This window comes from Dactylosporangium sp. NPDC051485, assembly GCF_040682015.1.
GTDB lineage: Bacteria > Actinomycetota > Actinomycetes > Mycobacteriales > Micromonosporaceae > Dactylosporangium.
Genome location: NZ_JBFAZW010000033.1, coordinates 1 through 55,717, shown reverse-complemented (window position 1 = coordinate 55,717; position 55,717 = coordinate 1). Strand labels below are relative to the sequence as shown.

General features: G+C 73.2%; 53 protein-coding genes (1 of these 53 cut by a window edge). 24 read left to right on the top strand and 29 right to left on the bottom strand.

The features are described 5' to 3' along the window. The 5 genes from AB0M46_RS20445 to AB0M46_RS20425 all read right to left on the bottom strand — a co-directional run. Positions 1-367, bottom strand: the 5' portion of a protein-coding gene (locus AB0M46_RS20445) for a response regulator transcription factor (RefSeq protein WP_344620299.1). 320 nt of this gene lie to the left of the window's left edge; 367 of the gene's 687 nt are visible here — the first part of the coding sequence; it begins with the start codon at positions 365-367; its stop codon lies off the left edge, out of view. Positions 368-611: 244 nt separating this feature from the next. Then, on the bottom strand, positions 612-1,790 hold the full coding sequence (locus AB0M46_RS20440) for an FAD-dependent oxidoreductase (RefSeq protein WP_363338182.1): 1,179 nt from the start codon (positions 1,788-1,790) through the stop codon (positions 612-614). 9 nt (positions 1,791-1,799) lie between these two features. Next, entirely contained in the window at positions 1,800-2,345 is a 546-nt protein-coding gene (locus AB0M46_RS20435) for a QsdR family transcriptional regulator (RefSeq protein WP_363338118.1), read from the bottom strand. Continuing rightward, complete coding sequence (locus AB0M46_RS20430; RefSeq protein WP_363338117.1) at positions 2,332-3,258, bottom strand: threonine/serine dehydratase; 927 nt, start codon at positions 3,256-3,258, stop codon at positions 2,332-2,334. Before AB0M46_RS20430 ends, AB0M46_RS20435 begins: the two co-directional genes overlap by 14 nt. A 5-nt stretch (positions 3,259-3,263) precedes the next feature. After that, positions 3,264-4,028 carry a crotonase/enoyl-CoA hydratase family protein gene (locus AB0M46_RS20425; protein ID WP_363338116.1) on the bottom strand — a complete coding sequence of 255 codons (765 nt, stop codon included), beginning with the start codon at positions 4,026-4,028 and terminating at the stop codon, positions 3,264-3,266. Between the two features lie 19 nt (positions 4,029-4,047). On the opposite strand from AB0M46_RS20425, the gene AB0M46_RS20420 reads away from it, so the two are divergent. After that, positions 4,048-4,995 carry a glutathione S-transferase C-terminal domain-containing protein gene (locus AB0M46_RS20420; RefSeq protein ID WP_363338115.1) on the top strand — a complete coding sequence of 316 codons (948 nt, stop codon included), beginning with the start codon at positions 4,048-4,050 and terminating at the stop codon, positions 4,993-4,995. Positions 4,996-5,775: 780 nt separating this feature from the next. Here the strand turns inward: AB0M46_RS20420 and AB0M46_RS20415 are convergent. The 4 genes from AB0M46_RS20415 to AB0M46_RS20400 all read right to left on the bottom strand — a co-directional run bounded on the left by AB0M46_RS20415 (position 5,776) and on the right by AB0M46_RS20400 (position 7,431). Further along, on the bottom strand, positions 5,776-5,970 hold the full coding sequence (locus AB0M46_RS20415) for a hypothetical protein (protein ID WP_363338114.1): 195 nt from the start codon (positions 5,968-5,970) through the stop codon (positions 5,776-5,778). Positions 5,971-6,047: 77 nt separating this feature from the next. Beyond that, the gene (locus AB0M46_RS20410) at positions 6,048-6,269 is read right to left on the bottom strand and encodes a hypothetical protein (protein WP_363338112.1); all 222 of its coding nucleotides are present in this window, start codon (positions 6,267-6,269) and stop codon (positions 6,048-6,050) included. A 205-nt stretch (positions 6,270-6,474) separates the two neighbouring features. Continuing rightward, positions 6,475-6,675 (bottom strand): hypothetical protein, encoded by a 201-nt coding sequence (locus AB0M46_RS20405; RefSeq protein WP_363338110.1) that lies wholly within the window; start codon positions 6,673-6,675, stop codon positions 6,475-6,477. Positions 6,676-6,738: 63 nt separating this feature from the next. Next, positions 6,739-7,431 carry a metalloregulator ArsR/SmtB family transcription factor gene (locus AB0M46_RS20400; RefSeq protein WP_363338108.1) on the bottom strand — a complete coding sequence of 231 codons (693 nt, stop codon included), beginning with the start codon at positions 7,429-7,431 and terminating at the stop codon, positions 6,739-6,741. Between the two features lie 65 nt (positions 7,432-7,496). Between AB0M46_RS20400 and AB0M46_RS20395 the strand changes: the two genes are divergently transcribed. Continuing rightward, the gene (locus AB0M46_RS20395; RefSeq protein ID WP_363338106.1) at positions 7,497-8,081 is read left to right on the top strand and encodes a hypothetical protein; all 585 of its coding nucleotides are present in this window, start codon (positions 7,497-7,499) and stop codon (positions 8,079-8,081) included. Next, a complete protein-coding gene (locus tag AB0M46_RS20390) occupies positions 8,078-8,794 on the top strand; it encodes an isocitrate lyase/phosphoenolpyruvate mutase family protein (protein ID WP_363338104.1) in 717 nt (238 codons plus the stop codon). Before AB0M46_RS20395 ends, AB0M46_RS20390 begins: the two co-directional genes overlap by 4 nt. Here the strand turns inward: AB0M46_RS20390 and AB0M46_RS20385 are convergent. Beyond that, positions 8,773-9,792 (bottom strand): LacI family DNA-binding transcriptional regulator, encoded by a 1,020-nt coding sequence (locus tag AB0M46_RS20385; RefSeq protein ID WP_363338102.1) that lies wholly within the window; start codon positions 9,790-9,792, stop codon positions 8,773-8,775. The genes AB0M46_RS20390 and AB0M46_RS20385 overlap by 22 nt on opposite strands. A 79-nt stretch (positions 9,793-9,871) precedes the next feature. Here AB0M46_RS20385 and AB0M46_RS20380 point away from each other — a divergent pair, with 79 nt between their 5' ends. From AB0M46_RS20380 to AB0M46_RS20370, 3 genes are all read left to right on the top strand, one after another. Continuing rightward, on the top strand, positions 9,872-10,561 hold the full coding sequence (locus AB0M46_RS20380; RefSeq protein ID WP_363338100.1) for a cupin domain-containing protein: 690 nt from the start codon (positions 9,872-9,874) through the stop codon (positions 10,559-10,561). A gap of 11 nt (positions 10,562-10,572) precedes the next feature. Further along, positions 10,573-11,724: a Gfo/Idh/MocA family oxidoreductase gene (locus AB0M46_RS20375; RefSeq protein ID WP_363338098.1), complete on the top strand. Its 1,152-nt coding sequence runs from the start codon at positions 10,573-10,575 to the stop codon at positions 11,722-11,724. Between the two features lie 439 nt (positions 11,725-12,163). Then, complete coding sequence (locus AB0M46_RS20370; RefSeq protein ID WP_363338180.1) at positions 12,164-12,967, top strand: sugar phosphate isomerase/epimerase family protein; 804 nt, start codon at positions 12,164-12,166, stop codon at positions 12,965-12,967. A 3-nt stretch (positions 12,968-12,970) separates the two neighbouring features. Here the strand turns inward: AB0M46_RS20370 and AB0M46_RS20365 are convergent, their stop codons facing one another. From AB0M46_RS20365 to AB0M46_RS20355, 3 genes are all read right to left on the bottom strand, one after another. Further along, positions 12,971-14,377, bottom strand: coding sequence for a protein kinase (locus AB0M46_RS20365; RefSeq protein ID WP_363338096.1), 1,407 nt, complete (start codon positions 14,375-14,377; stop codon positions 12,971-12,973). A gap of 231 nt (positions 14,378-14,608) precedes the next feature. Next, on the bottom strand, positions 14,609-15,073 hold the full coding sequence (locus tag AB0M46_RS20360) for a MarR family transcriptional regulator (protein ID WP_363338094.1): 465 nt from the start codon (positions 15,071-15,073) through the stop codon (positions 14,609-14,611). Positions 15,074-15,906: 833 nt separating this feature from the next. After that, positions 15,907-16,674 (bottom strand): DUF72 domain-containing protein, encoded by a 768-nt coding sequence (locus AB0M46_RS20355; protein ID WP_363338092.1) that lies wholly within the window; start codon positions 16,672-16,674, stop codon positions 15,907-15,909. 169 nt (positions 16,675-16,843) lie between these two features. On the opposite strand from AB0M46_RS20355, the gene AB0M46_RS20350 reads away from it, so the two are divergent. From AB0M46_RS20350 to AB0M46_RS20280, 15 genes are all read left to right on the top strand, one after another. Further along, positions 16,844-16,975: a hypothetical protein gene (locus AB0M46_RS20350; RefSeq protein ID WP_363338090.1), complete on the top strand. Its 132-nt coding sequence runs from the start codon at positions 16,844-16,846 to the stop codon at positions 16,973-16,975. Positions 16,976-17,431: 456 nt separating this feature from the next. Next, complete coding sequence (locus AB0M46_RS20345; RefSeq protein WP_363338088.1) at positions 17,432-20,182, top strand: LuxR C-terminal-related transcriptional regulator; 2,751 nt, start codon at positions 17,432-17,434, stop codon at positions 20,180-20,182. A gap of 682 nt (positions 20,183-20,864) precedes the next feature. After that, complete coding sequence (locus tag AB0M46_RS20340) at positions 20,865-21,119, top strand: DUF6412 domain-containing protein (RefSeq protein WP_363338086.1); 255 nt, start codon at positions 20,865-20,867, stop codon at positions 21,117-21,119. Between the two features lie 524 nt (positions 21,120-21,643). Then, positions 21,644-22,255 (top strand): membrane protein insertase YidC, encoded by a 612-nt coding sequence (gene yidC / locus AB0M46_RS20335; protein ID WP_363338083.1) that lies wholly within the window; start codon positions 21,644-21,646, stop codon positions 22,253-22,255. A gap of 158 nt (positions 22,256-22,413) precedes the next feature. Beyond that, positions 22,414-23,547 (top strand): inositol-3-phosphate synthase, encoded by a 1,134-nt coding sequence (locus tag AB0M46_RS20330; protein ID WP_363338081.1) that lies wholly within the window; start codon positions 22,414-22,416, stop codon positions 23,545-23,547. Next, positions 23,544-24,392 (top strand): SCO3242 family prenyltransferase, encoded by an 849-nt coding sequence (locus tag AB0M46_RS20325; RefSeq protein WP_363338079.1) that lies wholly within the window; start codon positions 23,544-23,546, stop codon positions 24,390-24,392. The genes AB0M46_RS20330 and AB0M46_RS20325 overlap by 4 nt, the downstream gene beginning before the upstream one ends. Positions 24,393-24,722: 330 nt before the next feature. Next, positions 24,723-25,586: a sugar phosphate isomerase/epimerase family protein gene (locus AB0M46_RS20320; protein WP_363338077.1), complete on the top strand. Its 864-nt coding sequence runs from the start codon at positions 24,723-24,725 to the stop codon at positions 25,584-25,586. Next, positions 25,583-26,179, top strand: a complete 597-nt coding sequence (locus AB0M46_RS20315) for an EboA domain-containing protein (RefSeq protein ID WP_363338075.1) — start codon at positions 25,583-25,585, stop codon at positions 26,177-26,179. The genes AB0M46_RS20320 and AB0M46_RS20315 overlap by 4 nt, the downstream gene beginning before the upstream one ends. Then, positions 26,179-27,027: a TatD family hydrolase gene (locus tag AB0M46_RS20310; protein ID WP_363338073.1), complete on the top strand. Its 849-nt coding sequence runs from the start codon at positions 26,179-26,181 to the stop codon at positions 27,025-27,027. The genes AB0M46_RS20315 and AB0M46_RS20310 overlap by 1 nt, the downstream gene beginning before the upstream one ends. Next, positions 27,027-28,184 (top strand): metabolite traffic protein EboE, encoded by a 1,158-nt coding sequence (gene eboE / locus AB0M46_RS20305; protein WP_363338071.1) that lies wholly within the window; start codon positions 27,027-27,029, stop codon positions 28,182-28,184. Before AB0M46_RS20310 ends, eboE begins: the two co-directional genes overlap by 1 nt. Further along, a complete protein-coding gene (locus AB0M46_RS20300) occupies positions 28,181-29,557 on the top strand; it encodes a nucleotide pyrophosphatase/phosphodiesterase family protein (protein WP_363338069.1) in 1,377 nt (458 codons plus the stop codon). The genes eboE and AB0M46_RS20300 overlap by 4 nt, the downstream gene beginning before the upstream one ends. 201 nt (positions 29,558-29,758) lie before the next feature. Beyond that, positions 29,759-30,712 carry an ABC transporter ATP-binding protein gene (locus tag AB0M46_RS20295; RefSeq protein WP_363338067.1) on the top strand — a complete coding sequence of 318 codons (954 nt, stop codon included), beginning with the start codon at positions 29,759-29,761 and terminating at the stop codon, positions 30,710-30,712. After that, the gene (locus AB0M46_RS20290) at positions 30,696-31,565 is read left to right on the top strand and encodes an ABC transporter permease (protein ID WP_363338065.1); all 870 of its coding nucleotides are present in this window, start codon (positions 30,696-30,698) and stop codon (positions 31,563-31,565) included. Before AB0M46_RS20295 ends, AB0M46_RS20290 begins: the two co-directional genes overlap by 17 nt. 1 nt (position 31,566) lies before the next feature. After that, entirely contained in the window at positions 31,567-32,481 is a 915-nt protein-coding gene (locus AB0M46_RS20285; protein ID WP_363338063.1) for an ABC transporter ATP-binding protein, read from the top strand. Then, entirely contained in the window at positions 32,478-33,191 is a 714-nt protein-coding gene (locus AB0M46_RS20280; protein ID WP_363338062.1) for an ABC transporter permease subunit, read from the top strand. The genes AB0M46_RS20285 and AB0M46_RS20280 overlap by 4 nt, the downstream gene beginning before the upstream one ends. A gap of 50 nt (positions 33,192-33,241) precedes the next feature. Here the strand turns inward: AB0M46_RS20280 and AB0M46_RS20275 are convergent, their stop codons facing one another. Together AB0M46_RS20275 and AB0M46_RS20270 are read right to left on the bottom strand one after the other, a co-directional pair. Next, entirely contained in the window at positions 33,242-33,751 is a 510-nt protein-coding gene (locus AB0M46_RS20275; protein ID WP_363338060.1) for a hypothetical protein, read from the bottom strand. Next, positions 33,751-34,296, bottom strand: coding sequence for an RNA polymerase sigma factor (locus tag AB0M46_RS20270; protein WP_363338058.1), 546 nt, complete (start codon positions 34,294-34,296; stop codon positions 33,751-33,753). The genes AB0M46_RS20275 and AB0M46_RS20270 overlap by 1 nt, the downstream gene beginning before the upstream one ends. A 6-nt stretch (positions 34,297-34,302) precedes the next feature. Between AB0M46_RS20270 and AB0M46_RS20265 the strand changes: the two genes are divergently transcribed. Continuing rightward, a complete protein-coding gene (locus AB0M46_RS20265; protein WP_363338056.1) occupies positions 34,303-35,790 on the top strand; it encodes an MFS transporter in 1,488 nt (495 codons plus the stop codon). On the opposite strand, the gene AB0M46_RS20260 is transcribed toward AB0M46_RS20265, so the two are convergent. Together AB0M46_RS20260 and AB0M46_RS20255 are read right to left on the bottom strand one after the other, a co-directional pair. Further along, complete coding sequence (locus AB0M46_RS20260; protein ID WP_363338054.1) at positions 35,753-37,891, bottom strand: transglycosylase domain-containing protein; 2,139 nt, start codon at positions 37,889-37,891, stop codon at positions 35,753-35,755. The genes AB0M46_RS20265 and AB0M46_RS20260 overlap by 38 nt on opposite strands. Before the next feature lie 83 nt (positions 37,892-37,974). Continuing rightward, a complete protein-coding gene (locus AB0M46_RS20255; protein ID WP_363338052.1) occupies positions 37,975-38,412 on the bottom strand; it encodes a GtrA family protein in 438 nt (145 codons plus the stop codon). Between the two features lie 125 nt (positions 38,413-38,537). On the opposite strand from AB0M46_RS20255, the gene AB0M46_RS20250 reads away from it, so the two are divergent. Continuing rightward, positions 38,538-40,100, top strand: coding sequence for a DUF2142 domain-containing protein (locus AB0M46_RS20250; RefSeq protein ID WP_363338050.1), 1,563 nt, complete (start codon positions 38,538-38,540; stop codon positions 40,098-40,100). An 83-nt stretch (positions 40,101-40,183) separates the two neighbouring features. Here AB0M46_RS20250 and AB0M46_RS20245 read toward each other — a convergent pair whose 3' ends face one another. The 3 genes from AB0M46_RS20245 to AB0M46_RS20235 form a co-directional block, all read right to left on the bottom strand. Beyond that, complete coding sequence (locus AB0M46_RS20245; RefSeq protein WP_363338048.1) at positions 40,184-42,196, bottom strand: cell wall-binding repeat-containing protein; 2,013 nt, start codon at positions 42,194-42,196, stop codon at positions 40,184-40,186. A 441-nt stretch (positions 42,197-42,637) separates the two neighbouring features. Further along, positions 42,638-43,393: a 3-ketoacyl-ACP reductase gene (locus AB0M46_RS20240; RefSeq protein ID WP_363338046.1), complete on the bottom strand. Its 756-nt coding sequence runs from the start codon at positions 43,391-43,393 to the stop codon at positions 42,638-42,640. Beyond that, positions 43,390-44,682, bottom strand: coding sequence for a hypothetical protein (locus AB0M46_RS20235; protein ID WP_363338044.1), 1,293 nt, complete (start codon positions 44,680-44,682; stop codon positions 43,390-43,392). Before AB0M46_RS20235 ends, AB0M46_RS20240 begins: the two co-directional genes overlap by 4 nt. 84 nt (positions 44,683-44,766) lie before the next feature. On the opposite strand from AB0M46_RS20235, the gene AB0M46_RS20230 reads away from it, so the two are divergent. Continuing rightward, a complete protein-coding gene (locus AB0M46_RS20230; RefSeq protein ID WP_363338042.1) occupies positions 44,767-45,132 on the top strand; it encodes a hypothetical protein in 366 nt (121 codons plus the stop codon). Positions 45,133-45,173: 41 nt separating this feature from the next. On the opposite strand, the gene AB0M46_RS20225 is transcribed toward AB0M46_RS20230, so the two are convergent. The 9 genes from AB0M46_RS20225 to AB0M46_RS20185 form a co-directional block, all read right to left on the bottom strand. Further along, on the bottom strand, positions 45,174-46,757 hold the full coding sequence (locus AB0M46_RS20225; protein ID WP_363338040.1) for a polysaccharide deacetylase family protein: 1,584 nt from the start codon (positions 46,755-46,757) through the stop codon (positions 45,174-45,176). Between the two features lie 24 nt (positions 46,758-46,781). Further along, on the bottom strand, positions 46,782-47,954 hold the full coding sequence (gene wecB, locus AB0M46_RS20220) for a UDP-N-acetylglucosamine 2-epimerase (non-hydrolyzing) (RefSeq protein WP_363338038.1): 1,173 nt from the start codon (positions 47,952-47,954) through the stop codon (positions 46,782-46,784). A 99-nt stretch (positions 47,955-48,053) separates the two neighbouring features. Next, on the bottom strand, positions 48,054-49,364 hold the full coding sequence (locus tag AB0M46_RS20215; RefSeq protein WP_363338036.1) for a glycosyltransferase: 1,311 nt from the start codon (positions 49,362-49,364) through the stop codon (positions 48,054-48,056). A gap of 5 nt (positions 49,365-49,369) precedes the next feature. Further along, positions 49,370-49,537 (bottom strand): LPXTG cell wall anchor domain-containing protein, encoded by a 168-nt coding sequence (locus AB0M46_RS20210; protein ID WP_363338034.1) that lies wholly within the window; start codon positions 49,535-49,537, stop codon positions 49,370-49,372. Between the two features lie 213 nt (positions 49,538-49,750). Further along, positions 49,751-50,509 carry a serine/threonine-protein kinase gene (locus tag AB0M46_RS20205; RefSeq protein WP_363338032.1) on the bottom strand — a complete coding sequence of 253 codons (759 nt, stop codon included), beginning with the start codon at positions 50,507-50,509 and terminating at the stop codon, positions 49,751-49,753. Between the two features lie 254 nt (positions 50,510-50,763). Further along, entirely contained in the window at positions 50,764-51,435 is a 672-nt protein-coding gene (locus AB0M46_RS20200; protein ID WP_363338030.1) for a hypothetical protein, read from the bottom strand. Positions 51,436-51,451: 16 nt separating this feature from the next. Next, positions 51,452-52,720 carry a hypothetical protein gene (locus AB0M46_RS20195; RefSeq protein ID WP_363338028.1) on the bottom strand — a complete coding sequence of 423 codons (1,269 nt, stop codon included), beginning with the start codon at positions 52,718-52,720 and terminating at the stop codon, positions 51,452-51,454. Next, complete coding sequence (locus AB0M46_RS20190; RefSeq protein WP_363338026.1) at positions 52,717-53,412, bottom strand: ATP-binding cassette domain-containing protein; 696 nt, start codon at positions 53,410-53,412, stop codon at positions 52,717-52,719. The genes AB0M46_RS20195 and AB0M46_RS20190 overlap by 4 nt, the downstream gene beginning before the upstream one ends. A gap of 238 nt (positions 53,413-53,650) precedes the next feature. After that, the coding region (locus tag AB0M46_RS20185) for a helix-turn-helix domain-containing protein (RefSeq protein ID WP_363338024.1) at positions 53,651-55,717 on the bottom strand (2,067 nt) is incomplete at its 5' end.

Here is a 55,717-nt window from a genome sequence, read left to right as displayed (position 1 = left end):
TCGCCCGTCCGGTGCGGCGCAGCACGGAGGTCATCCGGGCGTCGAGGTGGGCCGAGGTGAACGGCTTGATCATGTAGTCGTCGGCGCCCGCCTTGAGCAGCCGGACGATCTCCGCCTCGTCGTCGCGGGCGGTGGCGATGATGATGGGCGTGTCCGCGATGCCGCGCAGCATGCGCAGCGCGTCCGCGCCGTCCAGGTCGGGCAGGCCGAGGTCCAGCACGACCAGGTCGGGGGTCTCGGCGGCGAAGCGGCGCAGCGCCTCCAGGGCGGTGCCGACCGCGTGCACCGTGTGACCCCGGTCGGTCAGGGAGCGCAGCAGGGCGCCCCGCACGACGTGGTCGTCCTCAACCAGCAGCACCGTGGCCATGCGAAGAAGGTACTGCCTGTGGCAAGCGGGGGCCTCGTCGGTCGATGGACGAATCCGACATGTCCGTTCTTTCGCCAGGCTTCCGTGCTCGTTCACCGCAACTTCTTCACCGCAACTTCGCCGCGTTCGGGTACCCGCGGGCAGTCGGTCGGCGTACACCGAACGCTCGTGGTGGCCGTCCGCCCGGCTGACGACGGCCACCCCCGCACGTGCCGTGAGCCGAGCCGGAACGCGGCTCGTGGTCCTAGACGTGCTCGGGGCGCAGCCCGATGCCGATCACCCGGGCCGGGATCGCGCCCAGGGTCGGCGAGCGGTCCAGCAGGCGCAGCGCCAGCGGCGGCCGGACCGGCCGGTCGTGCACGGCGGGCGAGAGCACGGCCCGCTGCATGGCCCGCTGGATGAGCTGGGTGCCCGCGGTCGGCAGGCTGCGGCGGCGCTGAACGCCCGCCAGCTCCCGCTGGGTAGGCGGGCGCCCCTGCTCGAACGCGGCGACGATGACCCGGGCGGCGGCCACGGCGTCCTGGATGGCCAGGTTGATGCCGACCCCGCCGACCGGGCTCATCGCGTGCGCGGCGTCGCCGATGAGCAGCGCGCCGGGCACGTGCCAGCGGTAGAGCCGGTCCATGCGCACGGTCAGCGTGTGCACGTCGTCCCAGTCGCGCAGCTCGTCCACCCGGCCGGCCAGGTGCGGCACGCTCTGCGCGATCGCCGCCCGCAGCGCCGCCAGCCCGGCCGCGCGCACCCGCTCGTCGCCGCCCTTGGGCACCACCAGGCCGATCTGCCAGTAGTCGCCACGGTCGATGCCGATGAACATCCGGCCCTCGTCGACCCGGCCGGTCAGGCCGTCGGGGTCGCCGGGCTCGCGGCGCAGGCGGAACCACAGCACGTCGATCGGCACGCCGTAGACCTTGGAGCGCAGGCCGAGCTCCCGCCGTACCACCGAATGACGCCCGTCGCAGGCCACCGTCAGCGGGGCGTGCACCTCCAGCGGGCCCTGCGGCGTCGTCGCGCTCACCCCGACGACCCGGCGGTCGCGCCGGTTGACCGCCACCACCTCGCACTCGCGGTGCAGCGCGAAGTCGCCGTGGGCCGCGAGCAGCTCGAGGAAGTCCCACTGGGGGAGCATCATGACGTACGGGTGCGGCGCGCGCAGCCGGGAGAAGTCCACCGGCCGGTAGGTGCCCCCGGCGTAGGTGACCTGGATCTGGCGCATGATCCGGTGCGGCAGCCGCTCGAGCTCCTCGCCCAGCCCGAGCTCGTCCATGAGCTGCAGCGTGGAGGGGTGGACGGTGTCGCCGCGGAAGTCGCGCAGGAAGGTCCGGTGCTTCTCCAGCACCACGGCGTCCACCCCGCGGCGGCCCAGCAGCAGGCCCAGGACCAGCCCGGCCGGCCCGCCGCCGACGATGCACACGTCGGCCTTCAGGATCATGGCTCAGCCCTCCAGCAGTCGCCCGATCACCTCCAGGGCCTGCTCCACGTCGGGCTCGCCGTCGGCGATCGCGTCCGCGTAGAGGAAGCTCTCCGCGATGCGCACCACGACGAACGCGAGCGTGCGCACGTCCAGCCGCGGCGCGAACGCGCCGGCCTGCACCTCTTGCGTGAGCAGCCCCTCCAGATGATTTACCACCCGTCGCTGCACCACACCCCGTTTGGAGGTGAGAATCCGCAGCGCGGCCTCCGGCTCGGTGGCCAGGAAGTGGCGCAGGCTCGGCTGGTCCCGCACGGCGTTGAGGAAGTGCCCGATGACCGCGACGATGCGCTGCGGCCCGCGCAGGCCCTCGGCGGCGCGGACCGCACGGTCGAGGTTGCGGTCGGTGAGGTACCACAGCACGTCGCCGAGCACCTGGTCCCGCGCGCCCGCGCGGCGGTAGAGGGTGGCCCGGCCGATGCCCAGCTCCACGGCGAGCGAGCGCATGTCGACGCGCTGCTGGGCCAGGAACCGCCGCAGCGCCGCGTCGAACACCTCATCCGGCGGCATGCGCCGGCTGATCGGCCAGCGGCGCCGCGCTCAGCGTCGCCGGGTCGGTGTTGGCCCCGCACAGCACCACGACCGTCGTGCCCTCGGCGTGCTCCAGCGCGGCGAAGGCGGCCGCGGTGCCGTGCTCGACGGCCAGGCGGTGCTCCTGCCACAGCCGCAGGCGGGCCGCCACGATCGCCTCCTCGCTCACGAGGACGCTTTCGATGCCATGGTGTACGGCGAGATCGAAGGCGATCCGGCCGACCCGCCGGGCGCCGAGAGAGTCCGCCGCCACGCCGCTCACCGGCACGTCCACCGGCGCCCCGGCGGCCAGGGCGGCGTGCAGCGTCGGCGCCTCCTGCGGCTCCACGGCGACGATCCGGGCCCGGTCCCCGACGGCGGCCGCGATCCCGCCGACCAGCCCGCCCCCGCCGACCGCGACGAGCACCGTGTCGGCCTCCGGCAGCTCCAGGCCCAGGGTGCCCTGCCCGGCGACGATCTCGGGCTGGTCGTAGGCGTGCACGAACAGCGCCCCGGTCTCGGCGACCCGCACCGACGAGGCCGCATACGCCTCCGCGTACTCCAGGCCGTGCTGGTGCACCTCGGCGCCGTACTCGCGCAGCCTCGCCACCTTGGTCGCCGGGGCATTGCGCGGCACGAACACCTCGGCCCGCACGCCGAGCCGGGCCGCCGCACAGGCGACCCCGAGCCCCGCGTTGCCCCCGGACGCGACCACCACCCCGGCCTCGGGCAGGGCGCCCGCCTCGGCCGCGGCCAGGATCCGGTTGAACGCCCCACGGGCCTTGAACGACCCGCTGTGCTGCAGCAGCTCGAGCTTGAACCACAGCCCGGGGCGCACCTCGTGCGACGGGGTGTGCCGGATGTGGCCCCCGATGCGCCGGGCGGCGGCCTCGATGTCTTTCCTGTTCACCACGCGGATCACCCTAGCCCGGCGCCGTGGCGCCCATCGCCCCCCGCGAACCGGGCCGCGCCCTCGCGGGCCCCGCGGGCCAGGGACTCCACGCCGTAGCGCCACTCGGCCGCCAGCCCGTCGGCCACGTCCCCGTCCAGCGCCTCGTACAGCGAGAGCCGGTCGTTGCGCAGGCAGGCCTGGGGCAGCGCGGCGAGCTGGGCGGCCAGCTCCCCGGCGGCGGCCCGCGCGGTGCCGGCCGGTACCACCCGGTCGGCCAGCCCGATGCGGTGCGCCTCGGCGGCGCCGACCGGCCGCCCGGTGAGGATGAGGTCGAGCGCCCGCCCGGCGCCGATCAGCCGGGGCAGGCGCACGGTGCCGCCGTCGACGAGCGGCACGCCCCACCGCCGGCAGAACACCCCGAACACGGCGTCCTCCTCGACGACCCGCAGGTCGCACCAGATCGCCAGCTCCAGCCCACCGGCGACGGCGTGCCCGGCCACCGCCGCGATCACCGGCTTGCCCAGCCGCATGCGGGTCGGCCCCATCGGCCCGTCCCCGTCCGGCTCGACCCGGTTGCCCTCACCCGCCGCCACCGCCTTGAGGTCGGCCCCGGAGCAGAAGGTCCCGCCCGCGCCCCACAACACGGCCACGGCCGCGGCCGGGTCGGCGTCGAACTCGCGAAAGGCCGCGGCCAGTTCCCCGGCCGTCGCCCGGTCGACGGCGTTGCGGGTCTCCGGCCGGTCGAGTACCACGGTCCATACCGCTTCCTGGCGTTCTACGCGCACCGTCATGCGGGTTAGTGTCGGTGACATGGCGCAGGCGCAGTTCCAGGCGGAGACCTCGACCCGCGGCGAGTTCGTCCGCCAGGCCAACCGGTTCACCGGCCGGGTGACGGCCGAGTCCGGCTCCGCCCCCGGCGAGGGCCCCGACGACCGGGACCGCTGGCCCTTGGAGGCCGGGCGGTACCGCCTGATCTGGTCCCGTTCCTGCCCGTGGGCGCACCGCGCGGTGATCGTCCGGCGCCTGCTCGGCCTCGAGGAGGCGATCTCCCTCGGCACCGTGGACCCGATCCGCGACGAGCGCGGCTGGCGCTTCACCCTCGACCCCGGCGGCCGCGACCCGGTGCTGGGCATCGAGTTCCTGGCCGAGGCGTACCTTCACACCGACCCCGCCTTCCAGGGCCGGGTGACCGTGCCCGCCCTCGTGGACACCGTCACCGGCCGGGTGGTCAGCAACGACTACCCCCAGCTGACCCTGGACTTCTCCACCGACTGGGCCCCGCTGCACACCAAGCACCCCCACCTGCTCCCTGCCGACCTGCGCCCGGAGATGGACGCGCTCATGCGCGAGATCTACGAGGACGTCAACAACGGCGTGTACCGCTGCGGCTTCGCCACCAGCCAGGAGGCCTACGACGAGGCCTACGGCCGGCTCTTCGCCCGCCTCGACGCGCTGGAGGAGCGACTGCGCCACCAGCGGTACCTCTTCGGCGACCACGTCACCGAGGCCGACGTGCGACTGTTCACCACGCTGGTACGCTTCGACGCCGTCTACCACAACCACTTCAAGTGCAACCGCAACAAGCTCGCGGAGATGCCGGAGCTGTGGCGCTACGCCCGCGACCTGTTCCAGCAGCCGGGCTTCGGCGACACGGTCGACTTCGACCAGATCAAGCAGCACTATTACGGCACGCACCCGCACCTCAACCCGAGCGGCATCATCCCCGCCGGCCCGGACCTCTCGGCCTGGACCTCCTGACCGTCCGCACCGGCCTCGGCTCGCGCTGGGCCTTGATAAGCCGGGCACTGGCGCGCCACGGTGCGGGAACGCTGAGATGGACCTGCTCGGCCACGCGCATCAGCCCGCCACGGAGCCCCCGCAGCGCGTACGAATGCCGTTACTGCCCGGCGGTGAATCCATCACCCGACGCGCGGGCGTGGCACAGAGCCCGCTTTCGGACCCGCCGCCTGGGGGCGATCGTGACAGCGAGTGACTGTCGACGTGCGTGGGTCGCCGGCGGTCCATTGGGATAGCAGCTTTCGAATGCCATCCTTCGGGGAGCTTGGAAAAAATAGCGTCCGGGTATGCGTGGCATTGTCGAACGACAACTGCAATGCGTCGGCATATTGCTGGTTGCCGTTGTGGGTGTTAATGCATCGGCGGGCCTTCGCAGTAGTGGTGCGCGTGTGCCACGACGCTTCGGGGCAGGGCCGGGCTGGGCGGCGCCGTTCGTCTCGTGCGGCGCGGGATCGCCGTCGTGCGCCATGCCCTCGCTCGCGGGATGCCCGTCCAGCTCAGGCGGCGTTGCCGGCGCTGGTTCGTGCGGGCCGTCCTGCTCGGGCGGCGTTGTCGGCGCTGGTTCCCGGGGGCTTCCCTGCTCAGACGGCGTTGCCGGCGCCGATTCGTGTGGGCCGTCCTGCTGGTCGTCGTTCGGTGGTGGGGCGTCGCCGCGGACGCGGCGCAGCCGCTCGGCGTGCCGTCTGGCCAATCCCCACGCTTCCCCACGCTCTATGCCGCGCATGTTCCTGGCGGAACTGCTCATTTGCCGGAGAATAGCGCCGCGATCTGGTCCGGTCGCGCATGGCAGCCAATTCTGTCCTGGTGAACAATTGCAGCTGGCTCATGCATCCGATTATCCCAGCGCCCAGCCGAAATCGCCGCCCCGAACAGCAGGCATATTGTCAAATGGCGCACGCCCATGCCGCAGGGCGCGCTCGCCGGCACGAGGTCCATCGCAACAGCGAGTGACATGGGAGTTCCGGCTCGGGTGCTGCAGTTCGCGCGGGGCGCTGCGGCCGTGCGGGCCGCGTCTACAGTTCCGGCGGGTCTTGGCCGTTCGGCGTGGACGATCTGACCTCGGCCTGGATCACGGTACGGGACCGCTGGGCCGAGGGCATGTAGATCTCCTCGGCCACGCTCATCAGCCCGCCGCCGAGCCCGCGCCGGCGGATGCGGCGGGCCAGCAGTACGCACCCGCCCATCACTACCGCCAGCGCTGCGGCCACGATCAGCATCGCCCGGGCTCCGTCCATGGCCTCATGGTAGGGGGCGCCGGGCGGCAGCAATCGATCTTGATGAGTTGGGCGCCGGCGCAGCACTACTTATCCGACTTATGCGCCGTCGGGGTATAAGTCCGAAATATCGCGGCGCGCCAGCGCCCGATATTTCGGGTATCAGCAGGTTCGGCGACGGGCGGGGCGGCGCTGCTGGTACGAGTCGCAGCATCCCGCCGTCGGTTCAGCGACGGGCGGGGCGGCGTCGCCGGTACGAGCCCCACCGGCCCGCCGTCCAGGTGCCCGCGCCGGCGAGGTGCAGGGCGATGCACAGGAAGCCGGCCAGGCTCAGCGTGCCGACGTCGAGAATCGGGCCGGTGTTGGCGCCGAGCAGGTCGACCAGCAGGGCGACCGCGAACAGGATCGCGGCGATCACAGCGAACACGTCAGCCTCCGGGGGAGTGGCGCCATATAACGGTGATCGCTGTCTACCCAAGGGCGCCGAAGCCTAATCGATGCCCAGCAGTGCCCGCAGGCCCTCCCGTCCGGCCGGGGTCACCTTGACCGCGCGGCCGGTGCCGATGCGTACCACCCAGCGCTGGGCCATGAACCGCTCGCACAGTCGCGCCCCGGCCACGCCGGCCAGGTGCGGGCGGCGCTCGGTCCAGTCCAGGCAGCCGCGGGCCAGCGGGCGCCTCGAGCGCCGCAGGTCGGCCGGGTCGAGGCCGGCGTCGGTGGTGAGCCAGGCCAGGCCGTCGTCGGTGAGCGCGAAGCCGGCCCGCTGGTCGAGGAGGCCCTTCGCGGTCATCGCGTCGGCCACCGCCACGCCGAGCTCGCCGGCCAGGTGGTCGTAGCAGGTGCGGGCCCGCTTCATGGCCGCGGAGGAGGCGGCCTGGCGCAGTCCCCGGGCCGGTGCCACGGCGGGGGTGAGGTGTGCGGAGAGATCCTCGATGAGCTGGGCGGCGGCGGGGTCGGCGAGCCTGACGTACCGGTGCCGGCCCTGCCGCTCCTCGGCGAGCAGCCCGCCGCCGATCAAGCGGTGCAGGTGCTCGGTGGCGGTGGACCGGGCGACCCCGGCGTGCGCGGCCAGCTCGCCCGCGGTCCAGGCCCGCCCGTCGAGCAGCGCCAGGCACATCGCCGCCCGGGTCTCGTCGGCGAGCAGGCTCGCGAGCCGGGCCAGGTCCGCGGCGTCGGTGCTCATGTGCCAATTCTCCCGCGTGCACGCTTCGGCCGGCGCCGAACGGTTGCGGGTCTAGCGTCGGCGGCATGCGTACCGTGAGTGCCGGCGTGCTGTCCGACCCCGCGTACCTGGTGCCCGAGGCGCCGGCCGCCGAGGAGGGGATCGGGTGGCTGCGCTCGGCGGTGAGCCGGTTCAGCAACGGCGACGTGCACGCCCGGCGGCGGGCCGTCGTGGAGGGGCTGATCGCGGGCGTCGACCCGGACCCGCTGCGGGCGCCCTACGCCGGGCATCCCGTCGGCCGGCTCGCGCTGGCCATGGGCGTCACCGCGGACGTGGTGCAGGACGTGCGGGCGGTGGCGGCGGCGTACCAGACGGGGGACGCCGCCGCCGACGGGGCCGTCGAGCGGCTCGTCGCGGTGTTCGGCGGGGCGCACGACGAGCGGACCGCCGCGCGCATCCAGGTGCTGGTCCAGGCCTGCGACGCCACGGCCGCCCTCGTCGAGCTGGCCCGGGCGGGCCGCCACGACCCGCCCGTGGCCGCCACCAGGAGGGTCGGGCCGGACGGGGAGACGGTGCTGGTGCCGCTGGACGCGCACCCGTTCGGGGCCGGGCCGCGGGCCTGCCCGGGGCGGGCGCACGCGCTGGCGCTCGTGGAAGGGGCGCTGGCATGACCGCGTTCGCCGAGCTGCACCGGCCCGGGGATCCGCTGCTGCTGGCCAACGTCTGGGACGTGGCCGGCGCCAAGGTCCTTGCCGCGGCCGGGTTCGCGGCGGTCGGGACGACCAGCCTCGGGGTGGCCGCCGCGCACGGGCTGCCCGACGGGGAGAACGCCAGCGGGCCGCAGACCGTTCGCCTCGTGGCCCGGCTGGCCGCGGTACCCGTGCTCGTGTCGGCCGATCTGGAGCGCGGGTCGGTGGACAGCGCGGTGGCGGCGGCCGAAGCGGGGGCCGTCGGCGTCAACCTGGAGGACGGCCTCGGCGACGCCGGAGCGCACACGCGGCTGATCCGGGACGTCAAGCGGGAGGTCCCGGGGCTGTTCGTCAACGCGCGGACCGACACGCACTGGCTGCGCCGCGGCGACCTGCGGGAGGCCCTGCGCCGCGCGCGGCTGTACCAGGACGCGGGTGCCGACGGTGTCTTCGTCCCCGGTGTATCCGAGCTGTCGGACGTCGCGGCGCTCGTGGGAGCACTGGACGTACCGTTGAATGTCCTCTATGGACAGCAGTCGGTGCGCGACCTCGCGGAGGTGGGCGTGGCGCGGGTCAGCATGGGGTCGTTGCTCTTCCGGGCCGCCCTCGCCGCGATCGCCGAAACTGCCGCAGCGGTACGGCGAGCAGAACCCGTCCGCCCCGGCCTGCCCAGCTATCGGGACGTCAACGGCTGACTGCTGGCCCGGCGGATCAGGACCGCCTCGACCGGCTCCACCCGTGCGGGGCCGTCGGTGTTGTCGAGGGCGAGGGACATCGCGCGGGCGCCCATCTCCGTCAGCGGCAGGCGGACGGTGCTCAGCGCCGGGGTCACGTCCCGCGCGATGGACATGTCGTCGAACCCGATGAGCGAGACCTGCCCCGGTACGTCGATCCCGCGCTCCCGCAGCGTCGCGAGCGCGCCCACGGCCATGGAGTCGTTGAGCGCGACGATCGCGGTCAGGTCGGGCGAGGCGTCGAGCAGGGCGGCGGTGGCCTCGGCGCCGCCGTCGCGGTCGAAGCCGGCGTACGCGATCCGCTTGGCCGGCAGGGTCCGGCCGGACTCGCGGGCGGCCCGGCGCAGGCCGGCCAGGCGGTCCGTGGTGGTGGTCAGCACCCGCGGGCCGGCGACCACCCCGACCTTGCGGTGCCCGGTGGTGAACAGCTCGGCGCCGGCGAGGTACCCGCCCTCCTCGTTGGCCGGCATGACCGCGTCGCCGGGCAGCTCGTGCCGGCCGATGACGCTGACCCGGCCGCCGGTGCGGGTGTAGGCGGCGAGCTTGCTCTTGAGGGCCTTGGTGAAGGCGGCGTCGTGGTAGCCGGAGCCGGCCAGCACGATCGCGGCGACCTGCTGGGCCCGCAGCAGCTCCACGTACTCGAGCTCGCGGGCCGGGTCGCGGTAGCTGTTGCAGATGATGACGAGCCGGCCGTGCGCGGTCGCCACCTGCTGCAGGCCGCGGGTGATCTCGGCGAAGTACGGGTCGGAGACGTCGTGCACGATCACGCCGACCGCGGTGCGCTGGGCCCGGGCGAGGAGCTGGGCGTGGGCGTTGGGCACGTACTGCAGCTCGTCGACGGCCCGCAGCACCCGCGCCCGAAGCTCGTCGGTGACCAGCTTCGTGCTCCCGCTGATGATCCGGGATGCGGTGGCCGGTGACACGCCCGCGCGGCGGGCGACATCGGCGAGCGTCGCCATCGTTGACCCCTCTCCATTGACCCGCGCTCAGCGTACCGGCTAGCCTCAGGAAAGCGTTTTCCTGCGTTGGGAGTTGGCGATGAGATCCCATTTGCCGGGCGCGATCGGCGTGTCGCGGCTGTCGGTGTACGACACGAGTGCACCCGACGGGCTGCACGGGGGCACGCCGCACATGCACCTGACGTGCTCCGAGGGGTACGTCGTCACCGCCGGCGCGGGCCGCGTGCAGACGCTGTCCGGGTCCGGGTTCCGCGAGGTCGAGCTGCGCCCGGGCGCCGTCGCCTGGTTCCGGCCGGGCACCATCCACCGGCTCGTCAACGAGGGCGGGCTGCAGATCGTGGTGCTCATGCAGAACAGCGGCCTGCCCGAGGCCGGCGACGCGGTGTTCACGTTTCCCGGCGCCGTGCTCGGCGACCCCTCCGCGTACCGCGCGGCGGCCACCTTGCCGGGCGGCCCCGACCTGGCCCCGGCGTTGCGGCGCCGCGACCTCGCCGTCACCGGCTTCCTGGCCATGCGCGAGGCCGGGCCGGCCGCGTTCGAGGACTTCTGCCGCGCCGCCGCCGCCCTCGTCGCCCCGAAGCTGGGGGACTGGCGCAAGCGCTGGGAGGCGGGCGCGCTCGACGCCGCGCAGGAGACCGGCCGGCAGCTCGACGCGCTGGAGCGGTCCGACCTGTCCCACCTGGCCCAGGGCGGCATCTCGGTGCTGCCCGGCCCGACCGAGTCCGCGAAGCACGGCATGTGCGGGCTCCTGCAGACGTACCTCCCGTAGGAAGGATTTCCGTGAACCGCATTCCGATCGGCATCGTCCTCAACGGCGTGACCGGCCGCATGGGGTACCGCCAGCACCTCGTCCGCTCGCTGCTGGCCATCCGGGAGGAGGGCGGCCTGCCGGCGGGCGACGGCCGGCGCATCTGGCCCGAGCCGGTCCTCGTCGGCCGCAACCCGGCCAAGCTGCGGGAGATCGCCGAGCGGCACGGCCTGACCGACTGGACCACCGACCTCGACGCCGCCCTGGCCCGCGACGACGTGCAGATCTACTTCGACGCCCAGGTGACCCAGCAGCGGGAGAAGGCGATCCGGGCCGCGATCGAGGCGGGCAAGCACGTCTACACGGAGAAGCCCCTCGCCGACGACACCGCCGCCGCGGCCGACCTGTGCCGGGCCGCCCGCGCCGCCGGCGTCAAGCACGGCGTGGTCCAGGACAAGCTGTTCCTGCCCGGCCTGCGCAAGCTGGCCAGGCTGGTGGAGGGCGGCTTCTTCGGCCGCATCCTGTCGGTGCGCGGCGAGTTCGGCTACTGGGTCTTCGAGGGCGACTGGCAGGCCGCCCAGCGCCCGTCGTGGAACTACCGGGCGGCCGACGGCGGCGGGATCGTGGTGGACATGTTCCCGCACTGGCAGTACGTGCTGGAGCGCATCTTCGCCCCGGTCCGCTCGGTCCAGGCCACGGTGGCCACCCACATCCCGTCGCGGGTCGACGAGTCCGGCGCCGCCTACGAGGCCACCGCCGACGACGCCGCCTACGGCATCTTCGAGCTCGAGGGCGGCATCGTCGCCCAGATCAACTCCAGCTGGGCCGTGCGCGTCTACCGCGACGAGCTGGTCGAGTTCCAGGTCGACGGCACCCACGGCAGCGCGGTCGCGGGCCTGCGCGAGTGCCACATCCAGCACCGCGGCGCCACCCCGAAGCCGGTGTGGAACCCGGACCTGCCGGCGACGGAGCGCTTCCGCGAGCAGTGGCAGCGGGTGCCGGACAACGAGGTGTACGACAACGGCTTCAAGGTGCAGTGGGAGGCGTTCCTGCGGCACGTGGTCGGCGACGCGGCGTTCCCCTGGGACTTTGCGGCGGGGGTGCGGGGGGTGCAGCTGGCGGAGCTCGGCCTGGAGTCGGCCCGCACGGGGCGCCGCCTGGAGATCCCGGCCCTCGACCTCTGATCGCGTTGGGTATCCGATATGTCCGCCACGCTGTGACGGACATATCGGATTTTTCGGTTATGTCCGCTTCGACTCGGCGGTGATCATGTTGCTGCGCTGCCGATGGGCTCGAAGCCGTGCTGAGTCCGAACGAACGCGCCGCACCGGCCCGCGGCCCCCGCTGTGCGCCGTGGGCTGGGCGGGAACGTGGGCTTGGGCGGTGGGCCCGGGCCGGTCGCGGCCGTGCTGGGTCCGAACGAACGCGCCGCGTCGGCCCGCGGCCCGCGCTGTGCGCCGTGGGCCGGGCGGGAACGTGGGCTCGGGCGGTGGGCCCGGGCCGGTCGCGCTTCGTCGCGCGGGCGCCCCGGGCGGGAGTGCGGGTGCTGGTCGCGCTTCGCGGCGCGGGCGGGCTTGACGCGGTACGAAATCGGGAATCAATATTGGAGGCGAAGTGGGCGATTTGTCGAGGTTCTCGCTCAACCAGGCGACCACCAAACGATGGCCGACCGCGGACACGATCGCGGGCTGCGCGGCCGTCGGCGTGACCGGCATCGGGCTGTGGCGCGATCAGGTCGCCGAGTGCGGCCTCCAGCGTACCGCCGCCCTCGTGCGCGAAGCGGGCCTCACCGTCACGAGCCTGTGCCGGGGCGGGTTCTTCACCGCCGGCGGCTGGCGCGAGGACAACCTCCGGGCCATCGACGAGGCCGCGGCCCTCGGCGCCCCCGTGCTCGTGCTGGTCAGCGGCGGCCTCCCGGAGGGCAGCCGCGACGTCGACGGCGCGCGCCGCCGGGTCGCCGACGCGATCGCGGAGCTGGTGCCGCACGCTCGGGCGGCCGGCGTACGGCTGGCCATCGAGCCCCTGCACCCCATGTTCGCGTCGGACCGTTGCGTCATCGCCACGCTCGGCAACGCCCTCGACATCGCCGAGCAGCACCCGGCGGACGTCGTCGGGGTCGCGGTCGACACGTACCACCTCTGGTGGGACGACCGGGTCTGGGCGCAGCTGGCCCGGGCCGGCGCGGGCGGTCGGATCGCGTGCTTCCAGGTCGCCGACTGGGTCACGCCGCTGCCGGAGGGCGTGCTGCTCGGCCGCGGCCTGCCCGGCGCCGGCTGCGTCGAGCTACGCCGCTTCCGCGAGGCGGTCGACGCCGCCGGCTACACGGGCCCGGTCGAGGTCGAGGTCTTCCACGAGGACGTGTGGTCCCGTCCCGGGATCGAAGTGCTGCAGGAGACCATGCAACGGTACGTCGAACACGTCGCCTGACGGCTACGGCGCCTGGGCCCCGCTGTCCGCGGTCGTCGTCGCGGTGGTCGGCGGCGGGTCGGCCGGCGTGGTGGGGGTCGGCGGCCCGGTCGTCACCGGCGCCGTGACGTCGGTCGGCGACGGCGTGGTGTGGGTCGCCGTCGGGGTGCCCTGCGTCGGCGTCGGCTGACCGTCCACGGTCTGCGTCGCCACCGGCGTCTGGCCCACGTTGGTCGGGTTGCCGATGAGCGTGGCCGTCGCGCCGCCGTTGGGCTTGCCGGCCCCGCCGTTGTCGGCCGTGGCGTGCGGGCCGGGCTGCGGGGAGGCGTTGGCCGGCCCGCTGTTGCCGCCGTTGGTGGTGCCGTGGTGCGAGTCGGTGCCGGGGCTGCCGCCCATGAGGTCCGAGGTCGTCTCGGCGGCCGCGAAGACGAGGGCCAGGGCCATCGGCAGGGCGATCGCCATCGAGGTGACCCGCCGGCGCGACATCTGGCCGGCGCCGCGCAGCCAGCGGCGCTGGACCGGGACGGTGGCCGCCTCGAGGTCGTCGATGGCCAGGCCGAGCAGCAGCTGCCGGGCGTCGGGGCGGTCGGCCGGGTCGCGGCTCAGGGCGGCGGCGACGAGATCGTGGACCGGGTCGGGGACGCCGCTGAGGTCGGGCTGGCCCTCGAGGATCTTCCAGGCCCGGGCGGCCGCCTCCTCCCCGCCGTAGGGGTGGCGGCCGGTGGCGGCGAACGCGACCAGGCAGCCCCAGCCGAAGATGTCCATCGCCGCGGTCGGCTCCTCGGCGCGCAGCTGCTCGGGGGAGGCCCAGCCGAGGCTGCCGACGATGTTGCCGGTGCCGGTGATGTCGCTGGCCGCGTCGAGCGCCCGGGCGATGCCGAAGTCGATGATGCGCACGCCACCGAGCGTGACCATGAGGTTGCTCGGCTTGAGGTCCCGGTGCACCAGCCCGACGTTGTGGATCGCGGCGAGCGAGGCCGCGACGCCGAGCGCGACGCTGTGCAGCATCGCTGGGTCGAGCGGGCCGTCGTCGGCGACCAGCCGGGACAGCGGGATGCCTTCGAGATACTCGGTGACGAGGTAGGGGCGCTCCTCGTGCACGCCCGAGTCGAGCACCCGGGCGGTGCAGAACCCCGGCACCCGCTGGGCGGCGCGGACCTCGCCGGCGAAGCGCACCCGGAAGCGGGGGTCGCGGGCCAGGTGGGCGTGGACCAGCTTGACCGCGACGCGGTTGCCGTCCGGCGACTGGGCCAGGTAGACCGTCCCCATGCCGCCGACGCCGAGCTGGCCGAGCAGCCGGTAGTCGTCGATGTGCAGCGGATCGTTCTGGGTCAGGTCGCCGACGGTGGCCCGCCGGGCCGGCGCGGCCGAGCGCAGGGGCAGGTCCGGCGCGCCACCGTCGGCGTCGTCGTGCTTGCCTGCCTCGGTCATCGGGGTCCTTCCACGGGTGCTCGGGGTGGTCGTGCGGTGGTGTTCACGTGCAGTCTGACCTCTTCACCTGGAGATGGAAAGACCGCGGGGGCGCACCTAGTCGAACAGTAGTCCAGGCAGGCCCGACCGTCCGCGCCGGAGGTCACAGTGACGTGTCACAGTTCCGGTTCTTTGTGCAACGATCGCGGCGCCCTGTGATGACGCGATTGCCTCTGTTCCCGGGTCAATCGGTCAGCGCGGTCGCTCCAGGTGATCGACCAGTCCACGCAGCGCCGCCGTGACCCGGGCGAGCTCGCCGGGCTCCAGATAGGACAGTGCGTAGGCCTCGGCGGTCTGCGACTGCGGCAGCAGCTCGCGGATCAGCCGGTGGCCCTTCCGCGTGAGCTGCAGCAGGACGAGGCGCCCGTCGTCGGGGTGGTTGTTGCGGCGCACCAGCCCCCGGCCGGACAGGGTGTCGACCACGCCGGTGAGCGTGGCCTTGGAGATGCCGGCCTGCTCGGCGACGTGCCGGGTCTCGATGCGGCGCGCGGCCCAGACGGAGCGCAGGACCACGAACCCGGTCCAGGTCAGCTGGCGCGGCCGGAGCACTTCCTGCTCGACGTGCTGCCGGACGGCGTTGGCGGCGCGGTGCAGGTGCAGGACGGTCTCGCTCGGCCCGGAGAAGCCGCCGCCGTCCCTGCCGACCGTTGCGGTCACCGTGTCCTGCGCCGAGCTGCTCGAGCCGGCGCAACCCCGTGCTTGCCCATATGGGCGGCCCCCCTCTGGTCCCCGCATCGAACACACAGAATATCGGGAACGTGCCGGTTCCGTTGTCCCCTCATTACGCTGAGCGATCTTCTGCCCACCCTGCGGCGCCGCCAATTGCGGGCATTGACCGCCTTTGTCCGTCTGTTCTGTCGGTTATCCGGTGAATTGGAAGTTCTCGTGATCCTTGGGAGGCTCGTGGGCATGCGTCCCCGCCCGTGCTGTCTGCGCCGGTGATTGCACTGGACGAGAGAAGGGCTCCGTCCCGCCTGATACACCCGTTGTGCCCCGGACTGCTCGCACGGCACTGACGGACGCGTCCACCCGGGCGTCCAGCGCCTGTGGGCTGCGGACGCGCCCACCCGCCGCGCGACATGGCGGCCGTCACGTGGGCCGGCGGTGGCGCCGTGGACCAAAGCCGGGGCCTGCGACGCCGGGCCGGCCCTGGTCGCCGGTTCCCGGCCGCGCCCTCCCGCGAGCCGGCGGCGCCGTGCAGGTCCGCGGCGGGCGCCGCGCCGTCCCGGGCACTGCGACCGGCGGGTCGGCGGGGTCGGGCCCGCGGCCGCCGGTTCTGCCGGTTCTTCTGCCGCCGTTCCTGCCGGTCGGCGGTGGCGCTGCGTAGCCGGGCCGACGGCGGTACGACCTCCGTGGCGGACCCCGGCCCGGGTCAGTGGCGGCGGTCGTCGCGGCCGCGGTTGATCAGATGGCGGCGTTGCCACACCAGGAACGCGAGGAAGGCGGCGACCACGAAGATCGCGCAGCAGAACTTGGCCACGGGTCGAAGACTACGACCAGTTCGGGCTGCGCTCCGGGGCGCGGCCGGTGCTGAAGTTCCGGCGCTCGGCCAGGCGGGCGAAGGCCACGGCGTCGGCGACGGCCGCGCAGCCCGGGTCGTTGTTGAAGTACACGTACACGTCCTGGGTCTTGAACGCCTCCCGCAGGCGGCCCGTCCACGTGTCGAGGGCCGAGCGGCCGTATCGGGGGCGGGGCGTCGCGCGGCCCTCGTGCAGGCGGAGGTAGCCCCAGTCGGCGGTGCGCCACAGCGGGGCCTGCGGGCGGCCCTCGCGATCCGACCAGCACAGAGCGGCGTTTCGCGATTGCAGTACGTCACGAATCTCCGGCGTCCACCAGGAGTCGTGCCGCGGCTCGACCGCCACCCGCACGCCCTTCGGGAACGCGGCGAGGGTCGCGTCCAGCGCGCCCGGGTCTGCCGGCAGCGTCGGCGGCAGCTGCAGCAGCACCGGGCCGAGCTTCGAGCCGAGGCCCTCGGCCCGCTGCATCAGGCGGTGGACCGGCTCGCGGGGCTCCCGGAGGCGCTTGATGTGGGTGAGGTACCGGCTGGCCTTCACCGCGACCACGAAGTCGTCCGGGGTGCGGGCCCGCCAGTCCTCGAACGTGGCGCGCTCGGGCAGCCGATAGAAGGCGTTGTTGACCTCGACCGTGCCGAACGCCTGCGCGTAGTGCTCCAGCCAGCGGCGTTGTGGCAGGTCGGACGGGTACAGGCGGCCCTTCCAGTCCTTGTACTGCCAGCCGGACGTCCCGATGCGCATCATGCCGGCACTGATGCCCCGCGCCCGGATGACTAGTCACGCCCGGGGGGATACGTAGACGCCGCGGGCGCCCGTCTACGTATGTCGGCGGCGCTCGAGTACGTAAGCGATACCGATGGCACGCGGACCTTACGGGGCGAGGATGGGGTCACAGGGTTGAGAGGGGAATGCGATGAACGTCCACGATGGCCTGCTGACCGAGCTCGTCCGCCAGCGCCGGCTGCACATGCTCGACGAGGCCAAGCACTGGTCAAGCCGCGTACGGCTACGGCGGCGAGCACGGCGCGTGCGCACCGCGGCGTAACCGGCGTGACCGGCCTGCCGCGACCGAACCGCGGGGGAGTACAGCCCCGGCGCTCCGTGCGGACCACACCCCTCCAGGTGGTCCGCCCAGGGCGCCGGGGCTGTTCTGGTTGTACCGGGCCGTGCGTGCGGCCGCCATGACTAGGCCTCCGGGGCCATGACTAGGCACCGGCGGCGCGCGAAGATACGTAACAGGTACGGATGGCAGGTGCTCCTTACGCCGACAGGATGGAGGCACACCACCGAAACCGTCCGGCCGAGGAGTCCAGATGATGCACCCCGCGTTCCTGTACAGCCAGCTCCGGCACCGCCAGCAGGGCCTGCTCGGGCTCGTTCCGCACGAGGGTCCCGCCGCGCGCCACACGCGCCGGCCGTGGTGGCGCAGGTCGCGCCCATCACAGCCGGTGCACCGGCCACCCGCCGGTAGGCTGGTGGCGTGCGGGCCAGCCGTAGCGGAATGAGTCAGGTGATGGTCGGCCGCGACGATCAGCTGCGCCGGTTGCGCCGGCTGGTCGACGGGTCCGAGTCTTCCATCGCCATGCTCGGCGGGGAGGCCGGGATCGGCAAGAGCCGCATGGTTCAGGAACTCATCTCGGGGCTGCCCGGCACGGTTCCGGTCCTCGACGGCCAGGCCGACCCCGGCACCCTCAGCCGCCCCTTCGAAGTGCTGCTCGACGCGATCGACAGCTGCCTTCGCTCCGAGAGCCTCGACCCAGAGCTGCTGCAGGTGGTCACCGACGCGTCCCGGTCGATGATCGACCGCATCCAGGCCGGGCTGGAGATCGTCCGGCGGCTGACGACCCCGGGATCCTCGATCGTCGTCTTCGAGGACCTGCACTGGGCCGACTCCGAGAGCGTGGCGCTGTTCGAGCGCATCGCCGAGCTGCCCGGCAGCCGGCTGCTGATCGGCACCTACCGCCCGGACGAGGTCACCCGCCGGCACCCGCTCGCCGACCTGCTGACCCGGCTGGAGCGGCGCTACACGGTGACCAACGTGCGGCTGGAGCGGCTCAGCCTGGCCGACACCTCGATCTTCATCAAGTCCGCCACCGGCCGCGCGCCCGCCTACCGCACGGCGATGTCGCTGCACAACCGCACCGGCGGCAACCCGTTCTTCCTCGAGGAGCTGCTCAAGTCCAACGGCGACGGCGACCTCGACACGCTGTGCGACCGGCCGCTGCCGTGGAACATCGCCGAGGCCATGCGCCGCCAGCTCGACGAGCTCGACGACGACGAGAAGCGCATCGTCGAGGCCGCCGCCGTGCTCGGCCGCAAGGTGCCCTTCGACCTGCTCGCCGCGGTCACCGGCTTCGACGAGCCCGCGCTCATCGACGGGCTGCGCGACCTGGTCCGCCGCGGGCTGATGGTGGAGACCGGCGACGACGAGTTCAGCTTCCGCCACGCCCTGACCCGCGAGGCGCTCGTCGACGAGATGCTCGCCCGGCAGCGGCGGCGGCTGCACGAGCTGGCCCTGGAGACGCTGCTGTCCACCGGCAGCAAGGACTACGCGCTCGTCGCCCACCACGCCAGGGGCGCCGGGCGCTACCTCGACATGGTGGAGGCGGCGCGGCGGGGGCTGCACGTCTACATGGGGATGGGGTCGCCGTACCAGGCGCTGCAGCTGGCCGAGATGGGCCTCGACGAGCTGCCCGACGACGTCGAGCTGCTCTCCTGCGGGGCCAGGGCGGCCTGGCTGGCCGGCCTGCTCGACGACGCCCAGGAGCTCGGCAAGCGCTGGCTCGGCGCGGCCGCCACCCGCGAGGAGCGGGCCGACGCGCTGCGGCTGCTGATCCGGCTCGGCTGGGAGATCGGCAGCAGCGGCACCATGCAGGAGCGGGCCGCGCAGCTGCGGGCCGAGATCGCGCACCTCGACGACGGGCCGGCCAAGGCCCACGCGTTCGCCGCGATCGCGCAGGCCTACATGCTGCACGACGACACCGAGCGGGCCGTGGCCTGGGCCGACATGGCGATCACCCTCGGCGAGGAGCTCGGGATGCCGGCCGTCTGGCTGGCCGGCAAGGTCGAGAAGGGCTGCGCCCTGGTCGGCGTCGCGGCCGGCGTCGAGGAGGGCATCAAGCTGCTCAACGAGGCCGCGCAGGAGGCCGAGGAGGCCCGCGAGTGGCTCCTCGCCGCGCGGTCGATGAACGGCCTCTACAACCTGCTGCCGGGCGGGCCGGCCGACTGGGCCGCGGCGCTGGAGAAGATGCGCACGTTCGCCGAGCAGGCCGGGTTCGAGTCGCTGGCCGTGGCCGCGTATTTCCAGGGCCGCGCCCGCCTCGCCGTGCAGGAGGGCAACCTCGCCGCGGCGATCGCCGAGCTGGAGGCGGCCCGGCGCCGCGACCGGGGGCTGCTGCGCACCCGCAACGGCAGCGACTATCACGGGGTGCTGTTCGCCGGCCTGCTGCTCGAGGCGGGCGAGCTGGACAAGGCCGACACGGTGATCCGCGGCCTCATCGAGAGCTCCACCGACGCCTACACGATGCTCACCCAGACCTCGGTGCCCGGCCTGCAGTTCCACCTGGCCTGCCGCCTCGGCCGCGCCGAGCAGGCCCGCGAGCTGCTGCGCGTCGTCCTCGACGCGGTCCGGGTCACCGGCGTCTCCGGCCGCGACTTCGCCCACGACCTGGTCTCCGCGGGCCTCGCCGCCGGCCTGAGCGCCGACGAGCTGCGCCCGGTCGCCGCGGCCATCGACGACCCGCTGTTCGACGACGCGTACCGCTGGCTCGCCGACGCCCAGATCGCCGAGGCGTCCGGCGACCTCGCCGGCGCGCTGCGCCGCTACCGGGCCGCGGTCGCCGAGCCGACGATGCTGCTGCCGGCCCAGCGCGGCACCGGCCACCTCGGCGCGGCCCGGTGCCTGCTCGCGCTCGGCGACGCCGACGCGGCCCGGGAGCACGTCCGGACCGCGGAGCCGCACCTGGCGCGGTGGGCTGGGTGGCGGGTGGCCGAGCTGACCGGCCTGCGCGGCCGCCTGGGCCTGGCGACGCCGGTGGCCGCCGGCGCGGCGGGCGCGGGGGACGAGGCCCTGACGCCGCGGGAGCGCGAGGTGGCGGTCCTGCTCGCGGAGGGCCTGACCAACGCGGAGCTGGCCCGCCGCCTGTACATCTCGCCCCGGACGGCGGCGGTGCACGTCTCGAACATCCTCAACAAGCTGAACCTGGAGTCCCGCACGCAGGTCGCCGCCTGGGTACGGTCCCGTCCGGCCTGAGCCAGCGGCCGGCAGCGTCAGCGTCGAGGTGTAGGAGCCCGCCAGGTTCACGACGCCGCGGACGGTGCAGCTGGCCTTGATGCGGTCGTTCCTGAGAATGGTGCGCGTGCCTGCGGGCGGCGGACCACGTACGGGGCGAGGACGTGCGACCACGACGAGGCGCCGCCCGGGTCACCGGTCCGCAGCCGACGCTCGACGACCTTGGCCGGCTGGGCGGGACGGTGCTGGCGGCGGGGCAGGAGATCGGGCTCGCCCGGGAAGGCGCCGGCGCAGACCCGGGGCAGGTCACGGCACGACGACGGTGCCGGTGGCGGACACGGCCAGCAGCGGCGGGTCGAGGACCGCGGCGGCGGACGGTGCCGCTCGGGGTGCAGCTCAGCGCGTACCGGATCGTGCAAGGCGCTTACCAACGCGCTGCGGCACGCGCGGGCCCGGCGCGCCCGCGTCGTGGTCCGGGTCTCCGCGGCGGTCGTGGACGTGCTGGTGCGCGACGGCGGGCGCGGGGGCGTCGTCTCCGGCGGCGGGCACGGGATCACAAACTCGCCCCCATCGCCGACGGCCGTCTCGACGGCGAACAAGTCCGCTGCCGCCTCGTCCGGGGGCTGCTGGCGGCGGGCCGGACGGGTCGGCTGGCCTGAGCCGGGGTGGCCGGCGCTTGCGTCCGGTGCGTAGCATCGGACGCATGTCGTGGTCGATGACCACCCTGTTCGCCGCGTGGATGAGCGTGGCGACGCCGGCCGATCTCGTCGCGGTGGCGACGGCGGTGCTGACGGCGCTCGCCGTGGTGCTCGCCGCGCGGCTCGTCGCCGGGGCGCCGGCGACCCCCGCGTTGGTGCGCGCCGTTCCGGCCCGGGCCCGGGCGGCCCGGGGGCAGACGATCCGCTCGGCGGATCCTGACGCGGCCGGCCGGCCGCGGCCCCGCGCGCCGGGGATCTGAACCCGCGCGGCGCTCGAGCCGCCGCGCGACGCGACACAGCCACGATGACGGCCCGGCGTACGCCTGCGGCCTTCGTCGGGTGATGCCTGCGCCGAAACAAGCGGGCCGCCGAAGCAAGCGATCCCGTCGTCGAGCGAGCGCGCCGCCGAAGCAGGTGAGCCTGCCGTCGAGCGTGCGGGCCGCTGGAACGAGCGATCCCGCCGTCGAGTGAACGGGCCGCTGGCGCAGGCGAGCCCGCCGTCGAACGTGCGCGTCGCTGGAACGAGTGATCCCGCCGTCGAACGAGAGCGGGCCGCTGGCGCAGGTGATCCCGCCGTCGAACGTGTGGGTCGCTGGAACGAGTGATCCCGCCGTCGAGCGTGCGGGGCGCTGGAACGAGCGATCCCGTCGTCGAGCGAGCTGGCCGCCGAAGCAAGCGACCCGCCGTCGAGCGAGCGCGCCGCCGGAACGGGCGAGCGCGCCGCCGAACACGCGCGCCCAGCAACGGGCGCCCCCGGTACCTGAAGGAACGAAAGGACCGTTCCGTGCTGCATCACGTCCTCATCGCGCTGGCCGGAGCGCTCGGCTCCGTGCCCGCCGCCATCGTCGTCGCCACCCTCCTGCTGCGCGCTGCCCTCCTCCCGCTCAGCATCCGCGCCTACCGCGCCGAGCGGGTCCGTGCCCGGCTCGCCCCCCGCCTCGCCGCCCTGCGCGAGCGGCACGCCCGCGAGCCCGTCGTCCTGGCCGAGAAGACCGCCGAGCTCATGCGCGCCGAGGGCTCCGGGCCGTTCGCCGGGCTGCTGCCGACGCTCGCCCAGGCCCCGATCGTCTGGCTGCTGTACCGCGAGTTCACCGGCCCGGGCATGCACGGCCACACCGTGCTCGGCGCCGACCTGACCGCCCGTCTCGCGGCGCACCCGGCGCTGCTCGCCGGCTGGCTCCTCGTCGCCGCCCTCGCCGCCATCGCGCTCTGGAACGTGCGGCAGCTCCCCGCCGGCACGCCACGGCTGACCCGCCTCCTGTCGTTCGGCACGGTGGCGTTCGCGCCGTTCGCGCCGGTCGCGGCCGGGATCTACCTGGTCACCAGCGGGGCGTGGACCGCGGCCGAGCGGTGGTGGTTCCGCGGCCGGGCGACCGCGGATTCGGGCAGACTTTAGCAGAAAAGAACGAAAGTTTACGTCGACGCAGGAAAAGTTCGGTTGGTACTGGCGGAAGGATGTGGGCGAGATCTAGGCTCCGCATCCAGCGACAGCCGGCGATATCGCCCACCCCATGTGCTGCTGTCGCGTTGCTTCCTCACCGCTAGGAGGAGCCCGTGCGTACGGGAGTGTGGCTGGTCGGCGCGCGCGGATCCGTGGCCGTCACCAGCATCGTCGGCGCCTCGGCGCTGCGGGCCGGGCTGGCCGACCCGATCGGCTGCGTCACCGAGCATCCCGCCCTGCGTGGCGCGGCCCTGCCCGGCTTCGGGGACCTGGTGTTCGGCGGGCACGACGTCGCCACCACCGGGCTGCTCAAGCGCGCCGAGGCGCTCGCCGCGGCCGGGGTCGTCCCCGGGCCGCTGGTCGCGGCGCTGCACGGCGAACTGTCCGCGGTGGACGAGGAGGTCCGGCCGCTGCCGCACGCCGAGACCCAGGCCGCGGCCGCGGCGGCGATCGCGGCCGACCTGACCGCGTTCCGGGACCGGCACCGGCTCGAGCGGGTGGTGGTCGTCAACGTCGCGTCCACCGAGTCCGCCCCGGCGCCGCACCCCGCCCACGCGGACCTGGCCGCCCTGGAGCGGGCCTTGCAGACCCCGGAGGTCGTACTCCCACCCAGCGCCCTGATGGCCTACGCCGCCCTGCGCGCCGGGTGCCCGTACGTCGATTTCACCCCGTCCACCGGCGCCCGCCTGCCGGCCCTGCACGAGCTGGCCCTGGCGCAGCAGGTGCCGTACGCGGGCCACGACGGCAAGACGGGCGAGACGCTGCTCAAGGCCGTCCTCGCCCCGATGTTCGCCATGCGCCGCCTCGCCGTGCGGTCCTGGTCGGGCATCAACCTGCTCGGCGGCGGCGACGGCGCCACGCTGGCCGACCCCGGCGCCAACGCGGCCAAGTCGGCCAGCAAGCAGCGCGTGCTCGGCGAGACCCTGGGCTACGTGCCGGACGGGCACACCCGCATCGAGTACGTCCCCGACATCGGCGACTTCAAGACCGCCTGGGACCTCATCACGTTCGCGGGCTTCCTCGGCACCCCGATGCGCATGGAGTTCACCTGGCACGGCTGCGACTCCGCGCTGGCCGCCCCGCTGGTGCTCGACCTGGTCCGGCTGGTCGCGGCCGCGCACCGCAGCGGTCGCAGCGGCCCGCTGCCGCAGCTCGCGTTCTTCTTCAAGGACCCGCTGGGCGACGTCGAGCACGGCCTGGCCGCCCAGTTCGAGGCCCTGGCCGAGTTCACGGCGAGCCTGCGATGAGCCCGAGCTGGCGCGACCTCGTCGAACTGGTCCGGGCCCCCGCCGCGCTCTCCGTGCCGGGCGACGTCGTCGCGGGCGCGGCGGCGGCCGGGCGGCTCGGCCCCCGCACCGCCGGGCTGGCCGGGGCGAGCGTGCTGCTCTACTGGGGCGGCATGGCCGCCAACGACTGGGCCGACCGCGAGGTCGACGCCGTCGAGCGCCCGTCCCGCCCGATCCCGTCGGGCCGCATCGAACCCCGCACGGCCCTCGCCGTGGCCGCCGGGCTCACCGCCGCCGGGGTCGCCGTCGCCGGCCTGACCGGCGGGAAGAAGGCGCTCGCCGTCGCCGCGCCGCTGGCCGGCGCGGTCTGGGCCTACGACCTCGGGCTGAAGAACACCCCGGCCGGCCCCGCCGCGATGGCCGCCTGCCGCGCGCTGGACGTGCTGCTGGGGGCGGCCGGCGGACGGCTGCGACGGGCGGCCTGGCCGGCCGCGACGGTGTTCGCCCACACGTACACGGTGACCGCGCTGAGCCGCTGCGAGGTGGACGGCGCCACCCCGGCGCTGCCCGCCGCCACGCTCGCCGGGACCGCGGCGGTGGCCGCCGCCGCGGTGGCGACCAGGCGGCCGCTGGTCCCGGCCGGTCTCGCCGCCCTGTACGCGTACCGCTACGGCGCCCCGCAGCTGGCCGCCGTCCGCGACCCGGCCGCGCCGCGCATCCGGGCCTCGGTCGGCGCCGGAATCCTCAACCTGCCGGCGCTGCAGGGCGCCCTGACCGCCCGGGCCGGGCGCCCCCTCGCCGGCCTCGTCGTCGCCGCGGCGGCCCCGCTGGCCCGCCTGCTGTCCCGGAAGGTCTCGCCGACATGAGCGGCCCGCAGCGTTGCGGCGCCTGGTCTGGGTCGACCGCCGCGGAGCCCCGTCGAGCCAGACCGGGCGTTGGGGCCGCGATCAATGGGCGCAGGTTTGGCTCAGGCCGGCGCCGGAGCGCAGCGGAGGTGACGGCATGAGCGGCCCGCAGCGTTGCGACGCCTGGTCCGGGCCGACCGTCGCGGAGCCTCGTCGAGCCGGGCCGGGCGTTGGGGCCGCGAACCGTGAAATCGGCTTCGGGGCAGGCCGGCGCCGCAGCGTTGCGGCGCCTGGTCTGGGTCGATCAGCGCGAAGCCCCATCGAGCCGGACTGGGCGGAGGTGACGGCCCAGTGAGCGGGCTGCGGTTCGGGTACGGCACCAACGGCTTCAGCAACCACCGCCTCGACGACGCCCTCGACGTCATCGCCGGCCTCGGCTACTCCGGCGTCGCCCTGACCCTCGACCACCATCACCTCGACCCGTTCGACGCCCACCTGGCCCGGCACGTGCGGAACGTCGGCCGGCGGCTGGGCGAGCTCGGCCTCGGGGTGGTCATCGAGACCGGGGCGCGGTTCCTGCTCGACAAGTGGCACAAGCACGCCCCCACGCTGCTGGACGACGAGCCCGAGCCGCGGCTGGAGTTCCTGCGCCGGGCCGTGCGCATCGGCGCCGACCTCGGGGCGGAGGCGGTCAGCTTCTGGGCCGGGGTCCGCCCGCCCGGCGTGCCGGCCGAGGAGGCCTGGCGGCGGCTGGTGACCGGCACCGCCGAGGTGCTCGCCGCCGCCGAGGGCGCCGAGATGATGCTCGGCTTCGAGCCCGAGCCCGGCATGCTGGTCGAGTCGATGGCCGACTGGGAGCGGCTGCGGGGCGACCTGGGCGCGCCCGTGCGCTTCGGGCTGACCCTCGACATCGGCCACTGCCGGTGCCTGGAGCCCGTGCCGGCCGACGAGTGCGTACGTCGGGCCGGCGGGTCGCTGGTCAACGTGCAGATCGACGACATGGTCCGCGGGGTGCACGAGCACCTCGAGTTCGGCCGGGGTGAGGTCGACTTCCCGCCGGTGCTGCGGGCCCTCGCCGAGATCGGCTACGGCGGCCTGGTCGCCGTCGAGCTGCCCCGCCACAGCCACGCCGCGCCGAGCGTGGCCCGCGACTCGCTGGCCTTCCTGCGCGAGGCCGAGCAGCGGTCGCTGGAGCGATTCCAGGAGGTGTCATGAGTACCGAAGCCCTGTATGCCGCCCTGAAGTCGGAGCTTTCCGACACTGTCTGGCTCGATACCGCCCTGGAGACCGTGGCCCGCCAGCCTGCGGCGATCGGGCGGCTCTTCCCCGCGGCCGGGCGCCGCTGCGGGAGGTGGATGCTCAGCGGTCTCGACGGCTGGAGCGTCGACGACGCGGCCAGAGTCCTGCTGCTGAGCAAGGTCGGCAACCACGGCGCGGAGATCGAGGCGCTCTACCGCTACGGCGACGCCGCCGAGAAGCGGGCCGTCGTGCGGGCCCTGCCGCTGCTCGACGTACCGTCCGTCGAAAGGATTCTCGAGGACGCCCTGCGCACCAACGACACGCGGCTCGTCGCCGCGGCACTGGGCCCGGCCGCCAGGCGCCTCGGTCAGCCGGCCTGGCGCCAGGGGGTGCTGAAGGCCGTCTTCATGGGCCTGCCGCTGGCCGCCGTCGCCGACCTCGACGCCCGGGCCGACGCCGAGCTGGCCGTCATGCTCGCGGGCCTCGCCGAGGAGCGCCGCGCCGCCGGCCGCGCCATGGCCGAGGACGCCACCGCGTTGCTGCACCGACTTCAGGAGAGGGTCCCGTGATGCGCATCTTCGACCCCCACATCCACATGACGTCCCGGACCACCGACGACTACGAGCGGATGGCCGCCGCCGGGGTGCGGGCCCTCGTCGAGCCCGCCTTCTGGCTCGGGCAGCCGCGCACCAACGTCGGCTCGTTCACCGACTACTTCGACTCCCTCGTCGGCTGGGAGCCCTTCCGGGCCGGGCAGTTCGGCATCCGTCACCACGCCACGATCGCGCTCAACCCGAAGGAGGCCAACGACCCCCGCTGCCGCGAGGTGCTCGGCGTGCTGCCGCGGTACCTGGAGAAGGACGGGGTCGTGGCGGTCGGCGAGATCGGCTACGACTCGATGACCCCGCAGGAGGACGAGGCGTTCGCGGCCCAGCTGCAGCTGGCGGTCGAGCACGAGCTGCCGGCCCTGGTGCACACCCCGCACCGGGACAAGGCCCGCGGCACCGAGCGCACCCTGGCCGTGGTCCGCGAGTCCGGCATCGACCCGGGCCGGGTCGCCGTCGACCACCTCAACGAGGTCACCGTCGCCGCGGTGGCCGGCAGCGGCTGCTGGATGGGCTTCTCCATCTACCCCGACACCAAGATGACCGCCGAGCGGATGGTGCACATCCTGCGCGAGTTCGGCCTGGAGCGGATGCTGGTGAACTCCGCGGCCGACTGGGGGCGCTCGGATCCGCTGCTGACCCGCCGTACCGGTGAGGCCATGCTCGCCGCGGGCTTCAGCGACGACGACGTGGACCGGGTGCTGTGGCGCAACCCGGTCGAGTTCTACGGGCAGTCCAAGCGCCTCGACCTCGCCGACGTCGAAACCGACGCGACCTTCGAGGGCAACTCGATCCTGCGCGGGGGATCCTGATGCGGCTGCGCCACCCCGACGGGCAGACGGTGCACCTGGCGTACGGCACCAACGTCCACCCCGCCGAGGACCTGCCCGGCATCCTCGCCCAGCTCGACACCTACGCCACGCCGATGCGCGAGCGGCTCGGCACCGACGTGCTCGGGCTCGGCCTGTGGCTGGGCGCGGCGGTCGCCGCCGAGCTGGCCGCCGACCCGTCCCGGCGCCGCCGGCTGCGCCGCGAGCTCGACGCGCGGGGCCTGGAGGTGGTGACCCTCAACGGGTTCCCCTACCGCGAGTTCCACGCGCCGGTGGTCAAGCGGGCCGTGTACCGCCCCGACTGGGCCGACCCGGCCCGCCTGCGGTACACCCTCGACCTGGCCCGGATCCTCGTCGACCTGCTGCCCGACGACGCCGCCCGCGGCTCCATCTCCACCCTGCCGCTGGGCTGGCGCGACCCGTGGGACGGCATGCAGGTGGCCCGGGTCCACCGCGCCCTTGACGCGCTGGCGCAGGGGCTGGCGGCGCTGGAGGTGCTCAGCGGCCGCACCGTCCGCGTGGCCTTCGAGCCGGAGCCCGGCTGCGTCATCGAGAACACCCTGCAGGCCGCCGTGCACCTGTCCAAGGTCGACCGGCAGTGGCTCGGCGTCTGCGTCGACCTGGCCCACCTGGCCTGCGCCTGGGAGGACCCGGTGGCCGCGGTGCAGCGGCTGTCCCGGGCCGGCCTGCCGGTGGTGAAGATCCAGGTGTCGGCCGCGCTGGAGGTCGCCGACCCGGACGGGTCCCGCGAGGTCGTGCAGCGCTACGCCGAACCCAGGTTCCTGCACCAGACCCGCAGCGCCGGCTGCGCGCACGCGTTCGACGACCTCGACGAGGCCATCGAGGCCGGGCCGGACGGGCCGTGGCGGGTGCACTACCACGTGCCGCTGCACGCCGAGCCCGAGCCGCCGCTGCGCGCGACCACCGCCGTGCTGCGGGCCGGGCTCGGCGCGCTCGTCGGCGGGCCGATCGCCGCCTGCGACCACCTCGAGGTCGAGACGTACACCTGGAACGTCCTGCCACCCGCCCAGCGCCCGGCCGGCCCGCGGGCCCTCGCCCACGGCATGGCCGCGGAGCTCGCCTACGCCCGGGACACCCTGCAGAACCTGGGCCTGAAGACCCTGGAGCGCACCACGTGAGCAAGCCGCTGCTCGTGCTGGACGTCGTCGGGCTCACCCCCCGCCTGCTGCCGCACATGCCCAACCTGTCGAGGCTCGGTCCCGCGGTACCGCTGGACCCGGTGCTGCCGGCCGTGACGTGCTCGGTGCAGTCGACCTTCCTGACCGGCGAGACGCCGGCCGGGCACGGGATCGTCGGCAACGGGTGGTACTTCCGCGACCTCGGCGAGGTGTTCCTCTGGCGGCAGCACAACGCGCTGGTCGGCGGGGAGAAGCTCTGGCAGGCGGCCCGGCGGGCCGAGCCCGGCTACACCGTGGCCAACGTGTGCTGGTGGTACGCGATGGGCGCCGACGTCGACTGGACCGTCACGCCCCGCCCCATCTACTACGCCGACGGGCGCAAGGAGCCCGACTGCTACACCTTCCCGCCGTCGCTGCACGACGAGCTCACCGACCGGATCGGCCCCTTCCCGCTGTTCACCTACTGGGGCCCGAACGCCGGCATCCCCTCGTCGGCCTGGATCGCCAGGGCCGCGCAGCAGATCCTGGCCGACAAGGCGCCCGACCTGACCCTCGTGTACCTGCCGCACCTCGACTACGACCTGCAGCGCTACGGCCCGTCCGACCCGCGCGCCGCGGCCGCCGCGGCCGAGCTCGACGCCGCGCTGGGGCCGCTGCTGGAGGCGGGGCGGGCGCGCGGGGCGACGACGGTGGCGCTGTCGGAGTACGGCATCACGCAGGCCAGCCGGCCGGTCGACGTCAACCGGCTGCTGCGCGCCGAGGGGCTGCTCAACGTGTACACGCAGGACGGGATGGAGTACCTCGACCCGTGGACGTCACGCGCGTTCGCGGTCGTCGACCACCAGATCGCCCACGTGTACGTGCGCGACCCGCAGGACGTCGCGCTGGTGCGCAAGCTGTGCGCGGGGCTGGCCGGCGTCGGCGAGGTGCTCGACGAGGCCGGCAAGGCGGCGCAGGGCCTCGACCACGAGCGCTCCGGCGAGCTGGTGCTGCTGGCCGAGCCCGACGCCTGGTTCACGTACTACTACTGGCTCGACGACGCGCGGGCGCCCGACTTCGCCCGGCTCGTCGAGATCCACCGCAAGCCGGGTTACGACCCGGCGGAGCTGTTCCTCGACCCGGCGGGGCCGGGGGCGGCGAAGGGGCGCGCGGGGCTCGCACTGCTGCGCAAGAAGATCGGGATGCGGTACCTCATGAGCGTCGTCGGCCTCGACGCCGGCGCGAAGGCGGTGCGGGGATCGCACGGGCTGCGCCCGGCCGCCGACGAGGACGGCCCGGTCTGGCTGTGCGACGACCCGGCCCTGACGCCGCAGCGGGTCGCGGCCGCCGACGTCAAGTCGCTGCTGCTGCGGCTGGCCGGGCTGGGGGGCTGACGATCCCGGCTGGCCCCACCTGGCCGGCACCTGGCGGCCGGCCAGGTGGGGCGAGCGCCGATAGAGCAGGAAGCCGGCGGTCCGCCCCCTGACCTGGGGCCGGGACGAACCTGAGAAGTATCACAGGTAGAACCCCTAAGGAACGCCTTTCAGGTGCGATCCGGATGGCCGGCCGGGTTCACGGTCCGTAGTCTCGGCGACGTGACACTCATCGAGACGCGCGCGCTGACGAAGCGATACGGCGGCGTCACGGCCCTGGCGGATCTGACCCTGGCCGTGCGGCCCGGGATCATCGGTCTGGTCGGGGCCAACGGCGCCGGCAAGTCCACCTTCATCAAGATCATGCTCGGCCTGCTCGGGCCGACCTCCGGCGAGCTGCGCGTTCTCGGGCTCGACCCGACCAGCAGCGCCGAGGAGGTGCGCTCCCGCGTCGGGTACATGCCGGAGCACGACTGCCTGCCGAGCGAGGTGTCGGCGGCGGAGTTCGTGACCCACCTGGCCCGCATGAGCGGCCTGCCGGCCACCGCGGCCCGCGAGCGCGCCTCCGAGGCGCTGCGCCACGTCGGGCTCTACGAGGAGCGCTACCGGCAGATCGGCGGCTACTCGACCGGCATGAAACAGCGGGTGAAACTGGCCCAGGCCCTGGCGCACGACCCCGACCTGCTGCTGCTGGACGAGCCGACCAACGGCCTCGACCCGGCCGGCCGCGACGCCATGCTGGAGCTGGTGCACCGCATCGGCACCGAGTTCGGCATCTCCATCGTGGTCTGCTCCCACCTGCTCGGCGAGGTGGAGCGGATCTGCGACTCCATCATCGCCATCGAGGGCGGGCGGCTGCTGCGCTCGGCCACCGTCGAGGACATGACGACCAGCCGGGACGTGCTCACCGTCGAGGTGAGCGAGGGCGTCGAGCAGCTCACCGCCCGCCTGGCCGAGCTCGGCATCCCGGCCACCCGCGAGGGGGCCTCGCTCAGCGTGCCGCTGGACGGCGAGGACGTCTACGACCGCATCCTGGTCGCCGTCGCCGAGCTTGACCTGCCGCTGCACCGGCTCGACCAGCGCCGCCACCGGGTGGCCGAGCTGTTCCAACCCCCGACCGTCACCGCGCCCGCGGTCAGCGTTGCTCAGGAGGCCGGCCGTGGCGCCGCAGACTAGTGTCATCCATGACATCGGCTACCAGCGGTACAAGGGACCGCGCCTCGGCCGGTGGTACGCCAACCGCTCCCTCTTCGAGCACAGCCTGCGCAGCGCGTTCGGCCTCGGCCGGGGCGCCAAGGCGAAGATCTTCCCCTGGCTCGTCATCGGCATCGTGCTGCTGTTCGCGGTGATCGCCATCGCCGTGCGCTCGATCACCGGGGACACGTTCATGACCTACCGGCAGTACGCCGGCAACCTGAGCTACCCGGTGATGCTGTTCCTGGCCATCGTCGCCCCGGAGCTGGTCTCCCGCGACCTGCGCGACCGGACCCTGCCGCTGTACTTCTCCCGTCCGCTCGCCCGGACCGACTACGCGCTGGCCAAGTACGCCGCGCTGGTCGCCGCCGTGCTCCTGCTGCTCGGCGTGCCGCAGCTGCTCATCTACCTCGGCGCCGTGTTCACCCGCACCGACGGCTTCCCCGGCGCCTGGGACGAGCTCGGCGACCTCGGCCCGGGCCTGGCCACCGCGCTCATCCGGGCCCTGGTGCTCGCCTCGGTGTCGCTGCTGATCGCCTCGCTCTCCGGCCGCCGGGCCTTCGCCGCCGCGTTCATCGTCGGCACCTTCCTCATCACCTCGCCGATCGTCGGCATCCTGAGCGTGCTCGGCAACGAGACCCTCAAGGCCCTGGCGTTCCTGGTCAACCCGATGACCCTCATGCTGGGGCTGGAGCAGTGGCTGTTCGGCCCGCCGGTTGCCGGTGAGGGGCTGCCGCTGGGCGGCTACGGCCCGGTCTACGGCGCCGGCGCCCTGGTCCTGCTCGGCGGCTCCGTCGGGCTCCTGCTGCTGCGTTACCGGAAGGTGGCCGCCTGACATGAGCACCGTCGAGCTGCAGCACGTTTCGCGGTGGTACGGCAACGTGGTCGCCGTCAACGACGTCACCATGACCCTGGGCCCGGGCGTCACCGGCCTGCTGGGCCCCAACGGCGCCGGAAAGACCACCCTCCTGCACATGATGTCCGGTTTCCTGGCCCCGTCGCGCGGCAGCCTGACCGTCGACGGCGCCCCGACCTGGCGCAACCCCGACGTCTACCGCACCCTCGGCCTGGTCAGCGAGCGCGAGTCGGTGCACGGCTTCCTCACCGGCAAGGAGTTCGTGCTCGCCAGCGCCAAGCTCTTCCGCCTGGCCAACCCGCAGGAGGCGGCCCGCCGGGCGCTCGCCCTGGTCGAGATGGAGCCGGCCCAGGACCGGCGGATCGACACCTACTCCAAGGGCATGCGCCAGCGCATCCGGGTCGCCGCCGCGCTCGTGCACGAGCCCAACGTCCTGCTGCTGGACGAGCCCTTCAACGGCATGGACCCGCGGCAGCGCTTCCACATGATGGACCTGCTGCACAAGATGGGCGACGACGGGCGCACCGTGCTGTTCTCCTCGCACATCCTGGAGGAGGTCGAGCAGGTCTCCGGCACCGTGCAGGTCATGGTGGCCGGCCGCCTGGCCGCGTCCGGCGACTTCCGCACCATCCGCCGCCTCATGACCAACCGGCCACACGTGTTCACCATCCACTCCAGCGACGACCGCCGCCTGGCCGTGGCCCTCATGGCCCAGGCCTCGGTGGCCGGCGTCGACATCGACGCGGCCGGCCTGCAGGTGCGCGCCTCCGACTACGGCACGTTCACCCGGGCCCTGCCGCGCATCGCCCTCGCCGAGGGTGTGCGGGTGCGCCGCCTCCTGCCGGCCGACGAGTCCCTGGAAAGCGTCTTCTCCTACCTGGTGGGTGCCCGATGAACGCCACGATCGCCATGATCACGACCCGCGGCCTGCTCGGCCGCCGCCGGATCTGGCTGCTCGTCCCGCTGCCCCTGCTCCTCATCGGCCTGGCCCTGCTCGTGCGTGCCTTCGGCCCGCCCCCGGCCGAGTGGGGCGAGCCCGTCATCGGCGGCCTCGGCATCACCGCCATCCTCCCCGTCATCGCCCTCATCGTCGGCACCGGCGTGCTCGGCTCCGAGGTCGACGACGGCACCATCACCCACATCCTGGCCAAGCCGCTGCCCCGCTCGGAGATCATCTTCACCAAGCTCGGCGTGGCCACCGGCATCACCGCCCTCTTTGCCGGCGTGCCGCTGTTCGTCGTCGGCCTGATCGCCGGCGAGCCCGCCCTGGCCTTCGCCCTCATCGTCGGGGCCGTGATCGGCGCCCTGGCCTACTGCTCGCTGTTTCTCATGATGAGCGTGCTGACCCGCCGCCCGGTGCTCGTGGGCCTGGCCTACGTCGTGCTGTGGGAGGGGGTGCTGGGCAACATCCTGACGGGCACGCAGAAGCTGTCCATCCAGCAGTACGTCCAGGCCATCGTCGACTACCTGGCCCCCACCGACCTGCTGCAGGGCCGCGTGTCCGTCCCGGTGAGCTTCGTGATGGCCGGCGTCTTCGTCGTCGCCTCGACCGCCTACGCCATCCAGCGCCTGCGCACCCTCTCGGTCGCCGGCGAGACGGGCTGAACCACCGGCCCACCAGGCCGGCCGGCCTGGTGGGCCCGCGGTCCGGGCGGTCAGGACATCCGGGGCAGGCCCAGGCGCAGGCAGGTGCGCTCGTCGCCCGGGAACACGGCGGCGATGCCGTTGGGCAGGGTGCAGGCGGTCAGCGGCGGGACCGGGTACTCGCGGCCGTCCTCGGCCGGGGGGTTCGGCTGCAGCTGGCCCGGCCGCAGGAGGCCGATGCGCCACAGCATCGCGCAGACCTCGACCGGTGACGGCGACGCCTGCGGGCGGCCGTCCGCGGCCTGGGCCTGGCCCGCCGTGGTACCGAAGAAGCTGCCGTCGCGCTCCTCCAGCGAGGCCACGGTGTAGCAGCGGACCTGGTCGGTGACCTCCGGGGTGGCCCACTGGCGGTAGGCGAGGGCGCCGGTGCTCAGGGCCAGGGCGGCGCCCAGGCCGGCGCCGAGCAGCAGCCGGGAGCGGCCGCGGGCGGGGGCGGCGGTCACGTGGTGCTCGATGCGCGCGGCGCGGGCGGCCAGGCGGTCCGGCGGGATCTCGCGCTCGCGGGGAAGGTCGAGCCGCATCAGGTGCTCCTCTCCAGGTCCAGCAGGTCCGGCCGCCGGCGCAGGCGCGCCTTGGCCCGGCCCAGCCGCGAGGCGACCGTCCCCTCGGGCACGCCCAGCGCGACGGCGGCCTGCTGGTAGCTCAGGCCCGACATGACGATCAGCGCGACCACGTCCTGCTCGTCGCGGCTCAGCCCGGACAGCGCGGCCAGGACGTGGCGCATCCGCCGCTCGTCGTCCAGGCGCTCGGCCACGTCCTCGGCGTGGTCGGCCTCGGCGGCGACCCCGGGCAGCCGGTACAGCGCGGTCGCGTAGCGGCGGGCGGCCCGCCGCTGGTTGCGGGTGACGTTGGTGGCGATGCCGAGCAGCCACGGCAGCAGCGAGCCGGCCGCGTCCGTCACGGCGGCCTCGCGGCGGCGCCAGGCCTCCAGGAAGACGATCGACGTGGCGTCCTCCGCGGCGCTCCACGAGGCGAGGCGGCGGAAGCAGTGGTTGTAGACCGGCCGGGAGTAGCGCCGGAAGAGCTCGCCGAACGCCGCTCGTCCCAGCAGGTCGAGGTCGGTCATACCTGTATGTGTCCGCAGCCCGGGGGCGCCATCCCGGAAACTTTGCCACCCGCGGGCGCGCAGTGGTTGGGTGTGAACGTGCATCGGGTGTACAGCGTGGTCGTGTTCATCATCCTGGCCTCGCTCGACAATGTGGCCATCGGCCTGGTGCCCCCGCTCTACTCGCCGATCAGCCGGTCGCTCGGGGTGGGGGAGGGGGCCCTCGGGGTGGTCACGGCGATCAGTTACCTCGTGACCGCGGTGGCCGCCGTCGCCTGGGCGTACGCCGGGGACCGCACCGACCGCAAGCCGGTGCTCATGATCGGCACGCTGCTGTGGGCGGCCGGGACGTGGGCGACCGTGCTGGCCAGCGGCTACTGGGGCTTCCTCGCCGCCCAGCTGCTGGCCGCGCTCGGGCTCGGGGCGGTCGGGTCGGTTGGGTTCTCGGTGGTCAGCGACCTCATCTCGCCCCGGCGGCGCGGGCTGGTGATGAGCCTCTGGGGGCTGTCGCAGGGCGTCGGCACCCTCGCCGGGGTGCTGGTGGCCAGCCAGCTCGGCGGCCGCGACTGGAGGACCCCGTTCTACGTGCTCGCCGGGCTCGGGGTGGTGGCCGGCGTCGCGTACTTCACCACCGCCGACATCCGCCGCGGCCAGAGCGAGCCGGACCTCGCCGCGGTGTTCGCGGCGGGCGAGGAGTACGAGCACCGGATCTCCCGGGACGACCTGCCGAAGATCGCCGCCCGGCGGACCAACGTGTGGCTGGTCATGCAGGGGCTCACCGCCCAGGCGGCGTTCGGCTCGCTGGTCTGGCTGCCGCGGCTGTTCCAGGCCAAGGCGCAGGCCCAGGGCTACGACGAGCAGAGCGCGATCGCGATCGGCGGCGTGCTGGCCACGCTGTTCCAGCTCGGCGGGGTGCTGTCGATCGTCGGCGGGCTGCTCGGGGACCGCTGGCAGCGGCGCGACCTCGGCGGGCGGGCCAAGGTGGCGGCGATCGGCATCCTGGCCGGCGTCCCGCTGTACGTCGTGCTCTTCTTCGCCCCGCTGACCCTCCCGCCGCCGTCGGGCAGGCCGGCCGCCGCGCTGGTGCTCGGCTCCCTGTTCACCTCGCCCGGGCTGCTCGGGGCGTTCCTGCTGGCCCTCGTCGCGCTGGCGCTCACCTCGGCGAACTCCCCGAACTGGTTCGCGCTCATCGCCGACGTCAACCCGCCGGAGCACCGCGGCACGGTGTACTCGATGGGCAACCTCGTCAACGGGGTCGGCCGGGCCGCCGGCAACGGGGTCGTCGGGGCGGTGTTCGCGGCCCTCGCGCGCAGCTTCCCGCCGCCGGCCAACCTGGCCATCGGGCTCGCCGCGTTCCAGGTGTTCTTCATCCCGACCGGGGTCATGTACTGGCTCGCCGCCCGCACCGCCCCCGCCGACATCGCGGCGGTGCACGCCCTGCTGCGGGCGCGCGCCGCCGCGGAGACCCCGGCGGAGCTTACGAGCCGAACGCCATCTGATGGCTCGGCGCCGTGAAGTCCTCGACCTTCAGCCCGTTCATCGCCGCCTTGAGCGTGTCGGCGACCGCGGTGTTCACCACCGGGTGCGACATGACCTTGTTGGTCTGCGGGTTGTCCGGGTCGGTGAGGATCCCGGCCACCGCCAGCTGCGGGGTCATCGCGATGAACGTGGCGCTCCTGCCGCTGTCGGTGGTGCCGGTCTTGCCGGCGACCGGGCGGCCCACCTGGTCGCGCACGCCGGTCGCCGTGCCGCTGCCGGGGCAGGCGTTGTACGCGGACTGGTCGCCGACCGGGCAGCGGGCCATGTCCACGGCGGCGCGGGCGATGTCCGGCGCGACCACCTGGCGGCACCGCGGCTGCCCGGCGTCGACCTTGTTGCCGTGCAGGTCGTGGATCTCGACCACCGGGGTCGGCGCGCAGTAGACACCGTCGGCGTCCAGCGCCGCGTACGCCCCGGCGAGGTCCAGCGGGGTGGTGTCCGTCACGCCGAGCGTGAACGCGCCCCACGTCTTGGCGTTCTTGGCGTAGCCGGCGTCCTGCGGCGAGCGGAACTGGATGCCGAGCCGCTTGGCCACGTCGACCACGTGGTCCGCGCCGACGCGCTGCTCCAGCGGCACGAAGTAGGTGTTGAGCGACATGCCGAAGCCCTGCCACATGTTGAACGTGCCGGTCGGGTCGCCGGTGGAGTTCTTCGGGCAGTAGTGCGGGCCGTTGCAGGCGGCCGGGCTCTCGGCGTTGAGCGGGTAGTCGGAGACGAACTGCGCCTGCACGTCCTCGGTGTGCGCCAGCGGCAGCCCGGCCTCCATCGCCGCCACCGCCGTGAAGATCTTGAAGGTGGAGCCGCCCTGGTACCCCGGCACGTCCGGCCCGCCGGTGATGAGCGGCACGGTCGTGTTGGGGTAGTTGCCCTTCTGCCCCTTCCGGGCGGGGCTGGTGCTCGCCCCGTTGTGCGTCTGGTCGTTGCTGAAGTTGCGGTTGGTCGCGAGCGCCTGCACCCGCCCGGTGCCGGGCTCCACCGCGGCGATCATGACCGCCTCCGGGTTGCCCATCCCGATCTTCTCGCCGCCGAGCCCCGGCTGGTCCTGGGCGTACTTGAACGCCGCCGCCTGCGTCTGGACGTTGAGCGACGAGACGATCGTGTACCCGCCGGAGCGCAGCCGGTTCTCCCGCTCGAACGCGTCGGCCCCGAACGCCGGCTGCTCCAGCCACCAGCGCCGCAGGTAGTCGCAGAGGAAGCCGGCGCCGAGTTCGGGCCGCTGCACCGACGCGCACCCCTCGGGCGTGCGCTGCCCGACGATGGTGAGCTTCTCCGCCTTGGCCTGGTCCCGCTGCTGGGCCGTGATGTAGTGCATGCTCACCATCTGGTCCAGCACGTACGTCTGCCGGCCGAGCGCCTTGGGCAGCCCGTCCGGCGTGGCGGGGTCGTTGGTGGAGGGCGCCTTGACCAGCCCGGCCAGCAGCGCCGACTCGCCCAGCGTGAGATCCTTCGGCGCCTTGCCGAAGTAGACCTGCGATGCCGCGTAGACGCCGTAGGCGCCGTGGCCGAAGGCCGAGATGTTGAGGTACCGCTCCAGGATCTGCTGCTTGGTGAGCTTCTTCTCCAGCGCCATGGCCAGCTTCATCTCGCGCAGCTTGCGCCCGGTCGTCTTGGAGGTCGCGTCGAGCACGTCCTGCGGCGACTGCGCCGAGTAGGCGGTCGCCTGCCGCACGTACTGCATGGTCAGCGTCGAGGCACCCTGCTGGTCCCCGCCGTTCTCGTTGTTGACGAACGCCCGCGCCACGCCCTTGAGGTCAACCCCCTGGTGCTCGTAGAACCGCGTGTCCTCGGCCGCCACGATCGCCTGCGTCACGAACGTCGACATGTCGGCGATCGGCACGTCGCGGCGGTTCTCGTCGTACATCATGGCGAGCAGCGTCGCGCCGTCGCTGGCGTAGATGTAGGAGATCTGCGGTGAGGGCAGCACGTCGAGGTCGGTCGGGAGATCTTCGAAGGTATCGGCCCCGCTCTTGGCGGCCAGCCCAGGGAACACGGCGGCGGCCACCACCACCCCGGCGAACAGTCCACAGAGCAACAGCGATGCGAGGGCCTTGACGGCTACATGTCGACGCGGGCGCACTCTATTAGGCGTACCCGAGCGTGGCCGCGGTGGCACGTGAAAAATGACACCGAGCCCGATGACAACCGATATGCCGGTTCACGTCAACCCCGCTGCTCTCTGAAGACCCACAGCCGGTAACCGACGTAGTTGCCGCCCGACGCCACGGCCAGCGTGATGAGCTTGGCGACGATGAAGTGGAGGCCGAGCTCGTTGAGGGCCCACACCGACAACGTGGTGAACGCCCAGTTGCCGCCCGCGAGGATGGTGTAGCGGACCAGCTGGCGGGTCGTGAAGCCGTGGCTGCTGAACGACCAGAACTTGTTGAGCGCGAAGTTGGCGAAGAACGCGGCCATAACGGACAACAGCGTCGCCGGGGGTAGCGCAAGGTGCAGCATCGTGTGCAGCACCCACAGCAGGGCGGTGTCCAGCGCCGCGCTGAGGCCTCCCGTGGCCAGGAACCGCAGCAGGCTGTTGTTCAGTGCCCGGCGACCAAGGCTCACTGACCTCGATCTGGCCGGCACGGCCACGTTGTCGCTCACGGGCGCGGAGTCTAGTCGGCCCATCGGCCCCTGCGCACGCCTGGATGCTGGACGGCGGGTAAGCGGGAGGTAAAGGCAGCTTTTCGGATGGTGCTTACCCCTCGCCCCTCGATTACTCTCACGGCGTGCCCAGGCTCCGCACTCGCCCACGGTTCAGCAGCCGCACCCTGCTGGCCCTGTTCTTCGTCGGCTACTTCGCCGTGGCTGCGGGCTGGGCTCTCGCCACACCCTACAACGGTGCCGCCGACGAGCTGCCCCACGTGGTCCGGGCGGCCGGCGTGGTGCGCGGCCAGATCGCGCCCGCGCCCGTCGACGCGGTCTCCGGCACCGGCGCCTACCAGACCGTGCCCAAGAGCCTCGTGCGGCCCAAGTGCTGGCAGCAGCAGCCGACCGTGCCGGCGTCGTGCGACCACTTCAACCACGACGACCGCACCCCGGTGCGCACGCCGACCACCGCCGGGCGGTACAACCCGGCGTACTATGCGGTCGTCGGCCTGCCGCTGCTGATCTGGCCGTCGATGAAGGGGCTCCTGCTGGCCCGGCTCATCGACGCCGCGCTGGTGGCCGGCCTGCTGACGCTTGCGTTCTCGGCGGTCCTGCGCTGGTTCACCAACCGGGCCGGGGTGGCCGCGATCGTCCTGATGACCACGCCCACCGTGCTGAGCCTCGCCGGGGCCGTCAATCCGTCGTCGGTCGAGATGGCGGCCGGCATCCTGCTGTTCGCCGCGCTGATACCGCTCGCGCACGGCAAGCTGGCCGCCGAGCCGCGGATGGTCCACTACGCCGGCGTCGCGTCGCTCGTGCTGCTGACCGTCCGGGCGGCCGGACCGCTGTGGCTCGCCGCGGGCGCCTTCGCGCTGCTGGTCCCGAACCGCTGGGCCCATATCCGCGCGTTGCTGCGGATGCGCACGATGCAGATATGGCTCGGCGTGCTGGCCGCGGCCGGTGTGGCGTCGCTGGCGTGGACGCTGGCCATGCGGACGCTGTCGCTGATGTACATCGACCCGCAGAGCCCGCCGTTCACGTACAAGCAGGCGCTCGAGGTCGTGGTGCTGCAGCAGTGGGGCACCTACCTGCAGCAGATGGTGGCGGCCGTGTCGTGGCTGGACGTGCCGATCCCGACGTACGTCTTCGCCGTGTGGCTCGTCGCGCTGGGCGGCCTGCTGATGCCCGCGCTCGTCGTCGGGCCGGTCCGGGACCGGTACCGCATCGTGATCATGGTCGTCATCGCCTGGACCGTCCCGACGATCACCGACCCGGTCAACGCCAACCTGCACGGGTTCCCCACCCAGGGCCGGTACCTGCTGCCCCTGTTCGTCGGGGCCCCGCTGCTGGCGGCGGAGATCCTGGGCCGCGAGGGCGTGCTGACCGCCGCGCGCAGCCGGACGATGGCCGGCTGGATCGCCTTCGTCGTGATGCCGGTCGTGCACCTGACGGTCCTCGCCGCCACGATGGTCCGCTGGCAGTCGGGCATCGCGCCCGACCCGATGCGGCCGCACTTCAACCCCTTCAACGGGGTCTGGCATCCGCAGGCCGGCTCCGTCGTGCCGTTCGTCGCCGTGGTGCTCGGCCTGGTCGCGATCGCGCTGGCGAGCTGGGTCGCGACGAGCCCCTCCGGGACCCGGGGGAACGCCGCCGACGAGACGGTCGAGCTGCCGGCGTTCCACTCGTCCCTGAGCGTGGCCTGAATCCCGCGGAACGAACCTGAATCCCACGGAACGAAGAAGGGCCGCGGCTTCGCGCCGCGGCCCTTCTGTCGTTTCCGGCCGGATTACCGGCTGGCCTGCACGCCCTTGGCGTTGAGGCCCGGGGCCTTGTCCTGCTTGGCGGCCAGGCTGTTGGCCTTCGGCGCCGTTGCCGCGAGCGACTTGGCCTGGGCCTTCGGCTGCAGCGAGTTCTCCGGCGTGGTCTCGCTGGTGGTGTAGTGCCCCGGCAGCGAGAAGGCGTTGCCGAGCTGCGGGACGAGGTTGGGCGACAGGGCGTTGGGACCGCCGATGAGCACCACGTCGACCACGCCCGCCGAGTTGGCGGACAGGTAGTCCGAGACCTGGTGGTCCAGGCTGTTCGGGAGCGTGAGCAGCAGCGGCCCGTAGTTCCCGCCGATCATCGCACCGCCGGTGAGGGCGTCGTACCACGACGTCATCGTGGCGATGCCGACCGTGCGCGGCGAGCCGAAGAAGAACTCCGCGATGAGCTGCGCGGTGTCCTGCGCGAACTGGCCGATGATCGGCCAGTAGTGGATCTCGTCGGGCCAGTTCGGCAGCTGCCCGCGCATGTAGCCGCCGATCACGGCCCGGTCGCCGGGGCCACCCGCGGTGACGATGTCGACCTGGTCCGGGTTGAACCGGTTGAGGTACGCCGCCGTCTCGGCCGGCAGGGTGTCGCCGGCGGTCAGCACGATGACGGTGCCCGGGTTGGCGCCCGCCGCCGCGCCCGCGGCGAGGGCGTCGTAGTAGTTCAGCGCGGTGGACACGATGATGGTGTCGGGCGTGGTGGTGATCGCGTTGGCGACGGCGATCGCCGTGTCGAAGAGGCTGTTGCCGGCGACGCGGTGGGTGGTGAACCCGATGCTCTGCAGCCGGCTCTCGATCGGCGTGGGGATGGCGTTCGGGCCGCCGAGCAGGTAGACGTCGCCGGAGGTGCCCAGCACGCGCTTGATCTCGGCCTCGACGCTGGCCGGCAGGCCGTCGCGGGGCGTGATGAGCAGCGGGGCCTGCTTGTTGACGGCGAGCGCCGAGCCGGACAGGGCGTCGTAGTACACGTCGTTGCGGGACAGCACGACGGCCTTGGCCTGCGTCCGCGCCTTCTCCGCGAGCCCGTGGTTGGCGAAGTTGTACCGCGACGTCGCGATCGCGGTGTCCAGGGCCGTCTGGCCCCACACCCGCTCGACCAGGCCCGGCTTGATCGGCTGCCACGCCGGGTTGGCGCCGGTGGCGACCACGGGCGCGACGGCCTTGCTCGCCACGACGATCTTCTTGATGCCGGTGGCGCTGCCGTTGCTGGCGGCGCTGGCGAACAGGATCGACGCGCCGTCCGGCGACCACTTCGGCTGGACGTTCCACGCGCCGGCCTCCGCCTCGGTGGTCAGCTGGACGGGGTTGGAGCCGTCGCTGCCGGCCAGCCACAGCTGGGCCTTGCCGTTCGCGCTGTCGCTGCGGACGAAGACGACCTGCGAGCCGTCGGGCGAGATGTCCGGGTCCCAGCCGTTGGTGATGATCTGCTGGGGCCCGTTCTGGTTGTCGAAGCGGACGATCGCGCGGGTGTCGACGTTGCCGCCCTGGTCCCAGAAGATCGTGCCGTCCACGGACACCGTCGGCCGGTCGATCGAGCCGCCACCGTAGAGCGGCACCGAGTCGCCCCAGTTGGCGCCGGTGCCGGCGTAGCGCAGGCCGCTGTCGCTGCTGAAGAGGACGAAGCGACCGTCCTGGCTCACCGTGACGTCCCGCACGTACACGCTCGGCTTCGCCAGCAGTCGCAGCCAGCCCGAGCCGTCGGCGCGCACGGAGTTCAGCTGGACGCCGCTGGCGTAGAAGTACCGGCTGCCGTCCGGCGCCCATTCACCGCTGCCGGTGACGCCATTGGCGAGCACGCGCGCGTTGGCCCCGTTCGAGTCCGCGATGTAGACGGTGCCGCCGACGCTGTATGTGATGCGGCCCGGGTCACCGGGGACGGTGGCGGAGGCGGCCTGCTCGGTCGCCGACATGATCAGCGGCGCGGCGGCGGTCGTCGCCGCGGTGGCGGCCGCGGCCCGGAGCACAGAGCGCCGGGTGAAAGTGGATGACAACGCGTTTTCCTCCCCGAGAAGGTGGTGAACCCCGGGCTGCGGCGGCGGGTGATGCGGCCGCGCCGAAGGCAAGCCGCAGTGTAAGACGAGTCGTGCCCGCTCATGTGCCCCGAAACGTGCCGCATCGCGGGGCGGGACCGCGCGGCGGTCGGTCCGGATTGTTCGGTATGCGATCGATTGCCGGAAATACCGGGCCGTCCGGCCCGCGAATTTTGAGGCGCCGCTTTGGTCCAAGCGTGTCAATGCGGTGACATTCCGTATGTGAGCCTGGCAAATGCCCAGGTGGCGCCCCATGTCGGCGGGTGATCCCGAAAATTTGCTGCGCATTAAGCCGGGACCCGGAAAATTGTCCGAACGGTGGAGGTCGCTCCGGCTGTCAGCGGCCGGGCGGTGAACGGCGGCGCCTACGATGCGTGCGCCGCCGCTCGCCCTGGGTGTCGGCTACAGGGTGCGGAGGTGGAAGCCTCCATCGACGTCGATAACTTGCCCGGTGGAGAAGGGCAGCAGGTCCGTGGCGATCGCCACCACCGCCCGGCCCACGTCGTCGGGGGTGCCCCAGCGGCGGATCGGGGTCACGCCGTCGGTGAGGATCAGCCGGTCGTACTTCTCCCGCACCCCGCCCGTCATGTCGGTCTCGATGATGCCCGGGCGCACCTCGTAGACGTTGATGCCGTGCTCGGCCAGGCGCGCGGCGTACAGCTTCGTGAGCATCGACAGCCCGGCCTTCGTGATGCAGTAGTCGCCGCGGTTCACGCTGGCCGTGTAGGCGCTCATCGACGAGATGGTCACGATCCGGCCCCGCGTGCCGGCGGCGATCATGCGGTTGGCGACCAGCTGGGTCAGGAAGTACGGGCCCTTGAGGTTGATGCCGACGAGGCGGTCGAACGACTCCTCGCCGGCCTCGAGGATGTCGGCGCGCACCGCCGGGGCCACGCCGGCGTTGTTGACGAGCAGGTCGATGTCGCCGAAGGCCCGGTAGGACTCCTCGACGAGCCGGGCGCGGTCCTCGCGCAGCGCGAGATCTCCCTGTACCACCGCGGCCCTTGCTCCTCGCTTCGCCACCTCCGCGGCGACCTCCTGCGCGGCCGCCGCGTTGCTCGCGTAGTTCACGACGACGTCGAAGCCCGAGCTGGCCAGGCAGAGGGCGATGCCGCGGCCGATACCCCGGGAAGCGCCCGTCACGAGGGCCGCGCTCATGCGACACCGCCGAAGAAGGTGTAGTACGGGCCGTCGTCCAGGCGCAGCAGGTACACGCCGAGTTCCCGCAGGTGGTAGTCGCCCCACATGCTCGACTCCCCGTTCGGCACCGACTGCCCGGCGTGCACCTGGTCCCAGCCGTTCGGCCGGTGGTACACCGAGTGCAGCAACAACCCCTGATGCCCGGGGTCGGCGGCGAGGTACGGCTCGTCCAGCAGCGTCCGGGCCACCGTGAGTCCCGCCTGGACATACCGGGCGTCCCCGGTACACCGCCCCAGCCGCAGCAGGCCCTGGGCCGCGATCGCCGCCGCGCTCGAGTCGACCGGCTCGTGGGCGTTGTACGGGTCGGCCGGCGCCGACAGGTCCAGGTGCGCCAGGCCCGGGGCGCCGGTGTCCCAGTAGGGCACCCCGTCGGCCGCGGCCGCGTGCTCGATGTAGAAGTCGCAGGTGGCGCGGGCCGCGTCGGCGAACACCGGGTCCTCGTGGAACTCCAGCAGTTCGGCGAAGCCGAGCATCGCCCACGCCAGGCCCCGGGTCCAGGTGGAGAACGGGGAGTACCCCTGCTGCGTGCCCGGCGCCCGGAAGCGCCCGTCGTTGACGTTGAACAGGGCCTCATGAGCCGTCCGGCCGCGCACGTCGTAGGCGTCCCGGCCGGTGCCGGGGTAGACGTTGTACCGCGCGGTGTTGTGCGCGTGCTGCGTGAGCCGTTCGAGGAGGTCGATGCGCTCGTCGTGCTCGCCCATGAGCGGGTGGCCGAGGGCGTGGGCGAGCGCGAGCGAGCGGCACGAGCGGATGGTGTCGACGAACAGCGACTGCGGGCCGTTGAACGAGTAGATGTAGCCGGTGCCGTCCTCGGTGCGGGTCCAGCGGGCGGCCTGCACGGCGCCGGAGACCTTCAGGGCGAGGGTGGTGGCGGCGACGTCCCGCTCGTCGGTGCGGCCCTCGCGGGCCAGGCGCAGCAGGGCGCCGTACGTGCTGACGTTGTTGAACCCGTGGTCGTGCACGCCGACGTGGCTGACGTGCGGGGCCATCAGCCGCGCGGTCTGCTCCCGGCCGAGGTCGAGGAAGCGCTCCTCGCCGGTGGCGTCGAACTGCAGCAGGGCCGCGCCGACCTGGAAGCCCTGCGTCCACTCGGTCCAGCCGCGCGCGGTGTAGCGCCCGTCGACGGTGAACACGGGGGAGCCGTCCGTGACGTGCAGCCCCAGGATCTTGCCGGCGGACAGCGCGAACATGCGCTGCACCGCGGGGCGCAACGCCTTCGCCGTGAGACCCTCGTCGATCCTCAACATGACCGGATGGTACCGAGGAAAGCCCTTTCCTGGAACCCTGGCCCGACGGCGGGGACGCGGCGAGCGCGTGGGAGGATGTCCGCGATGGACGACATGGCGGTGGAGGGCGTCGCCGAGCGCTGGGTCGCGGCCTGGACCGCGGGGCGCACGAGCGACCTGTTCCGGCTGATGGCCGCCGCCCCGGCGATCGAGTCCAACCTCGACCCCGACGGCGACTTCGTCGAGCTCATGACCGGCTACGCGGCCGCCGTGGAGGGCATCGCCGTGTTCGCCCGCACCGTCGTCGAGCGCCGGGTCGCCCTCGTCTACGACTGCACGCTGCGCGGCGAGACGTTCCGCCTGGCGGAGTTCCTCACGGTCAGCGAGGCCGGCCTCATCACCGGGATCCGCCGCGTCTACGACCTCGACGCGATCGAGCGGCTCATGCCGCACCTGCTGCTGGAGGCATGAAAAGGGCCCCCCGAGCGGGAGGCCCCTCTCCTTACGGCGGGTCAGCCGGTCATCGCCGCGGCGGCGACGAAGGTGTAACCCAGGCCCTGGATGCCCTCGACCGTCTGCCGCAGGTACGAGGTGCCCAGGTACGGGTGGTAGAAGAAGCTCGCCACCCCGTCGCGCACCGCCAGGTTGGCCTTGGCGTTGGCGACCAGGTCGGCCGGCAGCACCGCCGGGTGCTGGTTGAACGGCTCCGGCTCGATGTTGCCGATGTTCTCCGGGATCACCGTCGAGCCGTAGACGTCGCGGACGGTGTACGGGAAGAACTGGCCGACCATGTGGGCGACGCTGTTGTCGACCGCGGCGCCGGACAGCACGCCCGGGAAGTACAGGCCCCGGTCGTAGCGGACGCCGAACAGCGTGTTGAAGGTCTTGTAGTCCAGCGCGCTGGCCGCGTAGTGCGGCGGCTCGAAGATGGTCGGCTGCGACAGGCCGGCCTGCTGCCAGTCGGTGCGGGAGGCGGTGACCCGGGCGGTCACGCCGGCCGCCGAGTCGTTGCGCACCGGGCCGTCGTAGATCACGGCGTCGCCCGCGTCCACGTGGGCCCGGAAGAACTCGAAGTCGTTGGCGCTCACGCCGTCGTAGGGGTTGTTCAGGCTGTCGAGCTGGTGCGTGTAGCCGTGCATGAGCAGCGTGCCGCCCTTGCTCTGCATGTACTTCAGGGCGCTGACCACCAGTGGCCGCTGGCGCAGCGTGTAGTCCTCGGCCTTGCCATGGTTGTTGACGCCCTTCGGGTCGCGGTAGCGGCTGTAGACGGCGACGGTGAACGGGACCTTCCGGCTCGACAGGTAGTCGGCGATCGCCCGCAGCTGCGCCGGGTCCGCGTCCGGGCCGACGTCCTCGATGCGCACCAGGGCGCGGTGGCGGGCCGCGGTCCGCGGGGCCAGGGCGTCGTAGAGCAGGTCGGCGAAGGCGAGGTACCGGTCGTTGGACGTGATGTAGGAGAACGGCAGCTCGCCGATGTAGGTGAGGTTGCCCGACCGCACGCCCCAGGGGAACTTCGAGCCGTCCGGGCGCACCGCGTCGGCCACGCTGACCGCCTTGGCGGTGTCGTAGATGACGGTGTCCATGATGCCGGCGTTGTTGCGGGTGTCGCGGGTCAGCGCGGTGCCCTTGTAGTCGACCTTGGCCACCGCGGAGGTGTCGAAGCCCTTCCAGGTGTACCCGTACCGGCTCGCGAAGTCCGCGGAGCGCGCGGTCAGCTGCCAGATGTTGTCGTACAGCCACAGCACCGGCTTCGTGGTGCCCAGCACGTCGTCGAGGAACGCGGCCGGGATCGGCTCGTCGTAGGTCGAGCCGACGTAGACCACGGCGCTGTACTTCGACAGCTCCCCGGCGGTGTAGCTGTCCACCGGGTGCGCGGTCCACGCCCCGAAGTGCGAGACCAGGTTCGTGGCCATCATCGCGTAGTCCTCACCGAGCCACGAGTAGGCGCCGGTGCTGTCGTACAGGACCAGCGTCTTCGTCGAGGCGCTGGAGCCGGGGGCGCCGGCGCCGGAGGCCACCTTGGCGGTGCTCGCCGCCGCGGCGGGTGCGGCGACGCCGAGCACCGCGGCGAGCACGAGGGCGATCAGAGCTGACAACTTGCGCATGGAACAGCACACCAATCAGACGAGCGAGGCGGACGTCGGCATGGGGGAGGGGAGCTGGGCGAGGCCGAGCATGGCGGCGACGGCCTGCTCGGTGCGCTGGGAGGCGAGGCCGTCGCCGTACGGGTTGCCGGAGGCGGTCATCGACAGCCGCAGCATCGGGTCGTCGAGCAGCCTGGCCGCCTCGGCGACGATGCGGTCCTCGTCGGTGCCGACCAGCCTGGCGCAGCCGGCGTGCAGCGACTCGACCCGCTCGGTGACCTCGCGCAGCACCAGCGCGGGCACCTTGAACGACGGGGCCTCCTCCTGGATGCCGCCCGAGTCGGTCAGCGCCAGGTAGGCGTGCGAGAGCAGGCGGGCCAGGGCCGGGTACGGCAGCGGGTCGGTGACCGTGACCCGCGGTACGCCCGCCAGGCCCCGCTCGACCTGGGCGCGCACCGCCGGGTTGGCGTGGGCCGGCAGCACGACCCGGATGTCCGGGTACGCCTCGACCAGCCGGCGTACGGCCCGCAGGACGCGCTCCAGCGGCTCGCCCCACGACTCGCGGCGGTGCGCGGTCACCAGGACCAGCCGGGCCCTGCCGTGCTCGGCGGCGTCGACCGCGGCGGCCACGCCGGCGTCGTCGAACGGCAGCTCCTTGGCCGCGATCTCCAGCGCCGCGTCGACGACGGTGTTGCCGGTGATGAGCACGTTGGACGGGTTCACGCTCTCGTCGAGCAGGTTCGTCGCGGCGAGCGCGGTCGGCGCGAGGTGCAGCGCGGCGAGCTGGCCGACCAGCTTGCGGTTGGCCTCCTCCGGGAACGGCGAGTCCAGGTCGCCGGAGCGCAGGCCGGCCTCGAGGTGCACGACCGGGATGCGCCGCCAGAACGCGGCCATCGCCCCGGCCAGGGTCGTCGTGGTGTCGCCCTGCACGATGACGGCGGCCGGCTCGCGGGCCTCGAGCACCGCGTCCAGCTGCTTGATCATCTCGGTGAGCAGCTCGGGCTGGCTGCCGGTCACCCGCTGCAGTGGCAGGGTCACGTCGGCCTCGGCGCCGAACGCCGCCAGGGCCTGGGTGACCATGGCCGGGTGCTGGCCGCTCGCGACGAGGACGGGGGTCAGGCGCCCGGCGGCGCGCATGGCGGCCGCGACGGGGGCGAGCTTGATGGCCTCGGGGCGGGTGCCGGCGATGAGGAAGACTTCAGGAAGCATGTTGCGTCACCTTGACGATCACGCCGCATCCGTGCGGAATTTATCCTGGTTGGTGCGTCTTGTTTGGTGCGTCTTGTGTCGGGCGTCTTGCCGGGCGGGCTACGCCGCGGCCGGCTCTTCGGCGAGCCGCTCGGTCTTGGCCCAGGTCTGCCGGCGGCTGATCTGGCGGCCGATCGCCCGCCAGGTGGCCACCAGGCCCAGGATCAGGAAGAAGGGGTACGCCAGCGCCGCCTTGAGCAGCGTCGGGCCGGTCTCGTCGCGCAGCTGGATGCGGTGCACTGCCGCCCAGGCCAGGCCCGGCGCGGTCATGCCGACCGCCCAGAAGACCACGACCTTGCCCAGCTCCGGCCAGGAGTGGATCACGAACGGCTCGCCGTGGCCGGGCAGGAGCCGCCACGTCGCGTACGCCCACACGCCCAGCACCGCCGCGGTGCCGAACGCGTTCAGCCACGGCGCGAGCAGGTAGTACAGCATCTCCAGCAGCGCGTGGTTGCGGATGCGCCGCGAGGCGATGAGCCGCGGCACGTAGGCGACGCACTGCAGGTTGCCCTGGGCCCAGCGGGTGCGCTGGCGGACCAGCCGCCGCACGTCGACCAGGCCCTGCTGCTTGACGTGCGCCAGGGAGGTGTAGCGGATCCGCTCGCCGCCCAGGTGCATGCGCAGCCCCAGCTCCAGGTCCTCGACCAGGCAGTGCGACCAGGGCGCGTCGCCCAGCCGCATGAGCGAGGCGAGCCGGGCGAACTGCCCGTTGCCGCCCAGCCCGACCGTGCCCGCCGCGTCGCGCAGCAGCTGGCTGGCGTTGGCGATGGCGGCGAACTCGAGGTCCTGCACGGCGCCCAGCGCCCGGTCGCGGTTGTGGATGCGCACCCGGACCTGCACCGCGCCGACCTCGGGGTCGCGCATCAGCCGCGAGACCTCGCACAGCAGGTTGCCGCTGCCCCGGCCGTCGCCGTCGATGACGCCGACCGCGACGCGCTGCGGGTCCTCGCCGCCCGCCAGGGAGAGGTCCCGGATGGCCCGGAAGGCCGCGTTGAGCGCCTCGCCCTTGCCCTTGCGGGCGTTGGGGAAGTCGCGGCGCAGCACCGTCAGGCCCGGGTGATCGATGGCGGCCAGCACGTCCGGGGTGCCGTCGTCCGATCCGTCATCGACCACCAGGACTCTGGTGCGGGTGCCCTCCGGCCCGGCCAGCGCCAGTGCCGCGGCGACCGTGCGGCCCACCACCCGCTCCTCGTTGAGTGCGGGGACGACGATCCAGAAGGTCAGTGGCTCCTCGCCGTTCGGCGCGATGGCGTCGTGCCGCCGGCGGCGGCCCGCGGTGGCCGCGTCCCTGGCTGAGAACGCGACCAGGGCCAGGTTGTACGCCGGCCACAGCGTCAGCAGCGCGAAACCGACCAGGAGGATCGCCGTCATGGACGTCAGGCGGCGTTGCGGTTGAAGCGGGAGGCCCGCACCATCAGGAAGCCGGTGACGACGAGCGCGATGCCGGCGACGACGATGGCGAAGACCGGGCTTCCGGTGACTGGCAGCGATCCGGCGGCGGCCCCGCCCGTCACGACCACGCCGGTGACCTTCGTACCTGACATGACAGCTTCCCCTCGGCTCTTGCATTGGTGGTGCCGGTCGGCTCCTTGCCGGCAACCGTCCTGCACCTTGTCCGAGAAGCTTGTCTCGCCGCGGCGGCGATTACAACGGGTGATGGGGTCACCGGACGGAAGTCCGACCGAGCACCCGACAGAGCCTTTACGCAGGTAAAAGTCGGCAGTTACACACCGTGATTGAACGGTGTGCCGTAGCTCTCAGTGAAGACTCCTGGCCGTTTGCCAGTCGGTGGCGAGCTCGGCCCACAGCGCCAGCGCGACCGCGGCGCTGTCCGGCCGCTCGTCGGGCCGCTTGGCCATGCACTGGCGGCACAGCTCGGCCACGGACCGTGGCAGGCCCGGCGTGAGCACCACCGGCGTCGGGGCGGCCTGCAGCAGCCGGGCGCCGGGCGCGTGCGGGGAGCGGCCGGTGAGCATGTGGTACAGCAGCACGCCCAGCGCATACACGTCCCAGGCCGGCGCATGCTGGACCCGGACCGCCGAGGGGTGCGCGAAGGGCACCGCCAGCCCGAAGTCGATGATCTTCACCCCGGCCGTGGTGAGCATGACGTTGTCCGCGGTCAGGTCCCGGTGCGCGATGCCCCGCCGGTGCGCGACCGCGAGCAGCTCGGCGATCGAGGCGGCGATCTCCACCGCCCGCGGCCAGGGCAGCGGCCCCTCCGCCAGGCGGGTGGCCAGCGGCACCCCGTTGAGCAGCTCCATCGCGACCGCGGGGACGGACGCGCCCTCGGCCTCGATCTCGCCGTGCGCGAACACCTTCGGCACCGCCGGGTGCCGCATGCGCTGCATGAGGTGCGGCTCGCGGCGGGCCGCCAGGCAGGCGCGCGTGTTGCTGGCGAAGGCCGGGGCCAGGACCTTCAGCGCGGCCGGCCGGATCTCCTCGAGGTCGACGGCCTCGTAGACCAGCGACATCCCGCCCCGGGCGATCGGGCGGACCAGCAGGTAGCGCTCAAGCACCCTGCGGCCAACCTCGATCCCGGACACAAACGACGACTATTCCCTATTCGGGCCGCCCAGCGGTAGCCCCAGCGACGCTTGCCACAGCCCGTTCAGGCCGAATTGCAGGCGCTTTAAGCATGATCGAAACCCATAGTTGACATCGCGGTAACTCGTCGCTCAGGTCTTCCGCCGACGGCTTCTGCGCCCGCCTGCGCCACCCTGCTGGTTCCCCGGCGCTCTGGTTCCCTGGCTTCAGCCCCGCGTTTCGCCGGCTAGCCATTGTCGTTGCTGGCCTCCACCTCGTTCCGGCCGGCGCCTGTGGGGGCAAGGCGCGACGGCCAGTGGACTCGGCGCAGTGCGTGGCCTCGCCACGGGGTGGCACGAAACGCGGCGGCGGCGATCAGTGTCGACGCGGCCGCCAGTAACCAGGGCACGGGCGCGTTGGCGGGCTGGTCGGGCCAGTTCCACCAGCGGGCCGCACCGTCGTGGCCGTGACCGTAGTAGATCAAGGGGAACAGTGTGGAGACCGGCAGGACCCACGACAGCCGCCAGCCGAACGAGCGTCCTGAGACGACTGCGGCGCAGCCCCAGATCAGTGCGGACCTGGCGCCCGCACCGGCCGGTCCCGGCCCCGCCGTGGCCGCTTCCGCGGTCCACATGAGCGCGGCGGCGGCGAGTATCGCGGTGACGACGTGGGCGCGTTCGAAGCAGCGCAGCCGCATGCCGCCCATGCGTTCAAGGTTCTCCATCGTGCTGTACATGCTGGCGACAGCGAGAGCAGCGACAGCCGCCGGCAGTTCCTGCCGAAAGGGCACGACGGTGAATCCGGTGCCGGTGGCTGCTGGCATCGACAGGTTCCAAGCCCCGACCACCAGGTCGGAGGCCGCGATGAGCGCGGCGCCCGTCAGGGTCCCGACCAGCCGGTGCGCGCGGGCGTAGCGCAACCAGTCCGCTCGGCGCTCAAGCACAGGGCGTCTCCCGGATCGTCGTCAGCCGCTGCCGTACCCACTCGATCTGCTGCTGTTCGGGCGTGTCGATCAGCCGGCCGACAGCGGCGACATCGACGCCGGGTGGCCCGCCGTGCACGTCGGCGGGGCGCTGGGCACCGTTGATCCGTGCCTCCAGCCAAGTGTCGAGCTCGAAATAGGCGTGCGTACGACGGTCCTCGGCGGCTGCATCGGCAGCCGGACAGAAGGTGGTGATCGTCGCGTTGACGATCGAACCGACGAAGTTCGGCGAGATCGACCAGAGGCTGCCCTCGATGACCTCGAAGTCGTCGTCGCCGCGTCGCTCCTCGCGCAGCCCGCGCTCGAAGAACGTGCTCGGCACGACGAACATCCCCGGCGGCAACGTACGGATCCGGGCCAGCATCGCCTCGATCTCCGGCAGGTACTTGCGGTCCTCCGGCCACAGGCAGACGTTGGGGGTGCCGGTCGAGCACAACGGCCTCACCGCCACCCGTTGAACCCGCAGCGGATCCGCGACCGCGAGCGACTGCAGCGCCCACAACAACGTCGCCAGAGCGGTGCCACCGGCGAGTAGCTGCACCGGTCGCAGGTAGCCACCAGGCCGCGCCCTCGGCGCCAGCGTCGGCACGAGGACCGCGACCGCGGCGACGGCGAACGCGCAGGCAAGCCGCGCCTCAAGAGCCGACCGGGTGACCTGCAGCTGCGGACCGGCGGACAACACGCCGAAGGCGAACGACCGTGATTCCTGCAGCCAGCCGACGAGCAGGAAGCTGGCGATGGCGCTGATGACGGGCGGCCAGATCCGCGAGCGCGACCAGCGGCCGAACACATGGCCTGCCGCGGCACACCCGACGATGACGGCCAGCCCCAGGAGCAGGTAGCTCGGCCACAGGAAACCCGGGCCGGCCTGGCGGACCGTGACGGCCGCGGCGGCCACAATGCCGACGAGGTACGCGGCGGCGCCGTACGTCAGCGTCGCAGCGAACTGGACGAGCTCTGCCTGCCACATCGGACGGGCGGCCGCGCCGGTCTGATCGGTGAGGCCGCGACGGTTGATGCGCCCGGCCGTCCACGCGGCCGCACCGGCGAGTATCGGCCCTATGAACTGGGCCGGGATCTGCGCCGCGGCGCTCGCCTGCGGCCAGACACCGATCCAGTACCGGCTGCGCCCGAACAGCGCCGCGAGGTCCACGAGCAGCAGCAGCGGAAATACCCACCGCAGCGGTGACCTGCGCACCTCAATCCAGAAAATCCGGGTCATGCGCGCACCGCTTCCCCGGACAGCACGGTCATGTAGCCGCGTTCGATCGGGCTGTCACCGACGGCCGCGGGGTCCGCCGCCGAACTCAGCGCCTCCGGACCGCCGCGGAAGACGACGGCGCCGGCGTTCATGACAGCGACATCGTCACAGACCGCGGCCACGTCTTCCACGAGATGGGTGCTGAGCACCACCGCCCGGCCCGCCAATGACCGGATCAGCGCCCGGAACTCCAACCGCTGCGCAGGATCCAGGCCCACGGTCGGCTCATCGAGCAACAGCAGCCGAGGCTCGCCGACGATCGCGCTGGCAATACCGGCCCGGCGCAACATCCCGCCGGAGAGCGCCTTCATCAGCGCGTCTCGCCGATCCGCCAGCCCGACCGCCTCGATCGCATCGAGCGTACGCCGATGCGCATCCACCCGCCGCACCTCCCGCAACCACGCGGCATACCGCACGAAGTCGTACACCGTAAAGCCCGGGAAATACCCGAAGTCCTGCGGCAGATACCCGATGTTGCGCCGCGCACGCCGCGCAGTGCGCTCAGACCGGACACGCTCGCCGAGCACCGTCAGCGTGCCGCGCCGCGGCGGCAGCACGGTGGCGAGGGTACGCAGCAGCGTCGTCTTGCCCGCACCGTTCGGTCCCAGCAGACCCAGCACTCCCACACCGACGTCGAGATCCAGACCGGTCATGACACGGCGCTTGCCGTACCCCTGCACAAGCTGCGAGACACTTGCGACATTGTTCAACCCGGCGGCCTTTCCTCGACGACAGGCAGTTTGCGCGGAATCATTGAACGCGGTCGTACCCGGCCACGGAGAGCAAGCAGCCCATAACCCTTCACCTCACGGAGCGCGGCGCTCGACGCACGAACTCCAACGGCGTCGCACGGCGAGGGACTCGGCGAGCAGCCCGTCCGGAGCAAGAGACTCAGCGTTCTGGGGCGAGTCTGTGGCGCACCGCCCACAGCGCCGCCTCGGTACGCGACGCCGCCCCCGTCTTGCGCAACAGGTTCGACACGTGCACCGCCACGGTCCGGATCGAGATGCCGAGCGAGCTGGCGACCTGCTGGTTCGTCATGCCGGCGGCGAGGCAGCCGAGCACCTCGAGCTCCCGGGCGGTGAGGTCCCCGCCGGCCCGCAGGCTGTGCAGCAGCGTCTCCGCCTCGGCCAGCCGCCACCCGGGCCAGTGCGCGAGCAGGGCCACGGCCCGTTCCGCGTGCCGCCGGGCCTCGCCGGCCCGCCCGAGCCGTACCAGCGCGTGGGCGACCGCGGTGTGCACGGCGGCGTCCTCCGGCCGCCCGCCGGCGTTGTGCTCGTGCGACATGTCGGGCGCTGCGCGCCACGACATGTCGGATTTATCCCCCGGCAGGGGAAATTCGGGCATTCCCCGGCTGTGTATTCCCCGGCCCTGTATTCCCTGGCTCTGCATGCCCTGGCTGTGCATTAGCTGGCCCTGCATTCTCCGGCCCTGCGCTCCGCTCGCTGCACCACGTCCCTGGCCGCCGTCGTCGAGGGCCTCCGGCAGCAGGGCCACGGCCTCGGCGTCCCGCCCGGCGAAGACCGCGAGCAGCAGCCGCAGCCGCGCCGGCCGCTCGGCCACGTGCTCCTCGACCGTGGCCGCCGGCACCCCGCCGTGCAGGGCCCACCGCGCCGCCTCGGCCAGCCGCGCCGGGCCGCACCGCCCCACGCACTCCCGCAGCGCCTCGGCCGGGTCCGCCGGGTGCACCCCCCGCGCGGCCACGGCCACCCGCAGCACCCTGACCAGCCCCGAGTCCCGCCCCTCGGCGTCGGCCCGGGCCAGCATCCGCACCGCGAGCGGATCGTCCCCGCGCTCGAGGGCGAGCAGGCCGGCGTGGGCGATGAACCGTACCCGCTCGACCGGGTCCCCCTCGATCGGCAGCCGCGACCAGACCAGCGCCTCGGCCCGGGCGAGATCCCCGACCCGCACCGCGTGCGCGACGCCCAGGCTCGTGGTGCGCCCCGCGCAGAACTCCAGCCCGTAGCGCCCGATCGTCGTCATCGCCTCGTCGAACAGCCGCCACCCGAGCACGTCCCCGAGCCGCGGCAGGCTGACCGCCACCAGGGCGTGCACGGCCCGCCCGATCGCCACCGGATCGTGCTCCCGGCCCGCGATCTGCCGCGCGGCCCGCAGCAGCGCCACCCCTCGCTCGTGGCTGCCGGTCAGCGCGAGCGCGGTACCCAGGGTCACCGAGGCCCCGGCGATCCCCGCCCCGGCCCGCTCCGCCGCCGCCACCGCGGCCTCGGCCGGCGGCAGCGCCACCCGGGGCCCTTCCGTGCGCAGCACACGCTCCGCCTCCGCGACCCGCTGCCGGGCGCGCGACGCCGCCGAGCCCCCGGCCGCGGCGGCCCGGTCGAGCGACCGTCGATTCCCGGCCGCATCCCCGAGACACCACCGCACCGCCGCCAGCATCCGGTGCGCGTCGGCCACCTCGTCCGCGGCGCACACGTCCCGCTCGCCTTGCGGGCGGCCGGCGTCCCCTCCGGGCGGCCCGGGGACTTCGCCGGACAAGCCGAGCATTTCCGGAAGTCCGGGACTCCGCCCGATCGGCTCCGCGCCGGCGGTGGTCGGCTCCGGTGGGGTGCCGTGGCGGTGCGGGGCCTCGCGAAGTCCGGGGCCTGGCCCGATCGGCTCCCCGCCGGCGGTCGTGGGCTTCGGCGGGTCGTCGTGGCGCCGGGCGTTGGTCAGCTCCGCGCCGGCGGTGGTCGGCTCCGGCGGGGCGTCGTGGCGGTGCCGGGTTCCGTGAAGTCCGGCCGGCTCTGTGCTGGCGGCGGTCGGGTCCGGCTGGGCGTCGTAGCGGTGCGGGTCGTCGTGAGGTCCGTGGCTTTGGCCGGTCGGGTCCGGCGGGTCGTCGTGCGTGAGCGGGTCGTCGTGGCCGTGCCGGGCCTCGTTCAACCAGTCGGCGGCGTGGTCGGCGGCCAGGCCGAAGCGGGCGCTCACGAACGCGGCGGCGGCACCGGCGGCGGCCAGGGCCCG

What these genes read in the sequence shown, in the direction of transcription:
- AB0M46_RS20265 (WP_363338056.1), top strand. Translation starts at nt 34,303, where the DNA reads ATGTGTCCGCAGCCCGGGGGCGCCATCCCGGAAACTTTGCCACCCGCG.
- eboE (WP_363338071.1), top strand. Translation starts at nt 27,027, where the DNA reads ATGCGGCTGCGCCACCCCGACGGGCAGACGGTGCACCTGGCGTACGGC.
- AB0M46_RS20425 (WP_363338116.1), bottom strand. Translation starts at nt 4,028, where the DNA reads ATGACGGTGCGCGTAGAACGCCAGGAAGCGGTATGGACCGTGGTACTC.
- AB0M46_RS20275 (WP_363338060.1), bottom strand. Translation starts at nt 33,751, where the DNA reads ATGCGGCTCGACCTTCCCCGCGAGCGCGAGATCCCGCCGGACCGCCTG.
- AB0M46_RS20270 (WP_363338058.1), bottom strand. Translation starts at nt 34,296, where the DNA reads ATGACCGACCTCGACCTGCTGGGACGAGCGGCGTTCGGCGAGCTCTTC.
- AB0M46_RS20400 (WP_363338108.1), bottom strand. Translation starts at nt 7,431, where the DNA reads ATGAGCACCGACGCCGCGGACCTGGCCCGGCTCGCGAGCCTGCTCGCC.
- AB0M46_RS20210 (WP_363338034.1), bottom strand. Translation starts at nt 49,537, where the DNA reads ATGTCAGGTACGAAGGTCACCGGCGTGGTCGTGACGGGCGGGGCCGCC.
- AB0M46_RS20380 (WP_363338100.1), top strand. Translation starts at nt 9,872, where the DNA reads ATGAGATCCCATTTGCCGGGCGCGATCGGCGTGTCGCGGCTGTCGGTG.
- AB0M46_RS20435 (WP_363338118.1), bottom strand. Translation starts at nt 2,345, where the DNA reads ATGCCGCCGGATGAGGTGTTCGACGCGGCGCTGCGGCGGTTCCTGGCC.
- AB0M46_RS20280 (WP_363338062.1), top strand. Translation starts at nt 32,478, where the DNA reads ATGAACGCCACGATCGCCATGATCACGACCCGCGGCCTGCTCGGCCGC.
- AB0M46_RS20345 (WP_363338088.1), top strand. Translation starts at nt 17,432, where the DNA reads ATGAGTCAGGTGATGGTCGGCCGCGACGATCAGCTGCGCCGGTTGCGC.
- AB0M46_RS20395 (WP_363338106.1), top strand. Translation starts at nt 7,497, where the DNA reads ATGCGTACCGTGAGTGCCGGCGTGCTGTCCGACCCCGCGTACCTGGTG.
- AB0M46_RS20410 (WP_363338112.1), bottom strand. Translation starts at nt 6,269, where the DNA reads ATGGACGGAGCCCGGGCGATGCTGATCGTGGCCGCAGCGCTGGCGGTA.
- AB0M46_RS20355 (WP_363338092.1), bottom strand. Translation starts at nt 16,674, where the DNA reads ATGATGCGCATCGGGACGTCCGGCTGGCAGTACAAGGACTGGAAGGGC.
- wecB (WP_363338038.1), bottom strand. Translation starts at nt 47,954, where the DNA reads ATGCTTCCTGAAGTCTTCCTCATCGCCGGCACCCGCCCCGAGGCCATC.
- AB0M46_RS20390 (WP_363338104.1), top strand. Translation starts at nt 8,078, where the DNA reads ATGACCGCGTTCGCCGAGCTGCACCGGCCCGGGGATCCGCTGCTGCTG.
- AB0M46_RS20385 (WP_363338102.1), bottom strand. Translation starts at nt 9,792, where the DNA reads ATGGCGACGCTCGCCGATGTCGCCCGCCGCGCGGGCGTGTCACCGGCC.
- AB0M46_RS20190 (WP_363338026.1), bottom strand. Translation starts at nt 53,412, where the DNA reads ATGACCGGTCTGGATCTCGACGTCGGTGTGGGAGTGCTGGGTCTGCTG.
- AB0M46_RS20325 (WP_363338079.1), top strand. Translation starts at nt 23,544, where the DNA reads ATGAGCCCGAGCTGGCGCGACCTCGTCGAACTGGTCCGGGCCCCCGCC.
- AB0M46_RS20350 (WP_363338090.1), top strand. Translation starts at nt 16,844, where the DNA reads ATGAACGTCCACGATGGCCTGCTGACCGAGCTCGTCCGCCAGCGCCGG.
- AB0M46_RS20310 (WP_363338073.1), top strand. Translation starts at nt 26,179, where the DNA reads ATGCGCATCTTCGACCCCCACATCCACATGACGTCCCGGACCACCGAC.
- AB0M46_RS20230 (WP_363338042.1), top strand. Translation starts at nt 44,767, where the DNA reads ATGGACGACATGGCGGTGGAGGGCGTCGCCGAGCGCTGGGTCGCGGCC.
- AB0M46_RS20215 (WP_363338036.1), bottom strand. Translation starts at nt 49,364, where the DNA reads ATGACGGCGATCCTCCTGGTCGGTTTCGCGCTGCTGACGCTGTGGCCG.
- AB0M46_RS20415 (WP_363338114.1), bottom strand. Translation starts at nt 5,970, where the DNA reads ATGGACCTCGTGCCGGCGAGCGCGCCCTGCGGCATGGGCGTGCGCCAT.
- AB0M46_RS20315 (WP_363338075.1), top strand. Translation starts at nt 25,583, where the DNA reads ATGAGTACCGAAGCCCTGTATGCCGCCCTGAAGTCGGAGCTTTCCGAC.
- AB0M46_RS20240 (WP_363338046.1), bottom strand. Translation starts at nt 43,393, where the DNA reads ATGAGCGCGGCCCTCGTGACGGGCGCTTCCCGGGGTATCGGCCGCGGC.
- AB0M46_RS20235 (WP_363338044.1), bottom strand. Translation starts at nt 44,682, where the DNA reads ATGTTGAGGATCGACGAGGGTCTCACGGCGAAGGCGTTGCGCCCCGCG.
- AB0M46_RS20420 (WP_363338115.1), top strand. Translation starts at nt 4,048, where the DNA reads ATGGCGCAGGCGCAGTTCCAGGCGGAGACCTCGACCCGCGGCGAGTTC.
- AB0M46_RS20195 (WP_363338028.1), bottom strand. Translation starts at nt 52,720, where the DNA reads ATGACCCGGATTTTCTGGATTGAGGTGCGCAGGTCACCGCTGCGGTGG.
- AB0M46_RS20340 (WP_363338086.1), top strand. Translation starts at nt 20,865, where the DNA reads ATGTCGTGGTCGATGACCACCCTGTTCGCCGCGTGGATGAGCGTGGCG.
- AB0M46_RS20365 (WP_363338096.1), bottom strand. Translation starts at nt 14,377, where the DNA reads ATGACCGAGGCAGGCAAGCACGACGACGCCGACGGTGGCGCGCCGGAC.
- AB0M46_RS20285 (WP_363338063.1), top strand. Translation starts at nt 31,567, where the DNA reads ATGAGCACCGTCGAGCTGCAGCACGTTTCGCGGTGGTACGGCAACGTG.